Source organism: Microbulbifer zhoushanensis, assembly GCF_021729055.1.
Classification (GTDB): domain Bacteria; phylum Pseudomonadota; class Gammaproteobacteria; order Pseudomonadales; family Cellvibrionaceae; genus Microbulbifer; species Microbulbifer zhoushanensis.
Window position 1 is genome coordinate 1 of record NZ_JAJSAO010000009.1, and the last position, 57,671, is coordinate 57,671.

Sequence of the window (57,671 nt, forward strand, 5' to 3'; positions counted from 1 at the left end):
AAATTTTCTTAAGAAAATCAATCACTTGGAGCTGCCTCCCCGCCACTTCTCAAGCAGCGAGGGCGCGAACTATACGGACTGGCGGAGCCAGGTGCAAGCACTTTTTTCAACCGGAGTGGATACTATCCAGAGAACCTGGTTACACCCCCGATTTGTGCTCACCGGCGCCCCGCCATTACCGTGGCGCCACTCTTTAACTTTAGTATCACGAACCGCGGTTCACCACCCGGAGACCGCAACTAGTACCTATACCTACCGGGCATCGCCAGAGTTGTCGGAACCGGGACCGTCGTCACCGCCCTGGTCCACCTTGGCCGCCGCGCCCTCCGGATCCTTCCCCGAGCCGTCTTTGTCCGCACCATCTTCACGGCGCTTACGCACCACCTGCCAGGCCCAGACTGCAGGCCCCGAGCAGGTATAGATTACTGCCAGCGCAAGCAGCACCCTCGGGGGGTCAATAGTCACCAGACTAAACACCAGGATAACCGCCAGCATCATGACAAAGGGTACGCGGCCCTTGAAGTCGATGGTCTTGAAGCTCGTGTAGCGAAAGTTCGACACCATAAGCAGCCCCGCCGCTACGGTTACCAGTGCCGCTACCAGCCCGATACCCGCCCCGACCTCAGCGTCGTGACCCGCCCACACCATGCTGGCCACAATCGCCGCCGCAGTCGGGCTCGCCAGCCCGATGAACACCCCCTTGTCGACGGTGTCCACCTGGGTATTGAACCGAGCCAGTCGCAGCGCCGCACAGGCGGCGTAGAGGAAAGCCGCCGCCCAGCCGAACTTGCCCAGCGGCCCCAGCGCCCAGCTGAATACCACCAGTGACGGAGCCAGGCCAAAGGAGACCATGTCCGAGAGGGAGTCGTACTGGACCCCGAACGCACTCTGGGTATCTGTCAGCCGCGCCACCCGGCCATCGAGCCCATCGAGGATCATCGCGGCGAAAATCGCAATGGCTGCGGCTTCGAAATTCCCGCCCAGCCCCGCAATAATTGCGTAGAAGCCACTGAATAGCGCACCGGTGGTAATCAGGTTGGGCAGCAGGTAGACACCCCGAGCCCTGACCCGGGTGCCGCTGGCCGAAACCTCTTCCTCAATATGCTCGTCCACCGGAATGCGAATCTCCTCCCGGCGGTCATCCCCATTGCCGGCGGCCCCGGTGGCATCCCTTTTGTCGCTCATAGGTTCTCCGTTGACTCTGAATACAGCCGGCGAGTGTACAGCGATCTTCGACAGCGCGCACAGGACCCCTGGCGCAAAAAAAAGCGGCGGGGTCGCCCCCGCCGCCTTCTCCATCAGTTACCGTCAGCTATTGCCTTCGGTCTTGTCGATGATCTTGTTGGCTTTGATCCAGGGCATCATCCCACGCAGCCTGGCGCCCACCTGCTCGATCGGGTGCTCACTGCTGATACGGCGCTCGGCCTTGAGGCGCGGCTGCCCGGCCAGGGACTCCAGCATGAAGTCCTTGGCGAAACGGCCCGCCTGGATATCCTTCAGTACGCGCTGCATTTCTGCCTTGGTTTCCTCGGTCACGATGCGCGGGCCCGTGACATAGTCACCATACTCAGCGGTGTTGGAGATAGAGTAGCGCATATCGGCGATGCCACCCTGGTACATCAGGTCCACGATCAGCTTGAGCTCATGCAGGCACTCGAAGTAAGCCATCTCCGGCGCGTAACCGGCTTCGGTCAGGGTTTCAAAACCGGCCATGACCAGCGCGGATACACCACCACAGAGCACGGCCTGCTCACCGAACAGGTCGGTTTCCGTCTCTTCGCGGAAGTTGGTCTCGATAATACCGGAGCGACCGCCACCGTTGGCAGACGCGTAGGACAGCGCCAGGTCCTTGGCCGAGCCGGACGCGTCCTGGTAGACCGCGATCAGGGTGGGCACACCACCGCCCTCAAGGTAAGTGGAGCGAACCGTGTGGCCCGGCCCCTTGGGCGCGATCATGATGACATCGACGTCCTTGGGCGGCTCGATCAACTCGAAGTGGACATTGAAGCCATGGGCAAATGCCAGCGCCGCACCTGAGCGCAGGTTGGGGGCCACCTGCTCGCGATAGATCGCCGCCTGGTACTCGTCCGGGGTCAGGATCATCACCACATCCGCATCCCTCACCGCATCGGCGACTTCCGCCACACGCAGGCCGGCCTTTTCGGCCTTGGCCCAGGAGCTGGAGTTCTTCCGCAGGCCCACGACCACGTTCTTTACGCCGGAATCCTTGAGGTTATTCGCGTGGGCATGGCCCTGGGAGCCGTAACCGATGATGGCCACGGTTTTCTGCTGGATCAAAGACTGGTCGCAATCTTTATCGTAGTAAACTTGCATTGCTCACTTCCTATTACTGAACGATTAATTGAATTCATGTCCTGCCCGACGGCAGGCGTCTATACACTCAGGACTTTTTCGCCGCGGGATATGCCGGAGACACCGGAACGCACCACCTCCATGATGGTGTGCTCACCCAGCGCCTGCAGGAACGCATCGAGCTTCTCGCCGGTGCCGGTCACCTGCACCGTGTACATATTGCTGGTGACGTCGACGATCTGGCCCCGGAAGATATCCACACTGCGCTTGACCTCGTCGCGCTGCGCACCGGAAGCCCGCACCTTCACCAGCAACAGCTCCCGCTCGATATGGGATCCCTCGGTCAGGTCGACCAGCTTCACCACATCGATCAGCTTGTTCAGGTTCTTGGTAATCTGCTCGATCTTGTGATCGTCACCAATGGTCACCATGGTCAGGCGCGACAGCGTTTCATCCTCCGTCGGGGCGACGGTCAGGGTCTCGATGTTATAGCCGCGTTGCGAGAAAAGCCCTACGACCCGCGAGAGGGCGCCGGGCTCGTTTTCCATTAATACTGAGATAATTCTGCGCATGATTCTGACTTCCCTAGGTCCGCTCCGTCTTGCTCAACCACATATCCCGCATTGAGCCATTGGGCATCACCTGCATGGGATATACATGCTCGGATGGATCGACGTAGACGTCGATAAACACCGTGCGGTCCTTGATGGAGAAGGCTTCGGTCAACTTGTCGTAGAGCGCCTCGCGCGATTCGATCTTCATGCCGACGTGCCCGTAGGCCTCGGCCAGTTTGACAAAGTCTGGCAGTGATTCTTCGTACACGCTGTTGGACAGGCGTCCCTCGTATTGCATTTCCTGCCACTGTTTCACCATGCCCAGGGCCTGGTTGTTCAGGCACAGGATCTTGACCGGCAAGTGATACTGGGTGGCAGTGGAGAGCTCCTGGATGCACATCTGGATACTGCCCTCACCGGTCACGCAGACCACCTCGCTGTCCGGGTGGGCGATCTTTACCCCCAGCGCCGCCGGCAACCCGAAGCCCATGGTTCCCAGGCCACCGGAGTTGATCCAGCGCCGCGGCTTGTCGAACAGGTAGTACTGCGCGGCAAACATCTGGTGCTGGCCCACATCCGAGGTCACGAAGGCGTCGCCCGCAGTAATTTCATGCACGGCCTTGATCACCTCCTGCGGCATGATCAGGCCCCCATCGGTGCGGTAGCGGGGCGCCGTGTAGATACCGTGGCGTTCGCGCCAGTCGTCGATCTGGCGCCACCAGTCGACGATTGCCGACTGGTCCGGCTGCTCACCGCACTCCCGCAGCATGCCCAGCATTTCCCCCAATACCGACTGCACCGTACCCACGATCGGCACGTCAGCGGTAATGGTCTTGGAGATGGACGCGGGATCGACATCAACATGGATGATCTTGGCCCCGGGACAGAACTTGCCCGGGGTGTTGGTCACCCGGTCGTCAAAACGCGCCCCGATGGCAAAAATTACATCGGCATGGTGCATGGCCGTGTTGGCCTCGAAAGTGCCGTGCATGCCCAGCATGCCGAGAAAACGCCGGTCACTGCCGGGGTAGGCACCGAGCCCCATCAGGGTGTTGGTCACCGGGTAATTCAGCGCCTGCGCCAGCTCCGTCAGCAGCTCCGCACCCTCGCCCTGCACCACGCCGCCGCCGGCATAGATGACCGGACGCTTGGCAGACAACAGTAATGCCAGGGCCTTGCGGATCTGCCCGGTGTGCCCCTTGCCCGCCGGCGTGTAGGAACGCATGCGCAGCTTGCTCGGGTACTCATAGGGGAAACGCTCCGTGGGATTGGTGACATCCTTGGGCACGTCGATCACCACCGGCCCCGGTCGACCGGTATTGGCGATATAGAAGGCCTTCTTCACCACCATGGGGATATCTTCAGCATTCTTGACCAGGAAGCTGTGCTTCACGATCGGTCGCGAGCAGCCCACCATGTCCGTTTCCTGGAAGGCGTCCTCACCGATCTTGTCGCTGGTCACCTGTCCGGAAATCACCACCATCGGTACAGAATCCATATAGGCAGTGGCGATGCCGGTAATCGCATTGGTGGCGCCCGGGCCCGAGGTCACCAGCACCACACCGGTCTTGCCGGTCGAACGGGCATAACCGTCCGCCGCGTGGGTCGCGCCCTGCTCGTGACGCACCAGTACGTGCTTGATGCCCTTCTGCCGGAAAATGGCATCGTATATATGCAATGCTGAACCGCCGGGGTAACCGAAGATAAGGTCTACCCCTTCATCCTGCAGCGCGCGAACCAACATATCGCCGCCGGAGAGTAATTCCACTGAAGCCCCCTAAAATTTCACGTAAATTAGGATGCGCATCACCCCGGGCATAAAAATAAACCACAGAAGCGAAACGCAGAGCGCGATTATAAAGCTTTTTGATGACAAATATCAGCCTGTAGCACGCCAAAGATCGATTTTTAGGATAACTTCATCGAGCAGGCAGGCGCGCACACCCGCAACCGCTGTCCAGGCAGCGTCCAACAGGGCTTGCAGGCCTCCGGGGTGGGAGGGTCTCCAGCGCGGGGTAACGGGCGTTTGGCCCATTCAGGATAGACAGGGACCGCGGGGTGTGCGGCAACTTCTAGGCACCGGGAGGTGCCGTCGATTCTGCAAACTGCCCCCGGCTTGTCAACCTGTCCCCGCCCCCACAGGCCAAAAGTGTTAAAGCGGTTGCAGGAAAACACCGCCCGGGCGGTACAATGGCACTAACGACGACCGGCATGACAACGAATTACAACAAGGGGCACCCAATGCGCTTTCTCTCTGCAATCCTGCTGGCCTCCCTGGCCTGCACTGCATACGCAGACGGCATCTATAAGTGGACCGACGAGAACGGGGTAGTGCATTTTGGCTCCCAACCGCCGCAGAAAAAGGCCGTGGAAGTGGTCAAGGAGCCCAAGTCCCAGCGCTACCGCCAATGGAAACAGGAGCAGGACGCCCTGGCCAAAGCCGCCGAGGGCGAGGGCAACGAGGAATCCCCATTGAACGAGGCCGGCAAGCGTGAAACCGGGACCAACCCGGACGTGGGTGAGGACACCCAGCTGACGCAGGCCCAGAAATCCGTGCGGCTCCAGCGTTGTCGCCAGGCGCAGACGAACCTGCAGGAACTGACCGCGCACTCCCGGGTCCGCGAGGTGGACGCCTCCGGAAAAATCCGCGTGCTGCCCGAGGATGAACGCCAGGCGAGAATCCGCCAGACCCGTGAAACCATTGCGCGGGATTGCTGACCGACTCCCACCCGGGGCCATAACCGGACAGTTCCTACCTTATGGGCAATAAAAAGGCGGCCGTACTGGCCGCCCGGGTGAAAGGCCCAAGGCCTATTTCTTGCTGGGCATCAGCACCCCGTCGATCACATGAACCACGCCATTGGAGTTCATGAGGTCAGCCCGGATCACGGTGGCTGTATTGCCCTTGGAGTCAGTGACAGTTACCTTGCCACCGTCTACCTTGAGGGTCAGCTCCTCGCCCTGGACCGTCGCTACCTTGGCGTGGCCACCGCCCTTCTTGGTCATTTCCATCACCACCTCGGCGGTCGCTTTGCCGGGGAGCACGTGGTAGCCGAGAATCTTCTGCAGCTTCTCCTTGTTCTCCGGCTTCAGCAGCGTATCCACAGTACCGGCCGGCAGGGCAGCAAATGCGTCATTGGTTGGCGCAAATACGGTGAATGGACCCTCACTATTCAGGGTATCCACCAATTCGGCAGCTTTTACCGCGGCTACCAGTGTGGACAGGTTATCCGCCTTGGCAGCATTTGCCGCGATAGTCTTGCCGGGATCACTGGCATGGAGCGAGCCGCTGTAGAGCGCTGCCAGCAGCACTGGTGCCAGAATTAATCGGGTAAATATGTGTTGCACTAAACGCATGATTTCACCTCCACAGTGAAGCACGGGATTGGCCGGGTTGGGCATTCCCACCCGAACCACTTGGGACTGCCCGGCAGTATAGGGTCGGCCAGGAGACCCCACACCTCCTGTTACGACAATCACATGCCGTGCAAATACGCTGCCCGACACATGCCTAGCCGTTCTGTTCCGCCTCCCGCATATCCTCCTCTCGCTGGTAGTCCCGCCCCAGGTACAGGTACATGGCGGGAACGACAAACAGGGTGAACAGCGTGCCGATGGTCATCCCTGTCGCCACAACCAGGCCCATGGCAAAACGGGCACCGCCGCCCGGCCCGGCCGCCAGCAGCAGCGGCACCATTGCCAGCACCAGTGATGCCGTCGTCATCAGCACCGGACGCAACCGGATCGATGCCGCCTCCTCGATTGCCGCGCGCTTGTCCCGGCCGTCCTGCTGCAGCTGGTTGGCGAACTCGACAATCAAAATGCCGTGCTTGGATATCACGCCGATCAATGTCACCAGCCCCACCTGCGTGTAAATATTCAGTGTGGTGAGCCCCAGGCTGACAAAAATCATCGCGCCGCAGACACTCATGGGCACCGTCATCAGCATGATCAGCGGGTCGCGCCAGCTCTCGAACTGCGCCGCCAGCACCAGGTAAATCACGATCAGGGCAAAGAAAAACGTAACCACCAGCTCGGAGCCCTCCGCCTTGTACTGGCGCGACTGCCCGGCGTAGTCCACCGAATAGCCCGGCGGCAATATCTCTGCCGCGGCATTGTCCAGCACCCCCAGCGCCTCCCCCAGTGTGATGCCCGGGCGCGGGACACCGGAAATGGTCACCGCATTGAGTTGCTGGAAACGCTTGAGCTGCTGTGGCTCCACCGTTTCCTCCAGGCTTACCAGCGTCGACATGGGCACCAGCTGCCCGGAACGGCTGCGGATGTAGTACTGCTTGAGCTGGGCGCCAGTCAGCCGCTCGCGCCGCACCACCTGGGGAATCACCTTGTAACTGCGGTTCTCCAGCGAAAACCGATTGGTATAGGCGCCCGACATCATGGCCCCCAGCTCCCGCCCGATATCCGCCATGGTGATCCCCATTGCTGCCGCCTTGTTGCGATCCACCAGCACCCGCAATTTGGGCTTATCCAGCTTTAGGTCGGAATCCACGAAAATAAACTTACGGCTGGCCAGTGCCCGCTCCATGATCTCGTCGGCAAACGAGGCCAGGTTTTCCATCGGCTCGGTGGAGCCGACCACGAACTCCACTGGCAGGCGGCCGCCGGCGGTGGGCAGGCTGGGTGGCACCACCACCGCCACCTTGAGGCCGGCGATCTCTGCCACCTCGTTGCTGATAATGTCCTTCATCTCGGCAGTGTCCAGCGCACGCCGGTTCCAGGGCGCGAGCACGAAACCGGCAATGGCGCTGTTGGTGGCATTACCGGCACCGCCGACCCCGTTGAGCAGGAACAGGTTTTCCACCTCGTCGGCATGCCGCTCGGCAATGACGTTAAGCTCCCGGGTGAAGCGCTCCAGGTAATCGATGGTGGCAAAGGAGTCCGCCGAGGAAATGGTCAGGACAAAACCGCGGTCCTCGTCCGGTTCCAGCTCGCTGGGCGAGGTGACGAACAGGAAATAACAACTCACCAGCACAATCAACCCGAACAGCAGGATCACCAGCCGGTCATCCAGGGCGCTGTGCAGCCGCCGCTGGTATCCCTGCTGCATACGCTCGAATTGCCTTTCCAGCCACCGCTCCAGGCGATTGCCGCCATTCTCCTTCGGCGGCTTCAGGATCTTTGACGCCATCATCGGCGTCAGGGTCAGCGCCACCACACCGGACAGCAGCACCGCCCCGGCCAGGGAGAAGGCGAACTCCACAAACAGGGTGCCGGTGAGCCCGCCCAGGAAACCGATCGGCAGGTACACGGCAATCAGGGTGGTGGTCATGGCCACCACCGGCCATGCCAGTTCGCGCGCACCGCGAATGGCGGCGTCCCGCGGCTTCATGCCCTCTTCGATGTGGCGGTGTACATTCTCGAGCACGATGATGGCATCATCCACCACGATACCGATGGCCAGTACCATCGCCAGCAGGGTCAGCAGGTTGATGGAAAACCCCATCAGCAGCATCAGGAACAGCGCCCCCACCAGCGACAGCGGCACCGCGATCGCCGGGATCACCACGCTGCGCAGGGAACCGAGGAACAGGTAGATCACCACGATCACGATCAACACCGCCTCGGCGATCGTCTTCACCACCTCGTTGATCGAGTCCTGGATGTACTCGGTGCTGTCGTAGGGAATCTCACCGATCATGCCCTCCGGCAGCTGCGGGAAAACCTCACCATCGAGTTTCCTGCGCACCTCGCGGATGACTTCCAGCGCATTGGCATCCGGAGCCACCTCCACCGCAATAAAGGTGGCCGAACGCCCATTAAAGGTGACCGAGGTATCGTAGGACTCGGAACCCAGCTCCACCTCAGCGATATCCCCCAGCCGCACGATGCGGTCCTCGTCGGAGCGCACCACCAGGTCACGGAAAGCCTCCTCAGAGGCGATATCCGTATCGGCTGATATTTCCACGGTGATCCAGCGGCCCTTGGTACTGCCCACCGCCGACAACACATTGTTGGCGCGCAGCGCCGCACTGACATCCCCCGGGGTTACCTCCTGCGATGCCATTTCTGCCGGCTTCAGCCAGATACGCATGGCGAAGGTCCGGTTGCCCAGCAGGCGCGCTCGCTGCACACCCGGGATGGTCGACAGCTTGGGCTGCACCACCCGTGTCAGGTAATCGGTAATCTGGTTGTTATCGAGGATCCCGGACGAGAACGACAGGTACATTGCCGCCACCGTCTGGCCGATGGCCATATCCACGGTGGAATCCTCGGACTCCTCCGGCAACTCGCTGCGCAGGCGGTTGACCTTGGCCACCACCTGGGTGAGCACCTGGTTGGGATCAAAATCGAGGCGCACATAGGCCTGGATGGTCGACACCCCCTGCACACTGGTGGACACCATGTAGTCGATGCCGTCGGCGGTGGCGATCTCCTGTTCCAGTGGCGTAGTGATAAATCCCTGCACCAGGTCTGCATCGGCGCCTACATAGACCGTGGTTACGGTGATTACCGCATTCTGCAGCTCCGGGTACTCGCGCACGTTGAGCTCGGTGGCGGCACGGAGCCCCAGCAGGAAGATAAACAGGCTCACCACTGTCGCCAGCACCGGCTTGCGGATAAAAATCTCGGTAAAATTCACGCGGGGGCACCGGTTGCGGTCGTGGCCATGGTCAGCTGTTCTCCGGCTGTGGATCCGCCTTCGCCGGCAGTGTCTCCTCGTTATTGACGGTGACCGGGCTCTGGTTACGCAACTTCAGCAGGCCGCTGGTGGCGACACGCTCCCCCTCCTCCGCCCCCTCGATGATTTCCACCAGGTCACCACGCTCCTCACCGGTTTTTACAAACCGCTTGCTCGCCACCAGGCCATTGCCCTCCGGGTCTTGTTGCAGGACAAAGATGGCATTGCCGTAGGGAGAGAAGCTGACTGCCGTGCGCGGCACCACCAGCACATTGCGCCGGCGGGGAAGGTCCACCGACACGTCGGCGAACATGCCCGGGCGCAACTGGTCGCCGGGGTTGTCCATGGTGGCCTGGAGCAGGAAGTTGCGACTGGCACTGTCGATACCGGGATCAATGGCTGTCACCTTGCCCGGGAATGTCTTTTCCGGGAATGCATCAGTGGTGACTTCGATGGGAAGACCGGTCTTGATGCGCGCGAAGTAGCGGCCCGGCAGGTAGAAATCGACGAAAATCGGGTCCAGCTGCTGCAGGGAGACCACCGGATCTCCGGGCGCGACGTTCTGCCCCAGGTCGATGCGCCGAATACCCAGCCGCCCGGAAAACGGCGCCACAACCCGGTGCTCCTCCACCGTCTCTTTCTGCACACGGATACTTGCCAACACCCGGTCCAGGGTACTGAGTGCGTCATCCAGCTCCGCATCGGTGGTGACACCCTTGACGTGCAGCGCCTTGATGCGCTGGTGATTGCGGCGGGCCAGCCGCAGCTCCGCCTCCAGCACTTCCAGTTCCGCCTTTTCCGGTTCCGCCGACAACTCCGCCAGCAACTGTCCCTTCTCCGCCGGCTGGCCGGAATCGAACAGTATCCGCTGCACCACGCCCTGGGCGCGGGTCGTTACCTCGACGCCATTGACGGCGCGCAATGTGCCTACGGCAGACAGGCTCTCCTGCCAGAGCTGCCGCTCGACCCGCGCTGCGGTGACCGTGGCCGCCGGTAATGGCATATTGTCGAATGCCCGGTTCATCATCATTTTGCCGAACATCTTGAAGGCAAAGATGCCGCCAAACAGCAGCAGGCAGCCCAGCAGCATCAGCAGCATGCGCTTGTTGAATACCGGATTGCGTCCAGCCACTGCAACTCCCTGTCGATTGCCACATATCCACACAGGGGCAAGCCGGCCAAATTGACCGGGCCCAGCAGTCAGGATAGGCAAGCGCGGGCAGGAATGACGGTTGGCAATCGGTGGGCTGCAGCCAGGGGTCGAAAACGGACGGTCCGGCGGGAGCGGGCAATGGGGCGGCGGATAAAGAAAAGCCCGCCGGTGCGCTCGCGCCGGCGGGCCATTTCACAGGGTGGGACGTATCACTTGCGGAAGACGGCGTGATCCCCCTCCAGCTCCGCATGGATGGTATCGCCGGGTGCGAACTTGCCCGACAGGACATCCTGGGCCAGCGGGTTTTCCAGCCACATCTGGATCGCACGCTTGAGCGGGCGCGCGCCGTAGACCGGGTCGAAGCCCACATCCGCCAGCTTGTCCAGCAGGGGCTCGGCCACTTCCAGCTGCAGGTCGCGCTCCGCCAGCCGGCGGCGCAGCTGCTCCAGCTGGATTTCGGCAATGGAGCGCACCTGGGCCCGTGCCAGCGGATGGAACACTACCACCTCGTCGATGCGGTTGATGAATTCCGGCCGGAAGTGCTCACCCACCACATCCATCACCGCGTTTTTCATCTGGCGGTAATGGATTTCGCTGTCGAGTTCGTCTTCCTCTTTCTTGCTGGCATATTTCTGGATCAGGTCAGATCCCAGGTTGGAGGTCATCACCACCACCGTATTGCGGAAATCCACCGTGCGTCCCTGGCCATCCGTAAGGCGGCCATCCTCAAGGACCTGCAGCAGGATATTGAATACGTCCGGGTGCGCCTTCTCCACCTCATCCAGCAGCACTACAGAATAGGGTTTGCGACGCACCGCCTCGGTCAGGTAACCACCTTCTTCGTAACCGACATACCCGGGCGGCGCACCAATCAGTCGTGCCACCGAGTGCTTTTCCATAAACTCGGACATATCGATGCGCACCATGGCGTCCTGGCTGTCGAACAGGAATTCCGCCAGCGACTTGCACAGCTCCGTCTTGCCCACCCCGGTGGGACCGAGAAACAGGAAGGAACCGTTGGGCCGGTTGGGATCGGACAGGCCTGCCCGGGAACGGCGCACGGCATTGGCCACCGCATTGACGGCCTCGTCCTGGCCAATCACCCGATGGTGCAGGGCGTCCTCCATCCGCAACAGCTTTTCTCGCTCGCCCTCGAGCATTTTCGATACCGGGATGCCGGTCCAGCGGGAAACCACCTCAGCCACTTCCTCGTCAGTGACCCGGTTGCGCAAAAGCCGGGGCTCCTCGGTGGCCTCCGTATCACTGGCCTGCTGCAGCTGCTGCTCCAGTTGCGGGATCACCCCGTATTGCAGCTCCGACATGCGCGTCAGGTCGCCGGCACGGCGGGCCGCTTCCATATCCAGCTTGGCCTGCTCGAGCTTTTCCTTGGTATCCGTGCTGCCGGCCAGCTGGGCTTTCTCGGCTTTCCAGACCTCTTCCAGGTCGGCATATTCCTTCTCGATTTCGCGGATATCTTCTTCCAGCTTTTGCAGCCGCTTCTGCGCCGCTTCGTCGTCCTTGTCCTTCTTGACCGCCTCGCGCTCGATCTTCAGCTGGATCAGGCGTCGCTCCAGCTTATCCATGGATTCCGGCTTGGAGTCGATTTCCATGCGGATACGGCTGGCGGCCTCGTCAATCAGGTCGATAGCCTTGTCCGGCAGCTGGCGATCGGTGATGTAGCGCTGCGACAGCTTGGTCGCCGCAATAATCGCCGAGTCGGTAATATCCACACCGTGGTGGACCTCATAGCGCTCTTTCAGGCCGCGCAGGATGGCGATGGTGTCCTCTTCGGTGGGCTCGTCCACCAGCACCTTCTGGAAGCGACGTTCAAGCGCGGCATCTTTCTCGATGTACTTGCGATATTCGTCCAGGGTGGTGGCACCCACGCAATGCAGCTCGCCACGGGCCAGTGCCGGCTTGAGCATATTGCCCGCGTCCATGGCGCCCTCGGCCTTGCCGGCGCCGACCATGGTGTGCAGTTCATCGATGAAGAGGATGACACGGCCTTCCTGCTTGGACAGTTCGTTCAGCACCGCCTTCAACCGTTCCTCAAACTCGCCCCGGAATTTTGCACCGGCCAGCAAGGCCCCCAGGTCCAGAGATAACAGGCGCTTGTCTTTCAGGCCCTCGGGCACCTCGCCATTGACGATGCGCTGGGCCAGGCCCTCGACAATGGCAGTCTTGCCCACGCCCGGCTCGCCGATCAGGACCGGGTTGTTCTTGGTGCGGCGCTGCAATACCTGGATGGTGCGGCGGATTTCGTCGTCGCGCCCAATCACCGGGTCCAGCTTGCCGGACACCGCCCGCTCGGTCAGGTCCAGGGTGTACTTGTCCAGGGCCTGGCGCGCATCCTCGGCCCCGGCATCGCTGACTTTCTCATCACCGCGGACCTTGTCGATGGCTGCCTGCAATTGTTTCAGGTCGCCATTGGCATGCAGCAGCTTGGAGACTTCGCCGGCGGCGGAATCGAATGCGGCCAGCAATACGGTTTCACTGGCGATAAAGCTGTCGCCCTTTTGCTGCGCTTTTTTATCGGCAAGGTTGAACAGGCGCATCAGTTCCTGCGACATGCCCACATCGCCGGTCGGCGAGGTTACCGTGGGCAGCTGGTCGAGCCTTTTCGCCAGGTCGTTACGCAGCCCGTTCAGGTTGAAGCCGGCCTGTGACAGGAATGCAGGGACACTGCCGCCAGACTGGTCCAGCAGCGCCTGCAACAGGTGTTCGGGATATATCTGGTTATGGTCACGCCCCACCGCCAGGGATTGCGCATCGGCAATCGCGGCCTGCAGCGGGTTTGTCATTTTGTCTATGCGCATGGACGGGTCTCCTCCCTCGGCACAGTAAAAGCAATTTGACAGTGGGGTGACGCACGACGGCGCCAACTCTGAGTCTAGGGGATCCCACGGTGAATCCGGTGGTCTCCCGGGTCAGGAAATAAAATGGGGGCGTGCGAGAGGTTTTCAATACCCGCACACTGGAGGGGGTTATTATTGCGGGGCGGTTTTCGAGAGCCGGCGGCTCAGGTCAGCCAGATCAGCGACGCCATGCGGCCGGTAACGCCATCGCGTCGATACGAATAAAAGTCCCCGGACTCGGTAAAGGTGCAGCGGTTGCCACCGTAAATAGCACTGACCCCGAGGCTTTCCAGCTCTGCCCTGGCCAGGCCATAGATATCTGCGAGAAAGTGCAGGGGCTTGGCTGCGTGCGGGCGGAAACACTGGGCCATGCGCTCCGTATGGGCACTGTCCATGGCGTGCTCGAAACACAATTCCAGCACATCGACGCCGGTCTCGAAGGCTTCCGGTCCGATGGCAGGCCCCAGCCAGGCCAGCAGCTCGGCCGGGTCGCACCCCAGCGCCCGCACACTGTTGCGAATCACGCCAGTCGCCAGCCCACGCCAGCCGGCATGCACCGCCGCCACCACTGTGCCGGCGCGATCGCAAAGCAGCAGCGGCAGGCAATCGGCAGTCAGTACCGCACAGATGGTGCCCGCCTCGCGGGAGAAGGCCGCGTCGGCGGTCCGTACCAGGCCATCCCGGTGTGCCTCCACAATCCGGTCACTGTGGATCTGCTCCAGCCACTGGGGCTCTGCCGGCAGCTGCAGCTCCTGTGCCAGCTGGCGCCGGTTGGCCTCAACGGCGTCGCCGTCATCCCCCACATGGGCTCCCAGGTTGAAGGCGGCGTAGGCACCCGAACTGTGCCCTTCCCGGCGCAGCGATGTGGCGGCGCGCACATTGGCGGGAGCGGGCCAGTCGGGGACCAGGTAGTGATCGGCAGTCATTCCAGTTCCTTCAGCAATTGTTTGAATTCCCGGCAGCGACGATGCGCTCAGCCGGGAGTGCCCGTGGCGTCGGCACGCAGTAATTCCAGCAGGTGCAGCATATCCGCGGGCATGGGGGTCGACCAGTGCATTTCCTCCCCGCTCCCGGGGTGGACCAGTGCCAGCTCCGCCGCGTGCAGGGCCTGGCGGGGAAACTGTCGCAACTCCTGCAGCAACGCCTCCCCGGCCTCAGGCGGCACCCGGGAACGCCCACCGTAAAGCGGGTCGCCAACCAGCGGGTGACGGATATGCGCCATATGCACACGGATCTGGTGTGTCCGCCCGGTTTCCAGCTGGCACCGCACCAGGGTATGGGCACGGAAACGCTCCTGTACCCGGTAATGGGTGATCGCCTCCTTGCCACCGTGTGCCAGTACTGCCATCTTCAACCGGTTCTGGCGATGGCGGCCGATGGGAGCGTCGACCGTTCCGCCACCGGTGATTTTCCCCTGGGCGATGGCGTCATACTGCCGGCTGACGGTGCGCTGCTTGAGCTGCTCCACCAGCCCGGTCTGCGCAGGCAGGGTCTTGGCCACCACCATCAGGCCGCTGGTGTCCTTGTCCAGCCGGTGAACAATACCGGCGCGGGGGATCTTCTCCAGTTGCGGGCAATGGTGCAGCAGGCCGTTCAAGAGAGTGCCATCCGGGTTACCCGCGGCCGGGTGCACCACCAGCCCGGGCTGCTTGTCCAGCACCAGCAGGCTTTCATCCTCGTAGATGACCCTCAAGTCGAGTTTCTGCGCGCGCCACTCCCCTGCCGGCTCCAGCTCTGCCCGCAGGCTCAGCCGCTCACCGCCGAACAGTTTGTCGCGGGGACGCGCGGCGCGGCCGTCCACGGTCAGCTGGCCGCCCTTGATCCACGCCTGCAACCTGGCGCGGGAATAATCGGGAATTAATTCGGCCGCCGCCTGGTCTAAGCGCAAGCCGGCCATCTGTGCCGGCACTTCCAGTTCGAGTTCCACTTGGTCAGTCATTGATCAGGCTCAAATACTTTGGACGACTGCGCGACTGTGGTTAAATGACCGCCCGCCGCCCAGCGAAAGGCGGCCAGTGTACCGCACAGCCGGTCCCCGAGAGGAGTCGCTGCGGAACCAATGCAAGAAGGTAGAGAGTAATAATGATAGAGCGAGGGGCTATGCAGGCCTGGAAAACCCTGTGGTTGGTTGTACTGTCCGCGATACTTGTCGCCTGCGCCAGCACCGATGAAGAGGAAGAGGGCCTGCCCTCCGGCAGCCGTACAGAACAGGCGTTCTATGAAGCCGCCCAGCGCCAGCTTCGATCCAGCCAGTGGGACCTGGCGATCAAGAACCTGCGGGCGCTGGAGGATAACTTCCCGTTCGGCAGCTACGCGGAGCAGGCGCAGCTGGAACTGATCTACGCCTATTACCGCAACTATGAGAACGATGCCGCCATCGCGGCAGCGGACCGCTTTATCCGCCTGCATCCGCAGCACCGCAATGTGGATTACGCCTACTACATGAAAGGGCTGGCGTCGTTCACCGAAGGCACCGGCCTGTTCGAGCGCTTCCTGCCCACGGACATGACCCGCCGCGACCCCGGCTCGGCACGGGAGTCATTCGCCTATTTTGCCCAGCTGATGGCGCGCTACCCGGAAAGCCGCTACGCTCCGGACGCCCAGAAGCGCATGATTCACCTGCGCAACCTGCTGGCCCGCTACGAGATCCACGTGGCCAACTACTACTTCAAGCGCGGTGCCTACCTGGCAGCGGCCAACCGCGGCCGCTACGTGGTCGAGAACTTCCAGCAGACCCCGGCTGTGCCGGATGCACTGGCCACCATGGTGCAGGGTTATCACCTGATGGGTATGCAAAGCCTGGAGAATGACGCCCTGAACGTATTGCGCACCAATTACCCGCATCATCCGGCCCTGAAGGATGACGGCAGTTTCAACTACAGCTACTACAAGGGTGCCAGCGGCCGCAGCCTGGTACACCGCCTGACCCTGGGACTGTTCGAGAAGTCGGATCCCCGCGGGTTCGATAGCCGCGAACTCTACAACGCCGAGTTCCGCGACGAAGACGCCCCGCTGCCGCCGGAGCTCCTGTAAAGCTGCTGGCCCAGGCACAGCGGCCCGGGCCGCGACCAAAAAAAGGCGCCTCACGGCGCCTTTTTTGTACCCGGCCAGTCCGGCCCCGCTTATTCGCCGGCCTTCCAGCCATTGGTGATCGGGTAGCGCCGGTCGCGCCCGAAACCTCGCTCGGAAATGCGTACCCCCACCGCGGCCTGGCGACGCTTGTACTCGTTGCGATCCACTAACCGCACCACACGCTCCACCATTTCCCCGTCAAAGCCCCGGGCGATGATATCGGCGGCACTGAAGTCGCGCTCGATATACAGGTTCAGCACCTCGTCGAGAATCTCGTAGGGCGGCAGGCTGTCGGAGTCCACCTGGTCCGGCGCCAGCTCCGCCGTGGGCGGTCGGGTGATCACGGTTTCGGGAATCACCTCCGAGATGGTGTTCCGGTAGCGGGCCAGCTCGTAGACCAGGATCTTGGGCACATCCTTCAGGGCGCTGTAGCCCCCGACCATATCACCGTACAAAGTGGCGTAGCCCACCGCCATCTCACTCTTGTTACCGGTGGTTAGCACCATGGCGCCCTTCTTGTTGGAGATCGCCATCAGGATGACCCCGCGGGAGCGCGCCTGCAGGTTTTCCTCGGTGGTATCCCGTTGCGTGTCGGCAAATTCCTCAGCCAGCGCCCCCATGAAGGCGTCGAAGATAGGTTCGATACTGATCACCCGGTAGTGAATCCCCAGGCGCTGGGCCTGGTCGGCCGCATCGTTCTTGCTCAGGTCCGACGTATAGCGGTACGGCATCATGACGGCCTCGACACGCTCCTTGCCCAGGGCATCCACCGCCACCGCCAATGTCAAGGCGGAATCAATGCCGCCGGAGAGTCCCAGCACCACACCGTTAAAACCGTTCTTGTTCACGTAATCGCGAACCCCAAGCACCAGCGCCCTGTACACCGCCGCCAGGTCAGACTCCGCTGGCACCATTTCACCCTGCGCCAGCGCGACGCGACCATCGCGGGACTGCACCTGCACGGACAGCAGGTGCTCAACAAACTCCGGCGCGCGCGCGCACAACTTGCCCTGTGCGTCGACCGCAAAGGAGCCGCCATCGAATACCAGCTCATCCTGGCCACCGATGGAATTGACATAGATGATCGGCATCCTGCCGAGACGGGCCTGGTTCCCCAGCAGCTCAAGGCGCTCCTGGGCCTTGCCGCGATGGAAGGGCGAGGCATTGATATTGAGCATCAGCTTCGCGCCGGCAGCCGCTGCCTGGGCCACCGGTTCCGGATGCCAGATATCCTCGCAAACAGTGATCGCCGTGGGGATACCCTTGATATCAACGACACAGGGCTGGTCGCCGGGCACGAAATAGCGCATCTCGTCGAAGACCTGGTAGTTGGGCAGCTTCTGCTTGGCATATTCCGCCACCAGCTCTCCGTCAACAATCAGCCCTGCGATATTAAAGACCTTGCCTGCCACTACCCGGGGATAGCCCACCAACACCGCGCAGGGCAGCTCAGCGGCCTGAAGCTGGCCGAGCGCCGCGTCTATCCGCCGCCCCATGCTGGGCCGCAGCAGCAGGTCCTCCGGGGGGTAACCGCAGAGCGTAAGTTCGGGAAACAACACCAGTTCGGCACCGAGCTCCCGGTGGGCCCGCTGGGTCACATCGATCACCTGGGCGGTATTGCCCGGGATATCGCCCACCAGGGAATTGATTTGTGCCAGCACTAGCTGCAAAGTAGACATCTTGTTACCTCGGATCGGGGAAGCGGCGATTATACCGCTTTACAGCGAGTGTACCTTGCCACAGGGACAACCGCAGCGGCATACCAGTATGGGAAGAATAAACGTGAGCAGCGCAGCCCCCTCCCCCAGCAGGCCCGCCCTCCAATACATCGAACTCCTGCGTGTTTACGCTTTCTACCGCGTGGCAATCTCCGTGGTGCTGATGGGGATCTTTACCTCCGACATCAGTCACGGGGCACTGGGCAATACTGTACCGACTCTCTTCCTGAATACCGCCGTTGCTTACGTGGTGCTCAATACAGGCTGGCTTTTGCACCTCCGCAGCACGGGCTACCATTCCAGTGTCGGCCAGGTAGCCCTGATGCTCGGCTGCGATATCCCGGCGTTCCTCACTATGATCCACGCGAGTGGCGGCCTGACATCCGGGCTGGGCTACCTGCTCCTGATAAACTGCGCGGCCGGCTCCCTGCTGCTGGATCGGCGACTGGGCGCTTTTTTCGCGGCGCTGACCAGCAGTGGCGTGATTGCCCAGCAGGTTTACGGACTGGTAGCTGGCACTGCAGCTTCCCGGGACATTGTCGCCGCAGGCAGCCTGGGAATCCTGCTGTTCCTTGCGGTCAGCGGGCTGCAATACCTGTCGGGCATGATCAATATGGCCACCTGGCGCGCCGACCAGCAGAGCCGCCACGCGGCCCACCTGCAGCGCCTGGCACAGCAAATCATCGAGCGTATGCGCACCGGGGTGCTGGTACTGAACTCTGCGCAGAAAACGGAGCTGGCCAACCAGGCCGCCCTGCGCCTGACCGCCAACCGGATGCAACCCGGCACCGATCTGCACGAGGCCATGCTGTCCGCCTTGAGGGAATGGAAGCGGGATCCGGGACGCAATGGACAGCTGGTGAAACTCGATGGTGGCAGTGAGTTACGACTCAGCTTTGCCAACCTGCGACGTGAGCATGGTGACAACACGCTGGTTTTTGTCGATGACAATCGCAAGCTGAACCAGGAAGCGCAGAAGCTCAAGCTCGCTTCACTCGGTCACCTCACCGCGTCTATCGCTCACGAAGTACGCAACCCCCTCGGCGCTATCAGCCATGCCGCACAGCTCCTCACGGAGTCCTCGACACTTTCCGCGGATGACCGCCACCTGACAGAAATCATTTGCCGGCACAGCGAGCGGGTCAACCAGATCGTCGAGAATGTGATGCAGCTCTCCAGGCGCCGGGCCCCAGAGCCGGAGTTGCATGAGCTGGGCTACTGGGTCGAGCGCTTTATCGCCGACTATCGTATCGGTATGCCAGCGGACGCCAGGATAACGCTGGAACTGCCAGACGGGCCGCTTTCCGCCCGCTTTGATAGTGCGCAACTTGCGCAGGTGGTTACCAACCTGTGCAACAATGCTCTCGTACATTCCCGCCAGGATACCCAAGTGCCGGAATTCGAGCTTCATGTCTACCGGCACCCGGGTCGGGACTGCGCAATCCTAGATGTGATTGATTCGGGCCCGGGCGTGCCCGAGCAATACCGGGAACAGATCTTTGAGCCGTTTTTCACCAACGGCCAGGGCGGCAGCGGGCTGGGTCTCTATATCGCCCGGGAATTGTGCGAGTCCAACCAGGCGAGCCTGCAATACTGTAACGATGCCAGCAACCGCAGCTGCTTCAGGATCGAATTCGCCCATGCCAGGAAAGTATTCTGATCACAGCACCAAGTTGACTGGATCCCGCCCTGATCTGGCATAATTCGGGTATAGACCGCTCACCCATACCAAAAATAAAGCGCACACTCTATGCAGCCTCTTGCACTGGTCGTCGATGACGAGCCGGACATCTGCGAGCTCCTGACCATGACCCTGGGGCGGATGGACGTCAACAGCCATACCGCCAACAGCCTGGGGGAAGCCCACCGGCTCCTCGGTCAGCACCGCTACGATTTTTGCCTTACTGACATGCGCCTGCCAGACGGGGACGGACTGCAACTGGTGCGCCATTTACAGGAACATACAACGCAGCACGGAGACCTCCCGATCGCGGTAATTACAGCCCACGGCAGTATGGATACCGCCATCGACGCGCTGAAACTGGGCGCCTTCGACTTTGTCAGCAAGCCGGTCAACCTGGAGCGGTTACGCGCCCTGGTGCAACTGGCCCTGCGACTCGACCGCCGTGAAATTGTCGCCAATGACAGTATGCACAGCCGGCTGCTCGGGCAGGCACCGGTAATGCAGCAGCTGCGCCAGCGGATCGCCAAGGTTGCACGAAGTGATGCACCTGTTTATATCAGCGGAGAATCTGGCTCCGGCAAGGAGCTGGCCGCCCGCTCCATACACGAACAGGGAGCGCGAGCTGACAAGCCCTTTGTCCCCATTAATTGTGGCGCCATTCCCACCGAGCTGATGGAGAGTGAGTTTTTCGGCCATCGCAAGGGGAGCTTTACCGGGGCGCATAGGGACAAGGCGGGTCTTTTCCAGAGTGCGGCAGGCGGCACCCTGTTCCTCGACGAAGTTGCCGACCTGCCCCTTGAAATGCAGGTGAAGCTACTGCGGGCAATTCAGGAGAAGAGCGTGCGGCCGGTCGGGTCCAGTGAAGAGGTCCCCATTGATGTCCGCATTCTCAGTGCCACGCACAGGGATCTCTCCGCAGAGGTGGCTGCCGGGCGTTTTCGCAGTGACCTTTTCTACCGAATAAATGTAATCGATATCCACGTACCCCCGCTGCGGGAACGCGCCGGGGATATTCCACTACTGGCGCAAACGATCATGCGCCGTATCGCCAGTGAAGCCGGTACCGATATGCCCAGACTGTCGGAAGGCGCTTTTCGGGCATTACAGGAGTACCCTTTTCCCGGCAACGTGCGCCAGCTGGAAAATATACTGGAACGGGCCCTTACTCTCTGTGACCAGCGGCTAATCCAGGCTGACGACCTGCTGCTGGAACCCGCACCCAGCGCGCAAACTGCTTTACCTCGCAGGCATGATAGCGATAGCCCTATCGCAGGGAGCGCTGGGGACGTGCCAGCAAATCGTGCCGCACCACAACTCAATGAAGGTGCCCGAGCCAAGGACTGGCCCGGCTTTAGCTTGGCCCGACATCAATCCCTGGATCATTACCTGCAGGAAATCGAGCGTCAGGTGATCGAAAACGCCCTGGCCGATACCCGCTGGAACAGGACCTCTGCGGCACAGAAGCTGGGCATCAGCTTCCGCTCGTTACGCTACCGGCTGAAAAAACTGGGACTAGAAGACTGAAACCTTATATGAGGACAGCGGACAGAGCTGCTCCCCCATCCGTTTTATTGCTTCAGATGCTCCCGATTACCAGCAATAATCTGTCCCACTACTGCCAGTTACCGAGCGCGTGCCGGTATTAGTCAGCCCGAAGTTACCGCATTTTGTGTCATTTGCCTGGACTCCCACTGCAGTTGCAGTCAGGGTAAAAGTCGTGGCCGTGACATTGGTGGCACTGATGGTATAGAACCCTTCCTGGGAGTCTATGGTGTTGCCATCGGTCAACTGATCCTCCACCGCGCAATTATCATCGTTATAGGCACTGTAAACGGTAAAACAACGCTGCAGGCGCTGGGAAACATCACCCAGCATAGCCTTGGCATCAGCACGCCGCCCCTTATTCACAGATTCCTGGTAAGAGGGATATGCAATACTGGCTATTACTCCGAGTATCGCTACAACGATAAGTATTTCAATCAGGGTAAAACCCTTCTGGTTCCTGTTTGACACTTTCACACTATCCTCAGGTTATCGTATCTGTCGCCACGACATCCGCCCCACGGAGCCCGCGGGCAGGTCGCCACTCTCCACACTCGGCTGTCCCTTGATATCACTGGCTGGGAGGTAAGCTTTTTCACCTGCGGTGATGACACTGGAATAGCCAATGATTGCATAATCCAGTGATGTACCAGCCTCACCGAAAATCGAGTGACCTTCATAACGGTCCCCTACCCCACTCAACTCCATGCGCCAGCCACTTCCACCAAAGGCACAGGGATTCGAGGAAGTAATCAGGCTCGGGAAGATCAGCCGATCGAACAAGAGCAGCGGCTTACTGATCACCCTTTCGCCAGTAACGACCGCACTACCGGTGGCCGGATCTGTGTAAGCCAGGTCCATATACCACCCATCGTAGCTATCTGCCCACCAGGAGGTATCACCGTCGTTGTCGACTTCCCGGGTTGTCGCGGTCTGGGTGGAAATCACTTTTTCAAACAGGCTGTCGCGGTCGGGGATATTTTCTCCCTGGTCAGCAAGCGCATAGACGCTCTGGATTACGGTGCCGGCGCTGTTATCCGAGTCGGCCAGGTAGCTGCCCGTACCGAAATAAACCATGGTGGCATTTTCCTTTTTCGGGTTCAGCCCCAGGGTCGGTGCACTGGTGATAGGTTGCGGTATAAGGGTGCCGGAACCATCATCATAAGCCGCTGTAAACAGCGGTAAGTCGGTACTGCCCTGGCTGATGGCAACGTCCCAGTTATTGTTATTGTTCGCGGTCAGGTCGAACTTCCACATATTACCCAGCAAGTCGCCCGCATACGCGTAATCCACGATACCGTCATTACCGGGCTTCAATGCAGGTGCAGCCAGGCCATTGGAGCCGCTTCCGTCCGTGGCTATGGCCTGAGATTCCGCAAACGGAGCCTCCAGGTCGATCACCAGCAGCTCTGCAGTCTCATTGGCAGAATTGTAGCCGTTGCCCAGGATCACCTTCCAGCCATCCCCCGTCGGGGCGATTACGGGCTTGCCAGTGGCATTACCCAGCTCAGGCATTTGTGCCGGGGTAATCTCGAACAGCACATCACTTTCATCGAAGTTGGCCGGATCAGTCACATCCAGGGCAAAAAGTCCGCGTCCACCGGCTCCCAGCGTGCCTACCAGGATATTGCGCCACTGGCCATTGATATAGGCATCGCCGACGAACAGGGGGCCATCCACGCTGTACTTATGTGGGTTCTCCGGGGAACCATAGTTGGGCAGGGTCAGGTTTTTCAGTTTGTCGTAGATCCCGGACGGGACATACGCAAAGAGCTCGTTCCCCGTCAATGCATCAAACGCATGCAGCATCCCGTCGTTGGAGCCAACGTAAACCACCTCGCGGCGACTCTCTTTATAGGTGGCAACATAGTTCAGATACGCCAGGCCACCGAGCTCTTCGGGCAGGCGCTGGAAGCCAAAGCCTTTCTGCGAGCCAAATACCGGTGAAGAATTAACAATATCACCCAGTGGGGTGGTGCGCTCGCGCAGCCCCGGGATACTTTCACCACGGAGCCAGTTCAGGGCATTCTGGCCTTCCGCAGCAGATGCGCCCAGACTGGACTGCTGCGCGGCAGTGAGGTTATCCCACAGGAACTCGGTACCGGCAGTGCCATTATGGGTAAAGATCTCCCGATCGGCCGGCGCGGCAAAATCCGCAGCTTCTGTTCTCCAGAGGTAATCACCGATACTCCCATCTGCATTCAGCTTGATCGCCCGGATTTCACCGCTCCAGTCACCACTGTTGAACAGCGCCTGGTAGATGGCAGTATCCGTCCCCAGCCGGGTCGAATTGGTGGCGACTGCAGAGGCTGAACCAATATCAGAAGCGACCTGTTCCAGCGCTGCCCCGAGGTTTTTCTCAAGTTCCGCCGGATCAATCGCAAAGTAGTAGGACTCAGGTGCCGCAGCGGCGATCTCCGCATCGGTCAGGGCATCGTCACTATAGCCACCCCACTTGGCGGCGTAATAAAGCGGCGTCTGAAGCAACTCAGCACCAGAGCTTCCGACACTGAAAGTTTCCGTACGCTTATTTGCTTCACTTACATCGCAGGCGCCCTGCCACCCGCTGCTCAGACAACTACAGGTCGCACCGTCATCACCACAGCTGCTAATGGTGCTTGAGGAAACATACTCAAAACCATTGATACCCGAAAAAGCATGGAAGCCATCCTGGGTGGTACCGCCGATCACAAAACCGAAGCCCATCGGATTGGGGGTTGACTGCGCGATTACAGTGGTGCTCACCTTGACCGTCGCCGTATCAACCTCATAGTCGATGACGCCCCACATATCCTGGTCAAAATCACCACCCTGCTCACTGTCTTCCCAGTTCACATAGAGTTTACCGGTCCCTCCAGCAATATCCTGAGAGACAATTTTGAAATCGACAATAGCGCAATTACCACCGGTAGCTGAATTTCGGCATGCAGGTAATATCGAGATGGTTTTTCCTGCATCCCCGGGGACGGGCACCCTCACTTGTGGTACTGAAGGTGCCAGGGCAACGCCGAAAGTCCGCACTGTCTGGTCACCAGACAAATCACTGCGGATGCTGTTGCTCCTGGCATAGCGCGCCAATCCGACAATATCGTAGGTACCCTCGAGACGCGGGGCGTCCGGACAGGTACCGGCTACCCCGGAAAGGCTGGCAACCGTCTTGGGGGTACACAGTTGGTTGTCTGCCGCTCCGCTCTCGCCAACAAAGTATTCATTACCATGAATACCCTCGGCCACACCCACCTGATTGGTCCAGGTATCGATGGATCCGATCGAAGCCAGGTCGTTTGCCGGTGTCGTCTCACCATCATAGGAGCTGGTTGAAGCATTAAACTGGATGACATTCAAGGGTGCGCAGTAGTTATCGCTGCCCAGGGGGTCCTCCCAGGAAGGTGACGTAAGGCCTGAGATATAGGAAGAGTCATCGTCATTGTAGTCGCCAGTAGAGTCCTTGCCCGCCAGATAACGCAGGGACTCCAGGTAGATCTCCGACTGCGGGTTGCCCCAGTTGGAACAGCGGCCATCGGCAAAGGAACTCAGGCCATATGGACAGTTATCGCCACCTGAGGTGGACCGGTTGTAGTAGCCCTGGCCATAGTCATATCCATACAATCGCAGTGCGTCGAGAGTATCAATAATTGAACCTGTGCCGGTTGACTCAAAAGTGCCATCTGTGGCGACATTAACTTCGTCGGAAATGTCCCCGATATTCTTGCGCAACAGGCCGCCAGACTTGTTCTTGGCATAGGAACCGGTCATCAGGCCGAAGAGAATTTCACCTTTCTCACCGTATTTCTGCAGCAGCCCTGAAGGTTTGGCATTACCGTCCGGATAAGAGCGGCAATTGTCTTCGAGCATACCTTCTTTACAGACTTCTACACGGACATTGTACTCGCCGAGCTTGTCACCATTATCGCCATCAGAAGGGCTCGAGTCATAGGCATTAATACCGCTGGAGTTTTTATCGTTCCCGTTACTCGCAACACCCCAACGACATTGCCAGCGCTCGTTACTGGCCCATAGGGAATAGTTACCCTTGGCAACCCGTAACAATGGGGGGCTATTCACACTCTGCGAAAAGCCGCTACCCGATGTGGTATTACAAAAAGTAATACCATCTTTCACTCGATCTGCCGTTACGGAGCCCCGGTCTGCCGCATAGGGAGTCAACTCGGCAATATCACTACCTTCATAATGCTTGGCGAAGGAATGCGCATCGTGCGGCAGGAAAGCACGCTCAAGCACTGTCGTATCGGCGGTATCAGTGGAACGGGTTCCGCCATACAGGATTTTGCGAACGGTATCGATACGGGTCATGGTGGCCCAGTTCAGGAAATTACCACTCCACTGGCCGGTTGCACTGCCCGCATTACAGTACTTGCTATCTGTTTTCGCTGCCGGGGTAAAGACCCCGCCAGTGTAGGAATAACATGTGTAGCTATCGAAGTAGCCATAATATTCATGCTCGTGCACATAAGTGGTATCGGCGATGCCGTCACCGGTAATGTCACTGTAGTCATCGTACGCTTTGAAGAACAGCTGATGGTCATTGGACATATTCAGCATGACGATAGGTCGTACGGGCTGGGACAGAAACAGGGGAGTCTGGGCCAGCTCCAGGGAATAGGCGCTATGCGCAACCCCGATGCTCAAAAAGCCGGTCACCAGTGCGAAAGCCTGTTTCCTGAGTGCAGCGATTATTTTCATGATGTTATCCCCTCACTGCCTATCGTTTGAATGTGGACTGAATGATAACGACAGCGTTTGCGGTACCGCCGACTCCACGGCTGGTAACCCGGTAATAGATAATTTCTTCCTGGTTAAGCGTACTCTGGAAATCAATCGCACCACCATCGGTGCCGGTAGCTGCTGTTGCGGTGATTTCCTCGATGACGTACCGTGGTGGCTCAGCGACCCGATCGAGCTCCAGGTCGGTCTCGACGGATTCGGTATCCCAGCCATGGGTATTCCAGTAACCAGAGTTACGGGAGCCATCGAGCTCCACGTAGTAGCCTGCTACGGTGCCATCAAAACTTGGCAGCACCGCCTGGTTCAGCACCTCTTCCGCCTCCCGCAGGCCGGCCTCGGCCGCCTGGAAAGCGAGATTGCGATCCCGCATGTTACCAGCCATCAACTCCTGCATTTCACTGCCGCGCATGGCGGCCATGGCCACTACGGTCATCAGCAGCAACATCACCAGCCCGACTATCAACACCGCCCCGCGCTGGGAAGAAAGCATGCGAGCCTGTGGCAGGGCCCCGCGGTTCTGTCTCTTCATTTCATTGGCTCCTGTTACGGCAGGCGACTGCGAATTCCAATGGTGTTGACAAACACCTGGCGCAGTCGGCGATCGGTCGGCGTTACATCCGAGCCTGCATATGTGTAGGGCTGCGGATCCGGCACGACATTGTCATCAGTACTACGCACCAGGAGTTCAACCCGGACACTGAGGGCCTCGTCCCACGCACTGGCAGCTTCGAGCACACCACCATCCACATAGGTATCGGGCACATCGTCCCCATCCGTATCCCGACCATAGGTCAGTTGCATGTCCTGCACGCCCTCGAGCAACGCCTGCGGGGTCTGGTTGCCGATTTGCCGGAACAGCGCCGGCTCTCCGCTGGCCTGGTCGGCCAGGTAATAGATCATGGTATTGACGTTGATAATCTCAGAATCCGGGCCGAAGGACTCCGAAGGGTCCCCGGACGAGCCCCCCCAGGAACTGAGTGCATTCCCCGGGGTATAGGTACCACCGGAGGAGTTTCCCGAATGAACCACATTGATTTCCACCCCACCGGTATCCTGCAGGTTAGTGGCTTGGAACACCCGCGCTTTCTGGCAGTCAGCCACCACCAGGATATCGCCAATGCACAGGCCACTGATACTTGCCTGGCCTGTACCGCAACCGTTGGGGTCTGTACCCGTATCTTCCGCGAACAGCTGCGAGCTATCGTTATTTTTCTCGACACCGACACCGAGTCCGTTGGCGCTGCGAACTACCAGGATATCGCTACCAACGATAGCCGCCGGATAATCTGCCGTCCCAGCGGTATAATCATCGAGCCCCTCAATACCGACATTGAACCTGTACGCCAGCTCATCGGAATCATTCAGCGTATTGGTGAAACTCATATTGCGGCTCATGCAGCCCATATAACCCGCCATACGAATATCCTGGGCCAGGAATTCCATCGCCAGCCGGCCTGTCTCCTGAACTCTGGAAAGGGCCTGCTGGGTAGAGAAGGTCACCCGGCTGGAAAGGAACAGCTGCACCACGCCGGTCATCAGGACCACACCAATAGCCAGGGCGACCAGCAACTCAACCAGCGAAACCCCCTGTTGTCTGCGCATTGCGTCGCTCCCTAGATTTTTGTTGTGTACTGGAAAGTGGTTGAGTCTTCACTCTCCTCGCCAGAGCTGTTCTGCTCCGACCAAGTGATTTCGATCGTGCATAGCCGTTGTGCCGCATCACATTCAATCCCGCCATCCCCATCGGGAAGCGAATCACTAACCGAGTCGTGCCACTCGATCAGGTCATCCTTTACCAGAGTTCCACCGCTACCGGGCGGATCAGAATCAAGGTCGAGGTTGTAATCCGACATTCTGGCACGGTTAAGGCGTACGCGATCCAGAAGGTCATAGGCAAGGATATTTGCCTGCGAGCGAAGGTAGGCACTGTGGTTATACTGCAGGGAGGCAGCCTGCATCGCCGCCAGCCCCAGAAGCGAAGTCGAAAGAATCAGCACTGTGACCATGACCTCGATCAGGCCCGCACCACGCTGCCCATTGAACAAGCTCATCGCATCCCCCTCCTCAAGGACAGTCGCTATAGGCTGCATTTAGCAGCCCAGCGACACCCACGGTAATAGTCCGTGCCGAATTACCTGTACAACCGGAGATTCTGGCATTGACAGTGATTTCCCCATTATCTGCCCGCCCGAGTATTCCGAGTCGATTGAAACGAATAAAACCGGCAGCTCCGCCATTCTGTTGAACATTCACCACGGCATTGGGATTGGGCGCTCCCCAGCTGCGCACCACCTCATCGACGACCACCGCATTGGCCACGTCCGAGGTGGCATCATCAGTAACAACCATCCACCCGTCGGTCCAGTTATTACTGCAGGTTGCTCCGTCGGCACTGGCACAAATTGATACGCGGCTACCACGACGCACCGCCTCCGAGCGCGCAAGATTCAGTGCGCTGGTCAGCTCCTCACTCAATGCTGCGGTCTGGGTGCTGCGAACTACGCTGGTGAAACTGGGGGCAGCAATTGCAGCCACGATCGCAATAACCGCCACAGTAATCATCAACTCGAGGAGCGTGAAGCCCCGCTGGTGCTGTGTCATGCCTGATTCGGCCTCTCCGGTATTGTTTTTGTATGGACTTGAATCGTATTGCCCTAGCTCACTCAATTTTCTCAAATCTCTTGACCAATGTGCCGGGGATCCAGTCACATTGCTGTTGATGCAGCAGGGGGAAATTATCTTGACCAAAGCGTACCAATGGGCCGGGGATTCCAGGAAGGATGGACCGATGAACGGTCAGGACTAACCGATCGGCGGCAGGGGTACGGCTTCCCCTTGGGCTCCCATGCTCAAATACACACCAATTCCAGGGAGGATAGACAATGCAGCAGCAGGGAATGACGCTGATGGAACTGATACTGACCGTCGCCATTATGGCGCTACTGGCAGCGATCGCCATCCCCAATTTTGCCCGCCAGGTCGAGCAGCATCGCACCAGAAGTACCACGGAGGAAATCATGGCGGCGATCCAGCTGGCGCGCACCAGTGCGGTGACACAAAACCAGCGGGCAACATTGCGCAACCGGGGAAGCTGGCAAGCCGGCTGGCAGGCGTTCACCGACTCCAACAATAATGGCCAGCTCGACGCCGGCGAGCGCGAGCTGTTCAGCAGCGGCCCGGTGAGCGGTGTCCGGGTGAGCGCCAACCAGCCATTGAGAAACTACATCTCATTTATCGGTACCGGCGAAGCCCGATATGCTGGCTCAGCAGGTGGTGCTTTTCAGGCCGGGACCATGGAGATCTGCAGCGAATCACTGGATAGCGGTTTCAGCCTGGTGCTGGCCCGTAGCGGCCGGGTAAGGATTTCCCGGCTGACTGCAGCCGAATGCAGCGATTGAGCCGATCGCAAACTGCCTGCTCCGTAACGGAAATCAGTCCTGGCCGCGCAATTCTCGCGGCAGGGAAAAACTGATGTTTTCCTCGCGCCCGCTCATCTCCTGCGGCAACTCGGCCCCGAGTTCCTGCAGGCGATCGACGACCCCCTGCACCAATACTTCCGGGGCAGAAGCTCCCGCGGTCAGGCCGATACGCTGCTTGCCCTCAAGCCAGGCCGGATCGATATCGCCGGCACCGTCGATCAGCTTGGCCGTCGCGCCACAGCGCTCGGCCAGCTCTCGCAGGCGATTCGAATTGGAGCTGTTGGGGCTACCCACTACCAGCACCAGGTCACTCTCCAGCGCCAGCTGCTTGACCGCGTCCTGGCGGTTCTGGGTGGCATAGCAGATATCGTCCTTGCGCGGGCCGCGGATATTCGGGAAGCGTGCACGCAGGGCATCGATAACCCTGGCGGTATCGTCCATGGACAGTGTGGTCTGGGTGACGAAGCTCAGGTTGTTCTCATCCTGCACCTGCAGGCGGGATACATCTTCCTCGTTTTCCACCAGGTAGATAGCACCACCGCCGCTGGTGTCGTACTGGCCCATGGTGCCTTCCACCTCCGGATGGCCGGCATGGCCGATCAGGATGCACTCGCTGCCGTCGTTACTGAACTTGCTCACCTCCATGTGGACCTTGGTGACCAGCGGGCAGGTGGCATCGAAGACACGCAGGCCGCGCTCTTCCGCCTCGCGCTGCACCGCGCGGGAAACACCGTGGGCGCTGAAGATAACGATCACATCGTCGGGCACCTCGGACAGCTCATCGACGAAGACTGCCCCGCGATCACGCAGGGTATCCACCACGAACTTGTTGTGCACCACTTCATGGCGCACGTAAATGGGCGCCCCGAATACATCCAGGGCGCGGTTGACGATATCGATTGCCCGGTCCACACCGGCACAGAAGCCACGCGGGTTGGCAAGGCGTATTTCAGTCATCAGTTCACCGAAGCCACTTCAATGATTTTCACATGGAACATCAGGGTCTGGCCGGCAAGGGGGTGATTGAAATCCACCTCCACTTCATCGTCACCCACCTCGCGGATGACACCGGGCAGCTCACCACTACCGTTGTCGAAAGAGACTACCAGCCCCGGCTCCAGTTCCATATCCGGCGAAAAGTGATCGCGCCGCACTTTCTGGATGTTGGCCGGGTTGCGCTGGCCAAAGCCGGCCTCCGGGGCAATCTCGATCTCAGCCTCGTCGCCGGCCTCGAGGCCGAACAACGCCCGCTCGAAACCCGGCAGCAGGCTGCCATCACCGACGGAAAAAGAGGCGGGCTCCCCCTTGAAGGTGGAGTCTACCTCGGTGCCGTCATCCAGCTTCAGGCTGAAGTGCATCGTTACCCGGCTGTGCTCGCCGATCACGTGGTCAGTCATGCTTTCTCTACTTCTGAATCTTTTTTGCCCGAGGCGTCATCGCTCTCGGAGAAAAACAACAGCTCGATTACCAGCATTGCGGCACCGACGCTGATGGCCATATCGGCCACATTGAAAACCGGGAAGCTCCAGGTGTTGTAGTAAACGGAAATAAAATCCCGCACATAACCCAGCACCATGCGATCCCACAGGTTGCCCAGGGCCCCACCCAGGATCAGGCCCAGGGCGCACGGCTCCCAGCGCTTTGCCGCCGGCAGGCGCCACAGCCAGATGGAAACCATAATGCTGAAGCCGACCGCCACAACACCAAAGAACCAGCGCTGCCACCCCCCGGCATCAGCCAGGAAGCTGAACGCCGCACCGTAGTTCTCCGCATAGGTGAACTGGAGCAGCCCCGGAATGATCTGGAACGGCGGCCCACTGCGAAACTCGCCCACGGCCCACACCTTGGTGGCGATATCGATCGCGATTACCAGCAGCGCCAGCCAGTACCAGCGCCAGGGATGCCCGAACAATCCGGGCCCGCGCGACTCAGGCATAGTGACGCTCCTCACCGGCGCCTTCCACGTTCTCCACGCAGCGGCCACAGATTTCCGGGTGTGCCGCGTTTGCACCCACGTCCTCGCGGTAATGCCAGCAGCGCGCGCACTTGGGATGGTCCACCTTGCGCACTTCCACTTTCAGTCCGTCCAGCTCGGTGGCATGCGCACCGGCGGCATCGCTCAGGCGCTGTACCGAAGTGGAGGAGCAGATGAGAACGAAACGCAGCTCATCCTGCAGTTCGAGCAGTTTCTCCCGCAGGTCATCGTCAGCATAGAGTGTCACTGCTGCCTGCAGGGAGCCGCCGATATTGCCAGCCGCGCGCTGCTCCTCGAGCACCTTGTTCACCGCGGTTTTAACCGCGGCGATCGCCGCCCAGTAATCCGCTCCTTTGTCTGCGTCCGCATCCAGCCTTGGCAGGGCGTACCACTCCGCAACAAAGACGCTTTCGCCCTTCTCGCCCGGGATCGACTGCCACAACTCATCAGCGGTAAAGCTGAGGATCGGCGCAACCCAACGGGTGAAGGCCTGCACGATATGGTAGAGCGCAGTCTGGGCCGAGCGGCGCGGGACGCTGTCGGCCTTGGTGGTGTACTGGCGATCCTTGATGATATCCAGGTAGAAGCCACCCATTTCGACCACGCAGAAATTGTGCAGCTTCTGGTAAATCTGGTGGAACTGGTAATTGTCATAGGCCGCGACAATCTCGTCTTGCAGCCGCGCCGCCTTGTCCAGCGCCCAGCGATCCAGTGCCAGCAGCTGGCCCTCCGGCAGCAGGTCAGTGGCCGGGTCAAATCCTGCCAGGTTTGACAGGAAGAAACGGGCGGTATTGCGCAGGCGCCGGTAGGAATCCGCGGTACGCTTGAGGATCTCGTCGGACACCGCCATTTCGCCACTGAAATCGGTGGCGGCAACCCACAGGCGCAGTACGTCCGCGCCCAGTTTGTTGATGACATCCTGGGGCGCCACGGTATTGCCGATCGACTTGGACATCTTGCGGCCCTCGGCGTCGACGGTAAACCCGTGGGTAAGCACCTGCCGGTAGGGAGCACAGTCGTTGATGGCAATGGAGGTCTTCAGCGACGACTGGAACCAGCCGCGGTGCTGGTCAGAGCCTTCCAGGTACAGGTCCGCCGGGAAGCGCAGGTCATCGCGGCGCTCCAGTACGGCAAAATGCGTCACGCCGGAATCGAACCAGACATCCAGGGTATCGGTCACTTTCTGGTAGTGCTCCGCATCGCTGCCCAGCAGCTCCGCCGGGTCCAGGTCGAACCAGACATCCATACCCTCCGCGTCCACGCGTTCCGCCACCTTCTCCATCAGCGCCGGGGTATCCGGATGGATTTCGTGTGTCTCCTTGTGCACGAACAGGGCAATGGGTACGCCCCAGGTGCGCTGGCGGGAGATACACCAGTCCGGGCTGGCGTCCAGCATGGCATCGATACGGGCCTTGCCCCAGCCGGGAATCCACTGCACCTGGTCGGCGGCCTTCTGTGCATGATCCAGCAGGTCGTTCTGCTGCATGCTGATGAACCACTGCGGCGTGGCGCGATAGATCAGCGGTGTCTTGGTACGCCAGCAGTGCGGATAGCTGTGCACCAGTTTGTCCTGGTGCAGGAGCACGCCTTTCTCTTTCAGGAGGTCAACGATCTGTTCGTCCACCTTGTAGACATGCTCACCGGCAAACAGGGGCACACTGTCGCGGTAGACACCGTTATCGTCGACGTAATTGAGGGTCTCGATACCGTAACGCTTGCCCACCAGGAAATCGTCCGGGCCATGGTCGGGGGCGGTGTGGACACAGCCGGTACCCGCATCGGTGGTGACATGGTCACCCAGCACGATGGGAAGCTCCTTGTCGTAGAAGGGATGGTGGACCTTCAGGTGCTCCAGTGCGGCACCGCGGATATGGCCCACAACCTCGCCCTCGAGGCCCGCGCGCCCCAGCACTGCATCTTTCAGGTCCTCGGCTACCAGCAGGCGGCGTTCCCCCACCTGCACCACGACGTATTCCAGCTCAGCATTGACCGATACCGCCTGGGAAGACGGCAGCGTCCAGGGGGTGGTGGTCCAGATCACCACTGACAGAGGCCCGTCACCGGCGTGGCCGCCGGCGGCATCGGCGATCGCCAGAGCGGTCTCTTCGGTTACCGGGTAGCAGACGTCGATGGAGAAGGAGGTCTTGTCCTGGTACTCCACTTCCGCCTCGGCCAGGGCCGAGCCGCCTACCACACTCCAGTAGACTGGCTTGAAACCGCGCGCCAGGTGACCATTTTTTACAATGCGGCCAAGGGCACGGATGATGTCACCCTCAAACTGGTAATCCATGGTGCGATAGGGATTGTCCCATTCGCCGAACACCCCCAGGCGGATGAAATCTTTCTTCTGCCCCTCCACCTGCTTCGCGGCGTAGTCGCGGCACTTCTGGCGGAAAGTGCGATGATCCACCTTGGCCCCTGCCTTGCCGACTTTTTTCTCGACCCGGTGCTCAATAGGCAGGCCGTGGCAGTCCCAGCCGGGCACATAGGGGGCGTCAAATCCACTCAGGGTCTTCGACTTGACGATGATGTCCTTGAGGATCTTGTTGACCGAATGACCGATATGGATGTCGCCGTTGGCGTAGGGCGGGCCGTCGTGCAGGATAAACTGCTCGCGTCCGGCACGGGCCGCACGGATTTTTTCGTACAGCTTGCCGTCCTGCCATTTCTTCAGGGTCTTGGGCTCCCGCTGCGGCAGGTTGCCGCGCATCGGGAAGTCCGTGGCGGGCAGGTTGAGTGTCGCTTTGTAATCGGTCATTGGGTGTCTGCTTAAATCTAGACGGTTAAGAAATCTGCAGGGGCAAACCTTGTCGCCCCTCTCAGGTTACGTTCTGGGCAGCTGTGTTACGCCCGGACAGGGCGAGCTTGCCCCTAGGGGTGCTGCCTGAACCAGGCCTTGGCGTCCTCAATATCCTGGGCGATCCGATCGCGGAGGATCTCCAGCGAGTCGAACTTCTCTTCGTCCCGCAGTTTATGGCAGAACTCCACTGCCAGTTCACGCCCGTAGAGGTCCCCGTCAAAATCGAACAGGTTGACTTCCAGCAGTGCCTGGGCGCCCTCGCCTTCCACTGTGGGACGAAAGCCCACATTGGCCACACCATTCAGCTGCCGGCCCCCCGGGGCCAGCTCACTGCCATCAGTGGCTGTCACCCGCACGGTATATACGCCCACCAGCGGCGAGCGGTAGCGGTGCAGGCGCACATTCGCCGTGGGCGCGCCCAGCTGGCGCCCCAGCGCCCGGCCCGGCGCCACCCGCCCGGTGATCCGGTAGGGCTTGCCGAGCAGGGTTTCCGCCAGGGCAAAATCACCATCCTGCAGGGCCGCCCGAATCCGGGTGCTGCTGACCCGCTCGCCCTCGATCTCCAGGGTCGCGGTGTCCTCCACGGTAAACCCGTGCGCCGCGCCCGCCTGCTGCAGGAAGCGATAGTCGCCGCTGCGGTCACAGCCGAAGCGGAAATCATCCCCCACTACCAGGTGGTCGATTCCCAGCCCGTCGAGCAGCACCCGCTGCACAAAGGCCTCGGCCCCCAGGCTGCGCAACCGCTCGTTGAACTGCAGGCACAGGACCCGGTCCACGCCGGCGTCGAACAGGGCCAGCACCTTCTCCTTGAAACGCATCAGTCGCGCCGGGGCCTTCTCGCCGGAGAAGAACTCATGCGGCTGCGGCTCGAAGACAATCGCCACCGAGGGCAGGTTTCGCTCGCGCGCGCGCTGGCGCAGCTGCGCGATGATCGCCTGGTGGCCCCGGTGTACCCCGTCGAATGAACCGATGGTGGCCACGCAGCCCCGGTGGCGGGGGCGCAGGTTATGCAACCCGCGAATCAGTTCGCGCTCGGCGGCCAATGCTGCTTTCTCCATGGTCACAAAATCGAACGCCGCAGTATACCGGATTCCCGTGACCCGGTCAGTGGGCCCGCACCCCCTGGGCGGGCCCGGGTTCAGTCGCTGACGGCGCGGAAATGCCGCGGCCGCAGGCCGGCAAACAACAACACCAGGCCGTAGGTACCAGCCCCGGCGGACACCAGGGCCGCCATGCGCCAGCCCCGCTGCCACCAGCTCCAGTCACCCCAGTGGGGCCAGAGGAACAGCGCCGCCACCAGTAGCGCTGCCATGGCCAGGTTGGCCAGCAACAGGCGCACCAGGTAGCCACCCCAGCCGGGCTCGGGTCGATAGATGTCATCGCGACGCAGGCCGCGGTAGAGCAGCCAGGCGTTGATCGCCGCTTGCGCCGCGGTAGCCAGCGCCAGGCCCATATGCCCGAGCTGGAAGTAGTGGTGCAGCGGAACCACAAACGCGAGGCTGAGCAGCATCTTGGCGGAGATGGCAATCAGCCCGAAGCGCACCGGGGTATAGGTATCCTGGCGGGCAAAGTAACCCGGCGCCAGCACCTTGATCAGCATGAACGACACCAGTCCCAGGGCGTAGGCACGCAGCGACCAGGCCGCCATTTCCATATCGCGCGGCTCCATCCGCCCGTACTGGAACAGGGTGGTCAGCAGTGGCTCCGCCAGGATCACCAGCGCCACGGCGGCGGGGAACGAGATAAGGGTAACGCTGCGCAGGGCCCAGTCGAGGGTGTGGCGAAAAAGTCGCGGATCGCCGCCGGCGTGATGCCGCGACAGGCTGGGCAGGATAACGGTGCCCACGGCCACCCCGAACACCCCCAGTGGCAGCTCGGTCAGGCGGTCGGAGAAATACAGCCAGGAAACACTGCCCGACGGCAGGAAGGACGCGAGCACCGTATCCAGCACCAGGCTGATCTGGGTCACCGACACGCCGAACAGGGCCGGCGCCATCAGGCGCAGGATCTTACGCACCCCGGGGTAACTCCAGTCCCAGCGGGGCCGCGGCAGCAGGCCCCGGTGCATCAGGAAGGGCAGCTGGAACAGCAACTGCACCACTCCCGCTGCCAGCACCCCCCAGGCCAGCGCCATGATCGGCGGGTCGAACCAGCCGCTGGCCACCGTGGCCGCGGCGATCAACATCACGTTCAACAGCACTGGCGTCAGCGCCGGCACCGCAAACCGGTCGAAACTGTTGAGGATCGAGCCCGCGAAGCCGGTCAGGGAAATCAGCATCAGGTAGGGGAAGGTGATCCGCAGCATATCCGCGGCCAGGGAGAACTTTTCCCGTTCACTGCCATCCCACCACCAGCCGAAGGCAAAAATGCCGGTGATCAGGGGGGCGCAGAGCACCCCGAACAGGGTCACCAGCAACAGCGCCCCGCCCAGCGCACCGGCCACCCGGTCATTCAGCTCCCGGGCGGCGGCCATGCCGCCATTCTGGCGGTACTCTGCCAGCACCGGCACGAATGCCTGGGCAAAAGCACCCTCGGCAAACAGGCGGCGAAAAAAGTTGGGTATCTTGAAAGCGACGAAAAACGCATCGGCGGCATCGCCGGCGCCGGCAAAACGTGCCAGCACCATGTCCCGCGCGAGCCCCATGACACGCGACAGCATAGTCGCGCCGCCCACCACACTGCTGCCCCGCAGCAGGCGGGCGGCACCGGACTTGGGAGGCTGGCTGTCGGCAGTCGGCTGGGACAAAACTGGGCTCCTGCTGGGCTGGGTGAAGTCGCTGGGGGTCGTGGCCGGCAAGTCTACCGCAATTCGCGCTGCGCAGATGCGCGCCGAATTGAGGATCTGTTCCTACCCGTCCCGTGACGGCAAACTATACTCGAAGTGAGATTGTGGCGCGCTGCAGGGGAGTGTCGGCGCGAGGAGGTGATGGATGACATTGAATGCCTTGATTATTGCTCTTGCGCTGGCAGTTTTGCTGTATGTCGCAGTAGTGCTGGGGCCCCGCCCTCCCCGTGTGCGTGTTCGCATAGAGGCGCCGCGGGACCGTCGCTACCGCCGCCTGCATCGCTGAACCCGGCACACTGCCATAATTCGCCACGATTGCGCCGGTAATGGCCACATGAGTGCCATGGCGGCGCCGCCTTGCGGTTGTTCAATAAGTCTCGACCGGGCCGGAAACAGTTCAAGGGCCCACCTAGAGACAAGACTGCAACCACCGCAAGGAGAAAGGACAATGAAAAAGGCAATCATGGCTGTAACCCTGGGCTCACTGATCGCGACCGGCACCCAGGCGCAGGACCACGGACAGCAGACCGAGGGATCCCGGCTGACCCCGGCCAAACAGGCTACGGCCTTTACCGGCGCTGCCATCGCCGGTGCCGCGGTCGGCGGGCCGGTAGGCTTTATTGCCGGTGCGCTGGGTGGCGCCTGGCTGGGCGAGCAGATCAAACAAGCAGAAGAGGCGGATATGCTGGCAACACAACTGAACGCGAGCCGCGTCAAGCTGGGCGACCTGGCACAGGAACTGGACGCGGCGCGACTGTCGGCAAATGACGCCAACAAACTCGCGGCGGACTCACTGCAGTTCCAGCTGCTGTTCACCACCGGCGAGGACCGGCTGGAAGATGCCCAGCTGGCCCAGGTGGCGGCCCTCGCCGACTTCCTGCGTCGCCATCCCGATTTACAGGTGCGCCTGGAAGGCCGCGCCGACCCCCGCGGCACCGATGGCTACAACAATGTATTGTCCGACCAGCGCGCCCTGAGTGTACAGCGCGCTCTGGAAGGCCAGGGCATCGACCCCGCCCGCATCAGCCGCCGCGCCATGGGCTCCACCTATTCCCGGGCGCCCCGGGGCGATGCCGACGCCTACGCCATGGAGCGCCGCGTCGATATCTTCTTTGACCTGCCGGACTCAGTGGCCGGCAACTTCTGACCAGCCCCCGCAGGCGGCCCGGTTTAACTGCGTCGCCTGCGGAAAGCACACTCCGCACCGAAATCCATCACCTCTCCATACCTTCGCGGGCCCACGGCCCGCTTTTTTGGCATGGGCGCCGCTTTGCGGCATGATCAACGGCCACCGAGCGGAAACAGAACAGCTGGAAATCCCATGACCGCCACTATCGCCATTGTCGAAGACGAGCGCGCAATCGCCGAGAACTATCGCGATGCCCTGCGCCGCAGCGGCTATGCCGTCAACCTGTACGAGGCCCGTGCCGAGGCCCTGGAGGCATTCCGCCAGCGATTGCCCGACCTGGCCGTGATCGACGTCGGGCTGGGCGCAGAGGTGGAGGGTGGCTTCGAGCTGTGCCGGGAACTGCGGGCCATGGCCCCGACCCTGCCGATACTGTTCCTCACTGCCCGCGATTCGGAGCTGGATATCATCTCCGGCCTGCGCCTGGGTGCCGATGATTACCTGACCAAGGACATTTCCCTGCCCCATATGCAGGCCCGCATCAACGCGCTGCTGCGCCGGGTCAGTGTCCTGCGTGACCGCTCCGAGGATGGCGAGCGGCTCGAGCAGGGGAACCTGTCCCTCGACGTGTCGCGCCTGCAGTGCCAGTGGCAGGGGCAACCGGTCGAACTCACCGTGACCGAATTCTGGATCGTGCATGCCCTGGCCAAGCGCCCCGGGCACGTGAAATCCCGCGGGCAGCTGATGGAAGCGGCACGGGTGGTGCTCGACGACAACACCATCACATCGCACGTCAAGCGGATCCGGCGCAAGTTCCAGGCCCTGGATCCGGCCTTCGATGCCATTACCACCGCCTACGGCATGGGCTATCGCTGGCAGGCGTGAGCTGCGGCAGGCCCGATGAGTAGAGAACCAATGGAGCCGGGACAGTGAAACTGCGCCGCCAACTGCTGCTGGTCAGCCTGTTCGCCCTGGCCCTGCCCTGGGCCGGCTGCCAGTACCTGCGCCAGGTGGACAGCGCCCTGGCCCAGGGCCAGATGCAGGCCCTGGAAGCCACCGCCAGCGCCGTGGCGGCGCGCCTGGCCAGCGCACCGCAGCTGATCGCACCGGACCCCGAGCGCCCCGGGCGCCCGCCCGGGGCGCAGTTCTACCTGCACCCGCTGCCGCAGCCGCCGCTGCTGGACGGCTACGGTGACGAGTGGCGCTCCTGGCAGCTGCCGCCGCGCCAGCTGCACGCCGGCGACGGATCCCCCCTGGCCCGGGTGACCATGGGGCGTCACGATGCTTACATTTACCTGCTGCTCACAGTCGCCGACGACACGCCCGCCTACCAGGACCCGCGGACGGGCCTGCTCGCCAGCGGCGATGCGGTGGAGATATACACCGGCGGCCGGCACTACACCCTCCCGGTCGCCAGCCAGGGCAGCGCCACCGCCCTGTGGCGCAACCTGCGCCGCGGCACGCGTGAGCGCGAGCTGCGCCTGCGCGGCCGCTGGACCGCCTCTGCGGACGGCTACCAGCTGGAACTGGCCCTGCCCTATTCCCTCACCGACGGGGAATTTGCCCTGGCTATCAGTGACCGCGCTGCCAGCGACGGCGCCACCCCACAGAAGCGCGCCAGTACCCTGCCCGCAGACGGGCGGCCCGGCAGGCTGGTACAGCCACTGCCGGACCTGCAGGCCGAGCTCGAACACTTTGCCCGGCCACAGCTGCAGCTGGTGGTGGTGGACAGCGAGGGATACCGGCTCGCCGCGGTGGGCGAACGGGCCGGCGGCGGGGAACTCGAGCAGCAGCACTGGCTGCGCAACTGGCTCTACCGCCAGTTGCTGTCGCGCACCGCACTGCCGGCAATGCCGGGGGGAAGCCTCCCGGGGGAGCTGGCCCGCGGACGCGACAGGGCGGAACAGTGGTACCAGGGGCCCCGGGAAACCCGCATCGGCGCCGCCGGTGTGCCGGTGATCACCCGTGCCGACAATATCGTCGAGCGACCACTCCTGGGGCGAGTCATCGCCCTGCAGTCCGGCCACGCCCTGCAGTCCCTCACCCAGTCCGCCGCCTACCAGCTGTGGCTGGTGTCCTGCATCGCTGCCGGCAGCGCCCTGCTGTTACTACTCGGCTATGCCAGCTGGCTGTCCTGGCGCATCCGGCGCCTGCACCGGGCGGCCCGCAATGCCGTGGATGCCAGCGGCCGCCTGCGCGGCGACTTCCCGCGGGCGCGCATGAACGACGAGCTGGGCGCCCTGAACCGCGCCTTTGCCAGCCTGCTGCAGGAGCTCGACCAGTACCACCAGTACCTGCGCTCCCTGGCCAGCAAGCTCTCCCACGAGCTGCGCACACCGCTGGCGGTGGTGCGGGGCTCCCTGGACAACCTCAGCGCCGGCGAGCTGGACGAAGATAGCCGGCGCTACGCCGAGCGCGCGCTGGAAGGCAGCGGCCGGCTGTCGGGCATCCTCAACAGCCTGTCGGCGGCCAGCCACCTGGAGGCGAGCATCCGCCAGGCGGAGCGCGAACCCGCCGAGCGCAATCGGGAGGAGTTCGAGCTGGACGACCTGCTGCAGGTACTCACCGACAGCTATCGCGATGCCCATCCCGGGCACCGCTTCCGCCTCGCCTGCCCCGCGGGCGCCCAGCGCTGCTACGGCGCACCGGAGCTGCTGGCCCAGCTGCTCGACAAGCTGGTGGACAACGCCACCAGCTTTGCCCCGGAAGGCAGTGAAATCCTGCTGCAGCTGGAGCGGGATGCCGACGCCTACCGTATTTCGGTGAGTAACGACGGCCCCCTGCTGCCGCCGGGCTTCGCCCACAAGCTGTTCGACTCACTGGTCTCGGTCCGCGACGACGGCAGCCGCGCCGGGCACCTGGGGCTGGGGCTGCATATCGCGCGGCTGATTGCCGACTTTCACGGCGGACGGCTGGAGGCGGCTGACCGCGGGGACTGTAGCGGTGTCATCTTCACCCTGCACCTGCCCCGCCGGGATTCGTGAAGGCGGGAGTGCCATGGTGGTTGACAAACAACCAGCCGTGGCGATAATGTCGCGTCCCGATCGGGCCCCGGCCCGTTAGTTACAGATTTATTGAGATTTCCAACAGGAGCAACCGGTGGCCAATTCACCTCAAGCGAAGAAACGCGCGCGCCAGAACGACAAGCGCCGCAACCACAACGCCAGCCTGCGCTCCATGGTGCGCACCTACATCAAGAAGGTAGTTGCGGCCATCGATGCAGGTGATGCAGAAAAAGCCAAGACTGCTTACGCGGAAGCGGTGCCGGTCATCGACCGCATGGCGGACAAGGGCATTATTCACAAGAATAAGGCCGCCCGTCACAAGAGCCGCCTGAACGCCCAGATCAAGGCCCTGGCCGCCTGATCCCGCGTTTCGCGAGCATCAAAAAGCCCCGCCCTGGCGGGGCTTTTTTGTATCTACCCGTCGGCTCTCCGGCCGCACAAGGCCGCAAGCGCGCAGGCTAGAGCAGTATCAGGTTGTCCCGGTGAATCAGCTCGTCGTCGTCGCGGTAACCGAGTAGCTCTGCGAAGCGTTCCGATGGCTGGCCGACGATACGCGCCGCCTCGGCGCTGTCGTAATTCACCAGGCCGCGGGCAATCTCCTCACCCCCGGCATTGCGGCAGGCAACCAGCTCACCGCGATGGAAACGCCCCTCCACACCAGTCACCCCCACGGCCAGCAGGCTCTTGCCCTGCTCCCGCAGCGCCCGCGCAGCACCCTCGTCCAGGACCAGGCTGCCGCGCACCTGTAGCTGGCCGGCCAGCCAGCGCTTGCGGGCCGTCATCGGGTCCGCCTCGGGTAGCAGCAAGGTGCCCAGCTGCTCGCCGGCGCAGACCCGCCGGATCACATCCTCCATCGCCCCGCCGGCGATCACCGTGGCGGCACCGGAACGGGCCGCCAGCTGCGCCGCGCGCACCTTGGTGCTCATGCCGCCACGCCCCAGCCCACTGCGCGAGCCGCCGGCCATGGCCACCAGGGACGGGTCGGCCGCGGACGCCTCGCGGATCAGCTCCGCATCGGGATTGTCGCGTGGGTCCTGGGTAAACAGGCCATCGGCATCGGTGAGGATCAGCAGCGTATCGGCCTCCACCAGGTTCGCCACCAGCGCCGCCAGGGTGTCGTTGTCACCAAAGCGAATCTCGTCGGTAACCACCGTGTCGTTTTCATTGATGATAGGCACCGCCCCCAGGGACAGCAGGGTACGCAGGGTACTGCGCGCATTGAGGTAGCGGGTGCGGTTGGAGAGGTCGTCGTGGTCCAGCAGGATCTGTGCGGTGCGGCAGTCGAACTGGCCGAAGGCGTGTTCGTACACCTGCACCAGGTGGCTCTGTCCCACCGCGGCCGCGGCCTGCAACTGGTGGATCGATTCCGGGCGCCGACGCCAGCCGAGGCGATCCATCCCCGCGGCCACGGCCCCGGAGGATACCAGCAGCACCTCGATACCAGCGGCACGCAGGCCGGCGATCTGGGCGACCCAGTTGGCGATGGCGACACGATTGACCCCGCGACCGTTGTCGGTCAGCAGGGCACTGCCGATCTTGATTACCCAGCGCCGGCCGGCGGCGAGCTGTTGCCGAGCTTGCACGTAGATCCCTCCCCAGGAGCGGCCCCCTCGGGCCGGGACATGCCGGGCGAGCCAGGCTCCCGGCAGCATACATGGTGGCCGGTGCGACCGGCCCCTGTGGTTATTGGCGGTATTCTATCTCGACGTCGTGGTCATCGTCGTCCCAGTCGTCATCATCGTCGTCCTTCTCGGCGTGGCGACCCGCACGCTGCGCCTCGCGCACTTCCTGGATACGCTCCCGCGCCTCGCGCTGCATCTGCCGCTGGGCTTCCAGCTCGGCCCCGGCCAGCTCCGGATCGGCCTCTTCCATGGCACGACGCTCATCCAGGTAGTCCATCAGGCGCCCCGCCAGGGCATCGGTACCCTCACCACGGATGGCCGCCACACGGAATACCGGACCCTGCCAGCCCAGCGCCTGCACGATATCGTCGCAGCGCTGGTCGAGCTCGTCGGCGGGCACCAGGTCGGTCTTGTTCAGGACCAGCCAGCGCTCCCGGGCAGCCAGGGTAGGGCTGAAGGATTCCAGCTCGCGCTCGATTGCCAGGGCATTTTCCACCGGGTCGCTGCCGTCGAACGGCGCCAGGTCCACCAGGTGCAGCAGGACCCGGCAACGGGTCAGGTGCTTGAGGAAGCGGATACCCAGGCCGGCCCCTTCTGCCGCCCCCTCGATCAGGCCGGGGATATCGGCAATCACGAAGCTGCGATGCCTCTCCACCTTCACCACGCCCAGGTTGGGCACCAGGGTGGTAAACGGGTAGTTGGCCACCTTGGGCTTGGCGGCAGACACCGCGCGGATAAAGGTCGACTTGCCGGCATTGGGCAGGCCCAGCATGCCCACGTCCGCCAACACTTTCAGCTCCAGCTTGAGCTGGCGCTCCTCGCCAGGTGTCCCCTTGGTGGTCTGGCGCGGCGCCCGGTTGGTGCTGGACTTGAAACGGGTATTGCCCAGGCCGTGAAAACCGCCCTGGGCCACCAGCAGGCGCTCACCGGCTGCGGTCATGTCGCCGAGGGTCTCGCCGGTCTCGGTATCGATGATGGTTGTCCCTACCGGCACCTTGAGCACCAGGTCCTCGCCCTTGGCACCGGTACAGTTGCGGCCGCGCCCCTGCTCACCGCTGCCGGCGCTATAGCGTGGCTGGTAACGGTAATCCACCAGGGTATTGAGGGACTCGTCCGCCTCCAGGTAGACAGAGCCGCCGTCTCCACCGTCACCGCCGTCCGGACCGCCCTTCTCGACGAACTTCTCCCGGCGAAAGCTCAGGCAGCCGTTGCCACCGTTGCCTGCCTTGACGTAGATGGGCGCCTCATCGACAAATTTCATGATCTCTCCACCGCCGCAGCGGTTGCTGTTCTCTAACGCAGTTTAACCTGCGCAGTGGGGTCTCGCGGCCACGCCGCACAACGAAAAAGCCCCGCTCGGGGGCGGGGCTTTCGGATCGGGTCAGGCAACCGGATTAAGCAGTTTCGATGGAAACGTACTTGCGGTTGCTGGGGCCCTTCACCTCGAACTTCACAACGCCGTCCGCGGTCGCGAACAGGGTGTGGTCCTTGCCCATGCCAACGTTGACGCCAGCGTGGAACTTGGTGCCGCGCTGACGCACGATGATGTTGCCAGCCGCTACAGACTGACCGCCAAAGCGCTTCACGCCCAGGCGTTTACTTTCGGAATCGCGACCATTGCGCGTACTACCGCCAGCTTTCTTGTGTGCCATGAGTCGTTACTCCTCTGCTTATGCCTTGATGCCAGTGATTTTAACTTCGGTGTACCACTGACGGTGGCCCTGACGGGTCATGGAGTGCTTGCGACGGCGGAACTTGATGATCCGGACCTTCTCGCCACGGGCGTGGTTGATCACTTCAGCCGTTACTTTCGCGCCATTGACCAGCGGAGCGCCGATGTTCACGTTGTCACCGTCGACAACCATCAGCACCTTGTCAAAATCGATGGATTCGCCGGTGGCGACTTCCAGCTTCTCCAGGCGAAGGACTTCGCCCTCTTCTACGCGGTGCTGCTTACCACCGCTCTCAAAAACTGCGTACATATCTCTTTATGCTCCGAGATGGACGACACGAAGCAGCGGTCGGGATGCCGGAAACCGGACAGTCACAACGCCGCATTTCGGGAGCTTGCGCCGTATATTCAATACCGAATAAACCTTGGTCCCACTGCCGGCCACGGGAGCCAGCCAAAGCGGGGCGCAGATTCTAATCAATTCGCGACATTGATACAATAGCTGCCCTCTTGCCCGCTGGCGGCCTCCCGGCCTTACCGGCCGGCGCAACCATGTGCTGAACAGCCATTCCCATAAAGCAGTATAAGGAAGCCTTGCATGTTGCCTTTCCACCGGGTCGCCGCCGATGATTTCGCCGCCGTCAACCAGCGTATCCTCGACCAGCTGCACTCCGATGTCCCGCTGGTGGAGAATATCGGCCACTACCTGGTTGAAGCCGGGGGCAAGCGCCTGCGGCCGCTGCTGGTGCTGCTGTGTGCCCGGGCCGCGGGCTATCGCGACGACCGGCATATCGACCTGGCCACCATCATCGAGTTCATCCACACTGCCACCCTGTTGCACGACGACGTGGTGGACACCTCGGAGCGGCGCCGTGGCCGCCTGACCGCCAATGCCAGGTGGGGCAATGCGCCGGCGGTACTGGTAGGCGACTTCCTCTACTCCCGCGCCTTCCAGATGATGGTGGCCCTGGAAGACATGGACATCATGGCGATCCTGTCGGAGACCACCAACACCATCGCCGAGGGCGAGGTGCAGCAGCTGGTCAATGCCGGCGATCCCGCGGTCAGCGAGGAGAACTACCTGGCGGTGATCCACAAGAAAACCGGGGCCCTGTTCGAGGCCGCCTGCGAGACGGCGGCGGTGCTGGCCGGCTGTACCCCGGAGGAGCGAAAGGCCCTGAAACTGTACGGCCGCCACCTGGGCCTGGCCTTCCAGCTGGTGGACGACGCCCTGGATTACCGCGGCGATGCCGAAGAGCTGGGCAAGAATATCGGTGACGACCTGGCCGAGGGCAAGCCGACCCTGCCCCTGATTTACACCATGGCCCGGGGCACCGAAGCCCAGGCGGCGCTGGTACGCGGGGCCATCGAACAACGCAGCGCGGACAAACTGGGAGAAATCGTCGCGGCCATCGAGGAGTGCGGCGCGCTGGATTACACCATGGAGCGCGCACGGGCGGCGGTGGATGACGCGCGGGACCAGCTGGCCATCCTTCCCGAAAGCGAGCAGAAAACCGCGCTGCAGCAGCTCGCGAGCTTTGCCGTGGAACGCACTGTCTGACACCTGGCCCGCTGGTGCGAACCCAGTGTTAGCCCGGCACCAGGCCGGTATCGGCGAGGGGCGGGCGGAGAAAGGCCCTTAATACACCCCAAACAGAAAGGGCGAACACAAGGTTCGCCCCTACCGCTACTGCCGGATGCCGATCAGCCGCGGATCAGCTGCAGCAGCTCCGCGGTCTTTTCCTTCATCAATGCCTCGTCCCCACGGGATTCGACGTTCAGGCGCACCACCGGCTCGGTATTGGACATGCGCAGGTTGAAGCGCCAGTCGGCAAACGCCACGCTCAGGCCGTCCACGTGCTCCACACTCTCCGCGCCGGGCCCGTACTGCGCCTCGGCCTTTTCCAGCAGCGCCGCCGGGTCCTCGACCTTGGAGTTGATTTCACCGGAACAGGGGAAGGCCGCCATGCGCTCGCCCACCAGCTGTGACAGCGACTTGCCGCTGCGGCTCACCAGCTCGGCCACCAGCAGCCACGGGATCATGCCGCTGTCGCAGTAGGCGAAATCGCGGAAATAGTGGTGCGCGCTCATTTCACCACCGTAGATGGCGTCCTCCTTGCGCATGCGCTCCTTGATAAACGCATGGCCGGTCTTGCTCTGCACCGGCTCGCCGCCGGCCGCAGCGACGATATCTTCGGTGTTCCAGGTCAGGCGCGGGTCATGCACGATCCTGGTCTTCTCGCCACCGGCAGCAGTCCGGCCGTCCTTGAGCAGGAAGGCCTCTGCCAGCAGGCCCACTACGTAATAACCCTCAATGAACTCACCGTTCTCATCGAAGAAGAAACAGCGGTCGAAATCGCCATCCCAGGCAATACCGAAATCAGCGCCACTCTCCTTCACCGCGCGGGAGGTGGACTCCCGGTTCTCGGGCAGGATCGGGTTGGGAATGCCATTGGGGAAAGTCCCATCGGGCTCGTGATGGACACGTACAAATTCAAGCGGCAGGTGCGGCGCCAGTGCATCCACTACAGCACCGGCACCGCCGTTGCCGGCATTGACCACCAGCTTGAGCGGCTTCAGCTCAGCGGTGTCGACATAGCCCAGCAGGTGATTGACGAAATCGGCACGGTGATCGTAAGGCTGCAGCTCGCCACGCTTGCCCACCGGCGGGAAGTCGTTCTCTTCCGCCAGGCGCTTGATGTCCTTCAGGCCGGTATCGCCACTGATGGGACGGCTGCCCGAGCGCACAAACTTCATGCCGTTGTAATCCATCGGGTTGTGGCTGGCGGTGACACAGATACCGCCATCGAAATCCCCGTGGAAGGTCGCGAAATAGATTTCCTCAGTACCGCACTCACCAATATGGAAGACGTCCGCACCGGCATCGCGCAGTCCATTGGCGAGGGCGTCGGTCAGCTCGCCACTGGTCAGCCGGATATCGTGCCCGACCACCACCCGCCGGGCGTCAAGGAATTGCGCAAAGGCGCGGCCCACCCGGTAGGCAATATCCACATTCAGTTCGTCGGGCACGCGGCCCCGCAGGTCATAGGCCTTGAAACAGGTCAGTTCGGTCATGGGTAACAGTGTTTCCTGGTTACGCTGATTGGTTGTTTTGTTCTCAGTTCCCGCCCGCCTGGCCGGGCAGGTAGATATTCTGGTAGACGTGGTTGGTGGCCTCGACAAACCCGTCGACGGAGCCACAATCGAAACGGCGCCCCCTGAAGCGGTAGGCCAGCACACAACCGCGCTGGGCCTGGGCCAGCAGCGCGTCGGTAATCTGCACCTCGCCATTTTTACCCGGGGGTGTCTCGCGCAGGAGGTCGAAGATATCCGGGGTGAGGATATAGCGGCCAATAATGGCCATATTGCTTGGGGCATCCTCGGCGGCAGGTTTTTCCACCATATCGGTGACCTGGTACAGGCCGGGCTTGATCTCATTGCCGGCGATCACACCGAACTTGTGAATCTGGTCCTGCGGCACCTCTTCCACTGCCACGATGCTGCAGCGGAACTGCTGGTAGAGCTGCACCATCTGGCCCAGCACCCCCAGCTCCTCATTCAGGCACAGGTCATCGGCCAGCACCACACCGAAGGCGGCATCGCCGATCAGTCGCTCACCCTGCAGGATAGCGTCGCCGAGGCCGCGCATCTCACCCTGGCGGGTGTAGGAGAAACTGGCCCGGTCAATGACGTTGCGCACCGAGTCCAGATAGCGCTCCTTGCCGGTACCGGCGATCTGGGACTCAAGCTCGAAATTGGTATCGAAGTGATCCTCTATGGCCCGCTTGCCCCTGCCGGTCACGAAACCGATCTCGGTCAGGCCCGCCTCAATCGCCTCCTCCACGCCGTACTGCACCAGCGGTTTATTGACCAGCGGCAGCATCTCCTTGGGCATTGCCTTGGTGGCGGGCAGGAAGCGGGTACCGTAACCGGCTACCGGAAAGAGACATTTCTTCAGCATCTGGACCCCAACATTTTCTGGCACTTCTTGTTCTCATGGCGGGCCCCGGGGCCCGCGCGGACTGGAAAGTTACCACAGAACTGTGAAGCAGATCACCCGCACACCGCCGCTGCCGCCAACTGGTACAGGTACGACTATTGAGCGGGGCATTTGCGGCGTTTGTACCCTGTGATTTAGTCAGCAAGGCCCGTGCCAGTCACAAAAAGGCCGCTGACTGACTGGACAACATTTCCCCAGACTTTAGAATGCCCGCTCTTGCAAAAACGCCCAGTCTTTGTGGCGTGAACACCCAATAAACGGGGACAAAATGAGTAATTTCGTTCAGAAAAGCAGCTATTCCCGTGAAGAATTGCTGGCCTGCTCGCGCGGTGAGATGTTTGGCCCGGGCAACGCCCAGCTGCCTGCACCCAACATGCTGATGCTTGACCGCATCACCCATATCTCCAAGGACGGCGGCGCCTACGGCAAGGGCGAGCTGATTGCCGAGCTCGACATCCACCCGGACCTGTGGTTTTTCGACTGCCACTTCCCCGGCGACCCGGTGATGCCAGGCTGCCTCGGCCTCGACGCCATGTGGCAGCTGCTCGGCTACTTCCTGGCCTGGAAAGGCAATCCCGGCCGCGGCCGTGCACTGGGCTGCGGCGAGGTGAAGTTCACCGGCCAGATCTTACCCACCGCCAAGAAGGTCACCTATCATATCCAGCTGAGCCGCCTGGTAGAGCGCAAGCTGGTAATGGGCATCGGTGACGGCTCGGTAGCGGTCGACGGCCGCGAGATCTACACCGCCAAAGACCTGCGTGTAGGCCTGTTCACCCGTACGGACAACTTTTAGTCCGGCCGGAACCAAACTCCGGGCACAATAACAACGTAAACTGCCGGAAAGCTTTACTGGAGACCACTTATGCGACGGGTAGCCATCACCGGACTCGGTATCACTTCCTGTATCGGCACGGACCTGGAGTCCGTGTCCGCCTCACTGAAAGCGGGCCGCAGCGGCATTCGTGCCAACGAGGAGTATCGCGAACTGGGGCTGCGCAGCCAGGTTGCGGGCCCGGTGGAGATCGATTTCAGGGACCATATCGACCGCAAGCACCTGCGCTTCATGGGCGACTCCGCGGCCTATGCCTATATCGCCATGCAGGAGGCCATCCGCACCTCGGGCCTGGAGGAGAGCGATATCTCCAACCCCCGCACCGGCCTGGTGATGGGCTCTGGCGGCACCTCCACCGCAGCCATTATCGATGCCGCGCAAACCCTGAAGGAGAAAGGCGTGCGCCGCGTCGGTGCCTTCCGGGTGCCGCAGGTAATGGGCAGCACCGTGTCGGCCTGCCTGGCCACGCCGTTCAAGATCAAGGGCGTGAATTACAGCATCTCGTCCGCCTGTGCCACCAGCGCACACTGTATCGGCAACGGTGCCGAGCTTATCCAGATGGGCAAGCAGGACATTGTCTTTGCCGGCGGCGGCGAGGAACTGGCCTGGAGCCTGACGCACCTGTTCGATGCCATGGGTGCCCTGTCGAGCAAGTACAACGACACCCCCGAGCGCGCCTCACGCCCCTATGACGCCGACCGCGACGGTTTTGTAATTGCCGGCGGCGGCGGTTGCCTGGTACTGGAGGAGATGGAGCACGCGAAGGCCCGCGGCGCCACCATTTATGCTGAGCTGACCGGCTATGGCGCCACCTCAGACGGTTACGACATGGTGGCCCCCAGCGGTGAAGGCGCAGTACGCTGCATGCAACAGGCCCTGGCCGGCATGGATGGCAATGGGCTGGAGGGCAGCGTGGATTACATCAACACCCACGGCACCTCGACCCCGGTGGGCGACGTGGCCGAGCTGCGCGCTATGCGCGAGGTGTTTGGCGAGCAGGCCCCGGCTTTCTCCTCCACCAAGTCCCTGACCGGTCACTCCCTGGGCGCTGCCGGTGTGCACGAGGCAATCTACTGCCTGCTGATGATGCAGGAAGGCTTTATCACCGCCTCCGCCAACGTGGAGAACCGTGATGAGCAGGCCGAGGGCATGGACCTGGTCACCGAGCTGCGCAAGACTGAACTGCGCCGCGTGCTGTCCAACAGCTTCGGTTTTGGTGGTACCAACGCCAGCCTGGTGTTCGACAAAGTGTGAGCGATGGGCGGGCGAGAGCCCGCCAGCGCAAATAAAAAGGGCGATCCGGATGGATCGCCCTTTTTTTGTGCCATGGATAACCGGCTACCCGCCGGCCCCCGCCGCGCCCCTTCATGATTTAAGCAAGGGGGTGGCCACGCCGTGTCTCAGCGACCGCTGCCGAGCCTTTCGAGCCACAGCTCTACCTGCCGGGTAAGTCCCTGCCTCCAGCTGCGCTGCTGGATACCAAATACGTCCCGCAGGCTGCTGCAGGCGAGCACCGCGCTGCGGTTACCCACCGGTTCCGCCAGGGGCTCCGGCTCGATCGCACTGCCCTCGTCGAGGAACGACTGGGCCCGCTCGACCGCCTCGCGGGCGAATTCCAGCGCCGTGCAACTGTCGGCAGCACCATAGTGGTAGACACCGGAGCGCGGCGCGCCGCTGGCCAGCTGCTGGGCGACCGCCACCACCACCCGCACCAGGTCCGCGATCGTCACCGGGCTGCCGCGACTCTCATCGTCCACGGCGATGGTGCGGTTCTCCAGCAGCGCCTGCAGCACACGCGCCAGCAGCGCATTTTCACTGCGATCGACCATCCAGCCGAAACGCAGCACCGTGAGGTTGTCGCTACCGGCCAGGGCCTGCTCGCAGGCCAGCCACTGGCGGCCGCTGGCGGACTCGGCATTGGGCTCATCGTCCTCGTCGTAGCGTTTGCGCGCACCCCCGGCGAAAACCCGGTAAGAGGAGATATGCACCAGGTGGCTGTAGTCATCGCGTCGGGCGAGTTCACGACAGACCTGCAGGGCCGTGTCCATGAACTCACTGCCGGCACAGCAGGCAGCGTTGATCACCAGGGCGCCGGGGCGCAACTGGTCGAGTTCACCCGGCCCCAGCATCTGCACGCGAAAGCCCACCCGCTGCAGGCGTTTCTGCAGCGGGGCATCGATGTAGTTGCCGGCACCGATAACGGCGACGGTATCCGGCTGGTAACCCGTGTGATAATCAGGCACGCAGAACCCGCGAATCAGAAGGGAATATCGTCATCGAAGCTGTTGTCGAAACCACCGGCCGGCGCCTGGTTCGGCTGCTGGGACGGCTGATTGGAAGGCGGCTGGTTCGAGGGTGCCATGGGCGAGGGAGCAGAGCGTCCCTGGTTACCCTGTGCATAGGGGTCGCCGCCCTGCTGGAAACCACCCTGGTTCTGCTGGCCGTAACCGCCCTGGTTACCCATGCCCTGGCCACCCATACCCTGGCCGTAGCCGCCCTGGTCACCGCCGCGGCTGTCGAGCATCTGCATTTCGCTGGCAACGATCTCGGTGGTGTAGCGGTCCTGGCCGCTGTTCTTGTCCTGCCACTTGCGCGTGCGCAGTGAGCCCTCAATGTAGACCTTGCTGCCCTTGCGCAGGTACTCGCCGGCGATCTCCGCCAGGCGATTGAAGAACACCACACGGTGCCACTCGGTGCGCTCCTGCTGCTGGCCGGTCTGCTTGTCCTTCCAGGTCTCGGAAGTCGCCAGGTTGACGTTGGTTACCGCACCGCCGCTCGGCATATAGCGGGTCTCCGGGTCTGCGCCCAGATTGCCGATCAGGATGACTTTGTTAATACCCTTGGCCATGGCCCTCTCCTCTTTCGCCCGCGGTACGCCCCGGGCGGCAATTATCAAATGGTCTGAATAGTCTCAGGCTGTCCCTATCACCCGCCGGCGCCAACGTGGCACCAGCGGCAGGTTGCCCCCTGCAACCAGTGTATTTTTATCCAGCAGCATACAACAGTCGCTGCCGGGGTGCCCAGCTCAGCCGGGCGCCAGCTGCCGGCGCCCTTCCAGGAACCACCACAGCAGCCCCCAGGCCAACAGCACCGCGCCACCCAGCGCGGCAACCGAGGGCGCCCCGCCGGCTCCGAACAGGTATCCGCCCAGGCTGCCGCCGGCAAATGCGCCCAGGAACTGGAAAGTCGCGTACAGGCCGCTGGCCGCGCCGCGGGACTCGGCCGGGGCGGTGCGGGTCAGCTGGGCCGGCAACAGTGCCTCCAGCAGGTTGAAGGCAATGAAGAACACCGCCAGCAGGGCCAGCAATCCCGCCGGGCCAACCGGCAGTACCAGGGCGGCGCTGCCGCCCCCAAGTCCCAGCAGGGCCAGCGCCATTGCCCGGGAGACACAGCCCCGGCGCTCCGCCAGGCGCATCAGGGGCAGCATCACCACGAAGGCGCCCAGCATCAGCGGCCCGTATATTTTCCAGTGCGCGGCGCCGGGCACACCCAGCTGTTCCACCAGTACCAGTGGCAGCGGCACAAACAGGGCGGTCAGCAGCAGATGGGAAAAGAACACCCCGCTGACCAGCTGCCAGGTATTGCCGCTGGCCAGCAGCTCCCGGAAGCCGGCACGGTTCACCGCCGGCCGCGCGGCGGCTGCCGGTGTCGGTACCAGGCGCCAGAGCATCAGCATGCCCAGCAGTGCCAGCACGGCGGTCACCCAGAAAATCGCCGCCAGCCCGCCGGCCCCCGCCAGTACCGGGCCCAGCATGACCGCGAGCATAAAGGAAATGCCAATCGCAGCGCCGATCGCCGCCATTGCCTTGCCGCGGTTCTCGTCCCGCGTCAGGTCTGCCATCAGCGCCATGGTGGCGGCGGCAATGGCACCGCAGCCCTGCAGCACCCGGCCGGCGATCAGGCCGTAAACAGAGTCGGTATTGGCTGCCACCACGCTACCCAGGGCAAACACCCCCAGCCCCAGGAAAATGACCGGCTTGCGGCCCCAGCGATCCGACAGGATGCCCAGCGGTACCTGCAGCAGGGCCTGGCTGAGCCCGTAGGCCCCCAGGGCGATGCCCAGCAGGAACGGCGTGCTGTGGCTGTAGTCGGCACCGTACACGGACAGCACCGGCAGCACCATAAACAGGCCGAGCATGCGGAATATGTAAAGCGAGGCGAGCCCCATCAGGGCGCGTCGTTCAGTGGCATTCATGGGCAGAGGGATTCATCCGGGGGTCCGGGCGCACAGCTTCAATGGGCGCGCATTGTAACAGCGGCGCGGCCCCGGTTGGGAACCGGAACCGTGCCGTCGAGCCTGCCGTGTTGTCAGCTACGCCCGTATTTGTCTTCGAGGCGGACGATATCGTCTTCCCCCAGGTAGCTGCCGGACTGCACCTCGATAAGCTCCAGCGGGATGGAACCCGGGTTTTCCAGCCGGTGGGTCACGCCCAGGGGGATATAGGTGGATTCATTTTCTGTGACCAGCAGCTCTTCCTCCCCACGGGTGACACGGGCGGTGCCGCGTACCACGATCCAGTGCTCCGCACGGTGGTGGTGCATCTGCAGGGACAGCTGCCGCCCCGGCTTGACCACGATGCGCTTGACCTGGAACCGGGGACCGGCGTCGATGGAGTCGTAGTAACCCCAGGGCCGGTAGACCTTGCGGTGCGCGCGGGCCTCGCCACGGCCGGACTGCTCGAGCCGCCGCACCAGCTTCTTGACTTCCTGCACCCGGCCCTTGTCCGCGATCAACACCGCATCATCGGTGTCCACCACCACCAGGTCGCGCACCCCCAGCAGGCCCACCAGGCGGTTGTCCGCCCGCACCAGGCAGCCACTGGAGTCCTCTGCCAGTACGTCCCCGTGCAGCAGGTTATCGTCACCGTCCTTCTCGGCCAGCTCCCACAGTGCAGACCAGGAGCCCACATCACTCCAGCCGGCGTCCATGGGCACCACTGCCGCAGACTCGGTACGTTCCATCACTGCATAATCCACCGACTCGCTCTCGCAGGCGGCGAAAGCTGCCGCGTCGACCCGGGTGAAATCCAGGTCCCGCGCCGCACCGGCGAAAGCCGCGCGGCAGGCCTCGAGGATACCCGGCCGGTATTCGCGCAGCTCCTCCAGGTAGCGTGAGGCGCGGAACAGGAACATGCCGCTGTTCCAGCTGTAGTCGCCGCTGTCCAGGTAGCGCTCTGCGGTCGCGGCATCCGGTTTCTCGACAAACTCGGCCACCTTCCAGGCGCCCTCCCCCAGCTCCTCGCCGCGACGGATGTAACCGTAACCGGTCTCGGCACAGGTGGGCACGATGCCGAAAGTGACCAGGTGACCGCGCTCCGCCAGTTCCCGCGCTCCGGCGGCCGCGCGCTCGAAGGCGGGGATATCCGCCACTGCGTGATCGGCCGGCAGCACCAGCAACAGCGGGTCCTCGCCCTCCCCGGCATCCTCGAGTGCCGCCAGCGCCGCCAGAGCAATGGCCGGCGCGGTGTTGCGCGCGCAGGGCTCCAGCAGAATCGACTGCGCCGAGCGACCGACTTCCTGCAGCTGCTCGGCGGCGGCGAAGCGGTGCTCCTCATTGCAGACCAGGATTGGTGCGGCCACACCGGCCACACCGTCCAGGCGCATGGCGGTAGCCTGCAACATGGTGTCGCTGCCAGCCAGCGGCAGGAACTGTTTCGGGTAGGCTTCACGGGAGAGTGGCCACAGGCGCGAACCAGTGCCACCGCAGAGAATCACGGGAATCATGGATATCCGTTCCGGAGGTAAGGGTGATTAATTTGAGGCCAGATTTTGGCACAAGTGCCGGAGAGATTATACTTGCCTGTTTTCCGACCAAACCACAGGATGCTGCGTGGATACGATTTATGTCCGGGGTGCGCGCACCCACAACCTGAAGAATATCGACCTGGATATTCCCCGCGATAAACTTATCGTGATCACCGGACTGTCCGGTTCCGGCAAGTCATCACTGGCTTTCGACACCCTGTATGCCGAGGGCCAGCGCCGCTACGTGGAATCGCTGTCCACCTACGCACGCCAGTTCCTGTCGATGATGGAAAAACCGGACGTGGATACCGTGGAAGGCCTGTCACCGGCCATTTCCATTGAACAGAAGTCCACCTCCCACAACCCGCGCTCCACCGTGGGCACCATTACCGAGATTTACGATTACCTGCGCCTGCTGTTTGCACGGGTCGGCGAGCCGCGCTGCCCGGACCACGCAGAACCCCTGCAGGCCCAGACGGTGAGCCAGATGGTGGACCAGGTACTGGCGCTGCCAGAGGGCAGCAAGCTGATGCTGCTGGCACCGGTGGTGCGCGACCGCAAGGGTGAGCACCTGCATGTCTTCGAGCGGCTGCGCCGCGACGGTTTTGTGCGCGCACGGATCGACGGTGTGGTCTGCGACCTGGACGACACCCCCAAGCTCGACAAGCGTCGCAAGCACACCGTCGAGGTGGTGGTGGACCGGTTCAAGGTGCGCCCCGACCTGCAGCTGCGTTTGGCCGAATCCTTCGAGACCGCCCTCGCCCTGACCGAGGGCATCGCATCCATCAGCTTTATGGACGGCGACCAGGAAGACCGCCTGTTTTCCGCCCGCCACGCCTGTCCGGTGTGTGATTACTCACTGAACGAGCTGGAACCGCGGCTGTTCTCGTTCAATAACCCGGCCGGCGCCTGCCCCAGCTGTGATGGCCTGGGTGTCAAGCAGTTCTTCGACGAGGACAAGGTGATCCTGGATGCGGAGAGCAGCATCTCCGAGGGCGCGATCCGCGGCTGGGACCGCCGCAATATCTACTACTATCACATGCTCGATTCTCTGGCCGAGCACTACGGCTTCGACCTGGACAAGCCGTGGAACAAACTCCGCAAGGCCCATCGCGAGGTGATCCTCCACGGCAGCGGCGACGAGGTGATCGACTTCAGCTACGTCAATGACCGTGGCGATGTCACCGTGCGCCGGCACACCTTCGAGGGCATCATCCCCAACTTCCAGCGCCGCTACCGCGACACCGAATCACAGTCGGTGCGCGACGAACTGGCAAAATACCTCAGCACCCAGAACTGCCCCGAGTGCAGCGGTACCCGCCTGCGCCGCGAGGCGCGCAACGTGTTCGTGGACAACCGTACCCTGGCGCAACTCACCGAGCTGCCCGTGGGCGATGCCTTTGACTACTTCGACCACCAGCTTACCTTCCAGGGCGCACAGAAAGAGATTGCCGACAAGATCCTCAAGGAGCTGCGGGATCGCTTCCGCTTTCTGGTGGATGTGGGCCTCAACTACCTGACCCTGAATCGCAGCGCCGAAACCCTGTCCGGCGGCGAGGCCCAGCGTATCCGCCTGGCCAGCCAGATCGGGGCAGGTCTTGTCGGCGTGATGTATATCCTCGACGAGCCCTCCATCGGCCTGCACCAGCGCGACAACGAACGCCTGCTGGCCACCCTCACCCACCTGCGCGACCTGGGCAACACGGTGATCGTGGTGGAGCACGATGAGGACGCCATCCGCAGCGCGGACTACATCGTCGATATCGGCCCCGGCGCCGGCGTGCACGGCGGCGAAGTGGTGGCCGCCGGACCGGCCGAGGCTATTACCGCCTGTGAGCGCTCACTTACCGGCCAGTACCTGTCCGGTGCCAAGGAAATTGCCGTCCCCGAGGAACGCTACCTGCCCGACCCGGAATACAAACTGCGTATCGAGGGCGCCAGCGGCAACAACCTCAAGGAGGTCGACCTGGAGATCCCGGTGGGCCTGCTCACCTGTGTCACCGGGGTATCCGGCTCCGGCAAGTCCACCCTGATCAATGCCACCCTCTACCCGCTGGCGGCGACGGCGCTGAACAAGGCCACCACCCTCAAGGCCGCGCCCCATGCCGCGGTGCACGGCCTGGAGCATTTCGACAAGTGCGTGGATATCGACCAGAGCCCGATCGGCCGCACGCCGCGCTCGAACCCCGCCACCTACACCGGGATCTTCACCCCGATCCGCGAGCTGTTCGCCGGCACCCAGGAGGCGCGCTCGCGCGGCTACAAGCCCGGCCGCTTCAGCTTCAACGTCAAGGGCGGCCGCTGTGAGGCCTGCCAGGGGGATGGGGTGATCAAGGTGGAGATGCACTTCCTGCCCGATATCTATGTGCCCTGCGACACCTGCAAGGGCAAGCGCTATAACCGCGAGACCCTCGAG

46 protein-coding genes (1 of these 46 running past the window's edge) are annotated in these 57,671 nt (G+C 62.2%); 13 read left to right on the forward strand and 33 right to left on the reverse strand.

All coding sequences use genetic code 11. The features are described 5' to 3' along the window. Positions 1-252: 252 nt before the first annotated feature. The 4 genes from pssA to LVD10_RS16750 all read right to left on the reverse strand — a co-directional run bounded on the left by pssA (position 253) and on the right by LVD10_RS16750 (position 4,635). On the reverse strand, positions 253-1,185 hold the full coding sequence (gene pssA, locus LVD10_RS16735) for a CDP-diacylglycerol--serine O-phosphatidyltransferase (RefSeq protein WP_232940959.1): 933 nt from the start codon (positions 1,183-1,185) through the stop codon (positions 253-255). Between the two features lie 123 nt (positions 1,186-1,308). Continuing rightward, a complete protein-coding gene (gene ilvC / locus LVD10_RS16740; protein WP_232940958.1) occupies positions 1,309-2,334 on the reverse strand; it encodes a ketol-acid reductoisomerase in 1,026 nt (341 codons plus the stop codon). Positions 2,335-2,393: 59 nt separating this feature from the next. Further along, complete coding sequence (gene ilvN, locus LVD10_RS16745; protein WP_232940957.1) at positions 2,394-2,885, reverse strand: acetolactate synthase small subunit; 492 nt, start codon at positions 2,883-2,885, stop codon at positions 2,394-2,396. Between the two features lie 13 nt (positions 2,886-2,898). Beyond that, positions 2,899-4,635, reverse strand: a complete 1,737-nt coding sequence (locus tag LVD10_RS16750) for an acetolactate synthase 3 large subunit (RefSeq protein ID WP_232940956.1) — start codon at positions 4,633-4,635, stop codon at positions 2,899-2,901. A 443-nt stretch (positions 4,636-5,078) separates the two neighbouring features. Between LVD10_RS16750 and LVD10_RS16755 the strand changes: the two genes are divergently transcribed. After that, positions 5,079-5,585, forward strand: coding sequence for a DUF4124 domain-containing protein (locus LVD10_RS16755; protein WP_237064366.1), 507 nt, complete (start codon positions 5,079-5,081; stop codon positions 5,583-5,585). A 93-nt stretch (positions 5,586-5,678) separates the two neighbouring features. Here the strand turns inward: LVD10_RS16755 and LVD10_RS16760 are convergent, their stop codons facing one another. The 6 genes from LVD10_RS16760 to rluD form a co-directional block, all read right to left on the reverse strand. Further along, positions 5,679-6,224 carry a fasciclin domain-containing protein gene (locus tag LVD10_RS16760; RefSeq protein ID WP_237064367.1) on the reverse strand — a complete coding sequence of 182 codons (546 nt, stop codon included), beginning with the start codon at positions 6,222-6,224 and terminating at the stop codon, positions 5,679-5,681. A gap of 154 nt (positions 6,225-6,378) precedes the next feature. Next, positions 6,379-9,465, reverse strand: coding sequence for an efflux RND transporter permease subunit (locus tag LVD10_RS16765; RefSeq protein WP_237064369.1), 3,087 nt, complete (start codon positions 9,463-9,465; stop codon positions 6,379-6,381). A gap of 31 nt (positions 9,466-9,496) precedes the next feature. Then, on the reverse strand, positions 9,497-10,636 hold the full coding sequence (locus LVD10_RS16770; RefSeq protein WP_237064371.1) for an efflux RND transporter periplasmic adaptor subunit: 1,140 nt from the start codon (positions 10,634-10,636) through the stop codon (positions 9,497-9,499). Positions 10,637-10,866: 230 nt separating this feature from the next. Further along, positions 10,867-13,473 carry an ATP-dependent chaperone ClpB gene (gene clpB / locus LVD10_RS16775; RefSeq protein WP_232940951.1) on the reverse strand — a complete coding sequence of 869 codons (2,607 nt, stop codon included), beginning with the start codon at positions 13,471-13,473 and terminating at the stop codon, positions 10,867-10,869. Positions 13,474-13,676: 203 nt separating this feature from the next. After that, complete coding sequence (gene pgeF, locus LVD10_RS16780; RefSeq protein WP_237064373.1) at positions 13,677-14,438, reverse strand: peptidoglycan editing factor PgeF; 762 nt, start codon at positions 14,436-14,438, stop codon at positions 13,677-13,679. Between the two features lie 47 nt (positions 14,439-14,485). After that, positions 14,486-15,451 carry a 23S rRNA pseudouridine(1911/1915/1917) synthase RluD gene (gene rluD, locus LVD10_RS16785; protein WP_232940949.1) on the reverse strand — a complete coding sequence of 322 codons (966 nt, stop codon included), beginning with the start codon at positions 15,449-15,451 and terminating at the stop codon, positions 14,486-14,488. Positions 15,452-15,612: 161 nt separating this feature from the next. On the opposite strand from rluD, the gene LVD10_RS16790 reads away from it, so the two are divergent. Continuing rightward, a complete protein-coding gene (locus LVD10_RS16790; RefSeq protein WP_237064374.1) occupies positions 15,613-16,545 on the forward strand; it encodes an outer membrane protein assembly factor BamD in 933 nt (310 codons plus the stop codon). A gap of 89 nt (positions 16,546-16,634) precedes the next feature. On the opposite strand, the gene LVD10_RS16795 is transcribed toward LVD10_RS16790, so the two are convergent. Then, the gene (locus LVD10_RS16795) at positions 16,635-18,263 is read right to left on the reverse strand and encodes an NAD+ synthase (RefSeq protein WP_237064377.1); all 1,629 of its coding nucleotides are present in this window, start codon (positions 18,261-18,263) and stop codon (positions 16,635-16,637) included. Positions 18,264-18,366: 103 nt separating this feature from the next. Between LVD10_RS16795 and LVD10_RS16800 the strand changes: the two genes are divergently transcribed. Both LVD10_RS16800 and LVD10_RS16805 read left to right on the forward strand, forming a co-directional pair. Further along, complete coding sequence (locus tag LVD10_RS16800) at positions 18,367-19,962, forward strand: sensor histidine kinase (protein WP_237064379.1); 1,596 nt, start codon at positions 18,367-18,369, stop codon at positions 19,960-19,962. Between the two features lie 90 nt (positions 19,963-20,052). Continuing rightward, positions 20,053-21,510, forward strand: a complete 1,458-nt coding sequence (locus LVD10_RS16805) for a sigma-54-dependent transcriptional regulator (protein WP_237064381.1) — start codon at positions 20,053-20,055, stop codon at positions 21,508-21,510. A gap of 66 nt (positions 21,511-21,576) precedes the next feature. On the opposite strand, the gene LVD10_RS16810 is transcribed toward LVD10_RS16805, so the two are convergent. Genes LVD10_RS16810 through LVD10_RS16840 form a run of 6 tightly spaced genes read right to left on the reverse strand, consistent with a single transcriptional unit; the run spans position 21,577 to position 28,950 of the window. After that, positions 21,577-21,999, reverse strand: coding sequence for a type IV pilin protein (locus tag LVD10_RS16810; protein WP_369413289.1), 423 nt, complete (start codon positions 21,997-21,999; stop codon positions 21,577-21,579). 18 nt (positions 22,000-22,017) lie between these two features. After that, positions 22,018-26,232, reverse strand: coding sequence for a pilus assembly protein (locus LVD10_RS16820; RefSeq protein ID WP_237064383.1), 4,215 nt, complete (start codon positions 26,230-26,232; stop codon positions 22,018-22,020). A gap of 19 nt (positions 26,233-26,251) precedes the next feature. Continuing rightward, positions 26,252-26,803: a pilus assembly PilX family protein gene (locus LVD10_RS16825; RefSeq protein ID WP_237064385.1), complete on the reverse strand. Its 552-nt coding sequence runs from the start codon at positions 26,801-26,803 to the stop codon at positions 26,252-26,254. Positions 26,804-26,817: 14 nt separating this feature from the next. Next, on the reverse strand, positions 26,818-27,876 hold the full coding sequence (locus LVD10_RS16830; RefSeq protein ID WP_237064387.1) for a PilW family protein: 1,059 nt from the start codon (positions 27,874-27,876) through the stop codon (positions 26,818-26,820). Between the two features lie 11 nt (positions 27,877-27,887). Then, positions 27,888-28,325: a type IV pilus modification protein PilV gene (pilV, locus tag LVD10_RS16835; RefSeq protein ID WP_237064389.1), complete on the reverse strand. Its 438-nt coding sequence runs from the start codon at positions 28,323-28,325 to the stop codon at positions 27,888-27,890. A 13-nt stretch (positions 28,326-28,338) separates the two neighbouring features. Beyond that, positions 28,339-28,950 (reverse strand): GspH/FimT family pseudopilin, encoded by a 612-nt coding sequence (locus LVD10_RS16840; protein WP_237064391.1) that lies wholly within the window; start codon positions 28,948-28,950, stop codon positions 28,339-28,341. 206 nt (positions 28,951-29,156) lie between these two features. Here LVD10_RS16840 and LVD10_RS16845 point away from each other — a divergent pair, with 206 nt between their 5' ends. After that, entirely contained in the window at positions 29,157-29,672 is a 516-nt protein-coding gene (locus LVD10_RS16845) for a GspH/FimT family pseudopilin (protein ID WP_237064393.1), read from the forward strand. Between the two features lie 33 nt (positions 29,673-29,705). Here LVD10_RS16845 and ispH read toward each other — a convergent pair whose 3' ends face one another. From ispH to murJ, 6 genes are all read right to left on the reverse strand, one after another. Continuing rightward, complete coding sequence (ispH, locus tag LVD10_RS16850; RefSeq protein WP_237064395.1) at positions 29,706-30,650, reverse strand: 4-hydroxy-3-methylbut-2-enyl diphosphate reductase; 945 nt, start codon at positions 30,648-30,650, stop codon at positions 29,706-29,708. Continuing rightward, entirely contained in the window at positions 30,650-31,090 is a 441-nt protein-coding gene (locus tag LVD10_RS16855; protein ID WP_232940937.1) for an FKBP-type peptidyl-prolyl cis-trans isomerase, read from the reverse strand. The genes ispH and LVD10_RS16855 overlap by 1 nt, the downstream gene beginning before the upstream one ends. After that, a complete protein-coding gene (lspA, locus tag LVD10_RS16860) occupies positions 31,087-31,629 on the reverse strand; it encodes a signal peptidase II (RefSeq protein ID WP_232940936.1) in 543 nt (180 codons plus the stop codon). The genes LVD10_RS16855 and lspA overlap by 4 nt, the downstream gene beginning before the upstream one ends. Then, the gene (gene ileS, locus LVD10_RS16865) at positions 31,622-34,426 is read right to left on the reverse strand and encodes an isoleucine--tRNA ligase (RefSeq protein ID WP_237064396.1); all 2,805 of its coding nucleotides are present in this window, start codon (positions 34,424-34,426) and stop codon (positions 31,622-31,624) included. Before ileS ends, lspA begins: the two co-directional genes overlap by 8 nt. A gap of 113 nt (positions 34,427-34,539) precedes the next feature. Beyond that, entirely contained in the window at positions 34,540-35,526 is a 987-nt protein-coding gene (gene ribF, locus LVD10_RS16870) for a bifunctional riboflavin kinase/FAD synthetase (RefSeq protein WP_233006723.1), read from the reverse strand. An 80-nt stretch (positions 35,527-35,606) separates the two neighbouring features. Next, positions 35,607-37,214 (reverse strand): murein biosynthesis integral membrane protein MurJ, encoded by a 1,608-nt coding sequence (murJ, locus tag LVD10_RS16875; protein WP_255701139.1) that lies wholly within the window; start codon positions 37,212-37,214, stop codon positions 35,607-35,609. 487 nt (positions 37,215-37,701) lie between these two features. On the opposite strand from murJ, the gene LVD10_RS16880 reads away from it, so the two are divergent. The 4 genes from LVD10_RS16880 (at position 37,702) to rpsT (ending at position 41,745) form a co-directional block, all read left to right on the forward strand. Further along, positions 37,702-38,400: an OmpA family protein gene (locus LVD10_RS16880; RefSeq protein WP_232940934.1), complete on the forward strand. Its 699-nt coding sequence runs from the start codon at positions 37,702-37,704 to the stop codon at positions 38,398-38,400. A 174-nt stretch (positions 38,401-38,574) separates the two neighbouring features. After that, positions 38,575-39,264, forward strand: coding sequence for a proteobacterial dedicated sortase system response regulator (pdsR, locus tag LVD10_RS16885; protein ID WP_232940933.1), 690 nt, complete (start codon positions 38,575-38,577; stop codon positions 39,262-39,264). A 44-nt stretch (positions 39,265-39,308) separates the two neighbouring features. Next, positions 39,309-41,363 carry an ATP-binding protein gene (locus LVD10_RS16890; RefSeq protein ID WP_237064397.1) on the forward strand — a complete coding sequence of 685 codons (2,055 nt, stop codon included), beginning with the start codon at positions 39,309-39,311 and terminating at the stop codon, positions 41,361-41,363. Positions 41,364-41,478: 115 nt separating this feature from the next. Continuing rightward, positions 41,479-41,745 carry a 30S ribosomal protein S20 gene (gene rpsT / locus LVD10_RS16895; RefSeq protein WP_091517007.1) on the forward strand — a complete coding sequence of 89 codons (267 nt, stop codon included), beginning with the start codon at positions 41,479-41,481 and terminating at the stop codon, positions 41,743-41,745. Positions 41,746-41,842: 97 nt separating this feature from the next. On the opposite strand, the gene proB is transcribed toward rpsT, so the two are convergent. The 4 genes from proB to rplU form a co-directional block, all read right to left on the reverse strand. Next, positions 41,843-42,967 (reverse strand): glutamate 5-kinase, encoded by a 1,125-nt coding sequence (proB, locus tag LVD10_RS16900; protein WP_237064398.1) that lies wholly within the window; start codon positions 42,965-42,967, stop codon positions 41,843-41,845. A gap of 100 nt (positions 42,968-43,067) precedes the next feature. Then, positions 43,068-44,267 (reverse strand): Obg family GTPase CgtA, encoded by a 1,200-nt coding sequence (gene cgtA / locus LVD10_RS16905; protein WP_232940930.1) that lies wholly within the window; start codon positions 44,265-44,267, stop codon positions 43,068-43,070. 133 nt (positions 44,268-44,400) lie between these two features. Then, the gene (rpmA, locus tag LVD10_RS16910) at positions 44,401-44,658 is read right to left on the reverse strand and encodes a 50S ribosomal protein L27 (protein WP_232940929.1); all 258 of its coding nucleotides are present in this window, start codon (positions 44,656-44,658) and stop codon (positions 44,401-44,403) included. Positions 44,659-44,676: 18 nt separating this feature from the next. Next, on the reverse strand, positions 44,677-44,988 hold the full coding sequence (gene rplU / locus LVD10_RS16915; RefSeq protein WP_232940928.1) for a 50S ribosomal protein L21: 312 nt from the start codon (positions 44,986-44,988) through the stop codon (positions 44,677-44,679). A gap of 288 nt (positions 44,989-45,276) precedes the next feature. On the opposite strand from rplU, the gene ispB reads away from it, so the two are divergent. After that, positions 45,277-46,239 (forward strand): octaprenyl diphosphate synthase, encoded by a 963-nt coding sequence (gene ispB, locus LVD10_RS16920; RefSeq protein ID WP_237064399.1) that lies wholly within the window; start codon positions 45,277-45,279, stop codon positions 46,237-46,239. A gap of 143 nt (positions 46,240-46,382) precedes the next feature. Here the strand turns inward: ispB and LVD10_RS16925 are convergent, their stop codons facing one another. Both LVD10_RS16925 and galU read right to left on the reverse strand, forming a co-directional pair. Then, entirely contained in the window at positions 46,383-47,753 is a 1,371-nt protein-coding gene (locus tag LVD10_RS16925; protein WP_232940926.1) for a phosphohexomutase domain-containing protein, read from the reverse strand. Between the two features lie 43 nt (positions 47,754-47,796). Continuing rightward, a complete protein-coding gene (galU, locus tag LVD10_RS16930; RefSeq protein ID WP_232940925.1) occupies positions 47,797-48,639 on the reverse strand; it encodes a UTP--glucose-1-phosphate uridylyltransferase GalU in 843 nt (280 codons plus the stop codon). A gap of 307 nt (positions 48,640-48,946) precedes the next feature. Here galU and fabA point away from each other — a divergent pair, with 307 nt between their 5' ends. Further along, on the forward strand, positions 48,947-49,471 hold the full coding sequence (gene fabA, locus LVD10_RS16935; protein WP_232940924.1) for a 3-hydroxyacyl-[acyl-carrier-protein] dehydratase FabA: 525 nt from the start codon (positions 48,947-48,949) through the stop codon (positions 49,469-49,471). A 69-nt stretch (positions 49,472-49,540) separates the two neighbouring features. Beyond that, entirely contained in the window at positions 49,541-50,764 is a 1,224-nt protein-coding gene (fabB, locus tag LVD10_RS16940; RefSeq protein WP_232940923.1) for a beta-ketoacyl-ACP synthase I, read from the forward strand. 146 nt (positions 50,765-50,910) lie between these two features. Here fabB and LVD10_RS16945 read toward each other — a convergent pair whose 3' ends face one another. The 4 genes from LVD10_RS16945 to LVD10_RS16960 form a co-directional block, all read right to left on the reverse strand. Then, the gene (locus LVD10_RS16945; RefSeq protein WP_232940922.1) at positions 50,911-51,753 is read right to left on the reverse strand and encodes a sugar nucleotide-binding protein; all 843 of its coding nucleotides are present in this window, start codon (positions 51,751-51,753) and stop codon (positions 50,911-50,913) included. A 14-nt stretch (positions 51,754-51,767) separates the two neighbouring features. Next, positions 51,768-52,358, reverse strand: coding sequence for a single-stranded DNA-binding protein (gene ssb / locus LVD10_RS16950; RefSeq protein WP_232940921.1), 591 nt, complete (start codon positions 52,356-52,358; stop codon positions 51,768-51,770). Between the two features lie 177 nt (positions 52,359-52,535). After that, positions 52,536-53,705 carry an MFS transporter gene (locus LVD10_RS16955; RefSeq protein WP_232940920.1) on the reverse strand — a complete coding sequence of 390 codons (1,170 nt, stop codon included), beginning with the start codon at positions 53,703-53,705 and terminating at the stop codon, positions 52,536-52,538. A gap of 113 nt (positions 53,706-53,818) precedes the next feature. Continuing rightward, positions 53,819-55,234 carry a mannose-1-phosphate guanylyltransferase/mannose-6-phosphate isomerase gene (locus tag LVD10_RS16960; RefSeq protein WP_232940919.1) on the reverse strand — a complete coding sequence of 472 codons (1,416 nt, stop codon included), beginning with the start codon at positions 55,232-55,234 and terminating at the stop codon, positions 53,819-53,821. Positions 55,235-55,340: 106 nt separating this feature from the next. On the opposite strand from LVD10_RS16960, the gene uvrA reads away from it, so the two are divergent. After that, a protein-coding gene (gene uvrA, locus LVD10_RS16965) for an excinuclease ABC subunit UvrA (protein WP_232940918.1) crosses the window boundary here: on the forward strand, positions 55,341-57,671 show its 5' portion. Its footprint extends 495 nt past the window's final position; only the first 2,331 of its 2,826 coding nucleotides appear in the window; its start codon is at positions 55,341-55,343; its stop codon lies beyond the right edge, outside the window.

Bases quoted from the DNA above. Each gene is read 5' to 3' on its own strand.
- pssA (WP_232940959.1), bottom strand. From the start codon at position 1,185: ATGAGCGACAAAAGGGATGCCACCGGGGCCGCCGGCAATGGGGATGAC.
- ilvC (WP_232940958.1), bottom strand. From the start codon at position 2,334: ATGCAAGTTTACTACGATAAAGATTGCGACCAGTCTTTGATCCAGCAG.
- ilvN (WP_232940957.1), bottom strand. From the start codon at position 2,885: ATGCGCAGAATTATCTCAGTATTAATGGAAAACGAGCCCGGCGCCCTC.
- LVD10_RS16755 (WP_237064366.1), top strand. From the start codon at position 5,079: ATGACAACGAATTACAACAAGGGGCACCCAATGCGCTTTCTCTCTGCA.
- LVD10_RS16760 (WP_237064367.1), bottom strand. From the start codon at position 6,224: ATGCGTTTAGTGCAACACATATTTACCCGATTAATTCTGGCACCAGTG.
- clpB (WP_232940951.1), bottom strand. From the start codon at position 13,473: ATGCGCATAGACAAAATGACAAACCCGCTGCAGGCCGCGATTGCCGAT.
- pgeF (WP_237064373.1), bottom strand. From the start codon at position 14,438: ATGACTGCCGATCACTACCTGGTCCCCGACTGGCCCGCTCCCGCCAAT.
- rluD (WP_232940949.1), bottom strand. From the start codon at position 15,451: ATGACTGACCAAGTGGAACTCGAACTGGAAGTGCCGGCACAGATGGCC.
- LVD10_RS16790 (WP_237064374.1), top strand. From the start codon at position 15,613: ATGCAGGCCTGGAAAACCCTGTGGTTGGTTGTACTGTCCGCGATACTT.
- LVD10_RS16795 (WP_237064377.1), bottom strand. From the start codon at position 18,263: ATGTCTACTTTGCAGCTAGTGCTGGCACAAATCAATTCCCTGGTGGGC.
- LVD10_RS16805 (WP_237064381.1), top strand. From the start codon at position 20,053: ATGCAGCCTCTTGCACTGGTCGTCGATGACGAGCCGGACATCTGCGAG.
- LVD10_RS16820 (WP_237064383.1), bottom strand. From the start codon at position 26,232: ATGAAAATAATCGCTGCACTCAGGAAACAGGCTTTCGCACTGGTGACC.
- LVD10_RS16825 (WP_237064385.1), bottom strand. From the start codon at position 26,803: ATGAAGAGACAGAACCGCGGGGCCCTGCCACAGGCTCGCATGCTTTCT.
- LVD10_RS16830 (WP_237064387.1), bottom strand. From the start codon at position 27,876: ATGCGCAGACAACAGGGGGTTTCGCTGGTTGAGTTGCTGGTCGCCCTG.
- pilV (WP_237064389.1), bottom strand. From the start codon at position 28,325: ATGAGCTTGTTCAATGGGCAGCGTGGTGCGGGCCTGATCGAGGTCATG.
- LVD10_RS16845 (WP_237064393.1), top strand. From the start codon at position 29,157: ATGCAGCAGCAGGGAATGACGCTGATGGAACTGATACTGACCGTCGCC.
- ispH (WP_237064395.1), bottom strand. From the start codon at position 30,650: ATGACTGAAATACGCCTTGCCAACCCGCGTGGCTTCTGTGCCGGTGTG.
- LVD10_RS16855 (WP_232940937.1), bottom strand. From the start codon at position 31,090: ATGACTGACCACGTGATCGGCGAGCACAGCCGGGTAACGATGCACTTC.
- lspA (WP_232940936.1), bottom strand. From the start codon at position 31,629: ATGCCTGAGTCGCGCGGGCCCGGATTGTTCGGGCATCCCTGGCGCTGG.
- ileS (WP_237064396.1), bottom strand. From the start codon at position 34,426: ATGACCGATTACAAAGCGACACTCAACCTGCCCGCCACGGACTTCCCG.
- ribF (WP_233006723.1), bottom strand. From the start codon at position 35,526: ATGGAGAAAGCAGCATTGGCCGCCGAGCGCGAACTGATTCGCGGGTTG.
- LVD10_RS16880 (WP_232940934.1), top strand. From the start codon at position 37,702: ATGAAAAAGGCAATCATGGCTGTAACCCTGGGCTCACTGATCGCGACC.
- pdsR (WP_232940933.1), top strand. From the start codon at position 38,575: ATGACCGCCACTATCGCCATTGTCGAAGACGAGCGCGCAATCGCCGAG.
- cgtA (WP_232940930.1), bottom strand. From the start codon at position 44,267: ATGAAATTTGTCGATGAGGCGCCCATCTACGTCAAGGCAGGCAACGGT.
- rpmA (WP_232940929.1), bottom strand. From the start codon at position 44,658: ATGGCACACAAGAAAGCTGGCGGTAGTACGCGCAATGGTCGCGATTCC.
- rplU (WP_232940928.1), bottom strand. From the start codon at position 44,988: ATGTACGCAGTTTTTGAGAGCGGTGGTAAGCAGCACCGCGTAGAAGAG.
- ispB (WP_237064399.1), top strand. From the start codon at position 45,277: ATGTTGCCTTTCCACCGGGTCGCCGCCGATGATTTCGCCGCCGTCAAC.
- LVD10_RS16925 (WP_232940926.1), bottom strand. From the start codon at position 47,753: ATGACCGAACTGACCTGTTTCAAGGCCTATGACCTGCGGGGCCGCGTG.
- galU (WP_232940925.1), bottom strand. From the start codon at position 48,639: ATGCTGAAGAAATGTCTCTTTCCGGTAGCCGGTTACGGTACCCGCTTC.
- fabA (WP_232940924.1), top strand. From the start codon at position 48,947: ATGAGTAATTTCGTTCAGAAAAGCAGCTATTCCCGTGAAGAATTGCTG.
- fabB (WP_232940923.1), top strand. From the start codon at position 49,541: ATGCGACGGGTAGCCATCACCGGACTCGGTATCACTTCCTGTATCGGC.
- ssb (WP_232940921.1), bottom strand. From the start codon at position 52,358: ATGGCCAAGGGTATTAACAAAGTCATCCTGATCGGCAATCTGGGCGCA.
- LVD10_RS16955 (WP_232940920.1), bottom strand. From the start codon at position 53,705: ATGAATGCCACTGAACGACGCGCCCTGATGGGGCTCGCCTCGCTTTAC.
- LVD10_RS16960 (WP_232940919.1), bottom strand. From the start codon at position 55,234: ATGATTCCCGTGATTCTCTGCGGTGGCACTGGTTCGCGCCTGTGGCCA.